Below are 44,020 nucleotides of genomic sequence, written 5' to 3'. Positions count from 1 at the left end.
CCCGCAACCACTCTTTCCGATCCGTTGAGTTTTGAGATATAGACTCGACGGATTCGCGAAACAAGAGAAAAAGTTCGGGGACACTCCTCAAAAAGAGGAGACGGCATTTCCGAGTTTTAGTTTTTCCTGACTTTTCAAGAATTTAGACAATAAAAAACCCGCTGTTGGCGCAGCGGGTCTTTGAAAAGGCTTAAACTGCCTCAGTCTCGAAATCTGAGCATCAGTTTAGGTAACGGGATCGCTTTGTCAAGTGCAAATGCGAGAGCAAAACTCCGCCGATACCAAACATGACATCCCTTCATGCATACGCCGAAATCCGCAAGGGTACAGCACAGTCCGCACCTGCGGGAACATCCGCCGTTGCCCGCTGGCAATGGGTGCAAAACGAGATATTCGATCACGATGATCTCAGCACTTCGGAGATCTGTGTTGCCGTGGTTCTGGCATCGCACGTCAATGACCGAACCCAGGACTGCTTCCCCAGAATTGAGACCATCGCCCGCGAAGCCGGGTTGTCAGAACGGAAGGTCCGACAGGCTCTTAAACGTCTTGAACAGCTTGGTTTGATCCGGCGTCTGGTACGGAGTGCCGGACGGCTGCGCAATCGCAACGCCTATCAGCTGGTCGGGCTGGGCGCCAAACCGGCATCTGGTTCCCTCAAACCGGCATATGATTCCGGTGTTAGACCGGCATGTGGTGCCGGTTCCAATATTAACACGGATAAAGATGATAACACGGATGAGAAGGAACAGGGGCACGTCAATGCCACAAGTGGCACGGGGGCCGTCATCCTGCCTTCCGTCGATGATCAATGTCTGATCCAAGCAAGAGAGTGGCAGCGCCTTTGTGCCGAGCCCTGGACGCTGGCCAATGCCTGTTTGCGTGTGAATGAGGCCATTGACCGTGTCGGGTTTGATGCTGTTCGGAACGCATTGGAAGATGTTAGACGACAGGGAAAAAGGCCTTCACGGCCTGGTGTGCTGGATATTCTTGATGGGCTGGTTTCGGAGGCGTCGGTCGTGGCAGATGCGAACGTTTTGAAGGCTGTCTGTGATCCAACTGATCCATCGGAATGGCGCGAGATATGCCAAGTTGTTGTTCAGGCCGATATTCCCGGTTGTCGCAATCCGCGTCTCTGGCTGTCTCAGATCCGTGCGGTTCTTCGTGGCAGCACAATCGATTTAAAAGCCCGGAGCCGGTGTGTTCAGGACATGACGTGTCATCATTTAATGCCGGTCATTGAAGCCGTTGCCGAACGCCGGGGATTGCTGATCGGAGATGTGTCATGCGTGAGCTGATGATGTCCTCTGATCATGTTCCTGTGTCGTTTGAAGTGCGGCTAGAGGTGTTTCGTCATCAGGTGGCAGGCTTGTCGCGCATTCGACGCTGGAACGGTGCCTGTGATGTCAGTGTTGCCCAGCATTGCGTTCAGGCCTGCGACTTAGCGTCCCCGGAGGCTGCCGGTTATGCTCTGATTCACGACATCGAAGAGTTTGATACCGGCGATATTACGACCCCGATCAAGAGTACCATGCGTGCGCTTGGGGTTTGGCAGCGGTTTGAAAGCGAGATTGTCCTGCCGATCCGGCGACGGTTCACGTTACTGGCTGGTTTGGAATGGCCCTGGCCGGAAAGTGTGATCGAGGAAGTGCACGAGATCGACCAGAGGCTCAAGGCAACCGAGTATCGCGATTGTGTCGACTGGTCATTAGTCCGATTACCCGCCAAAGAGCTTGCCGAACCTTATCTGGACTACGTGTTACCCTGGAGTGCGATCAAGGCAGAGAATGTTTTTATGAAACGGGCGCACGCCGTTCTGCCAAGTATGGCAATGTGTGATGCTGAGAGTTGGTCTTTGATTGACGTTTCCTGATGCGACCGATAGTGCATACTTTGAAACGATGATGCAATCAGGCAAGGAATTCTCATGCCGGAAATCACATTCGCGCAGGTGACGAATGCCAGAGGAGCCGCAAGCCGCAAGCTTTGGCAGGAGTTTGAAAAGCAGCTTGCCAATGATGACGGTCGGGCAGCAAAAGCCCATCTGGAGGCTGGACGACCGGTATTCTATTGTGATCCGGCCCATGAAGGCAGGATTGTCCGGAAATGGCCCGATGGCCGTTGCGAACTGGTGTCCGTCAATGATGATGGCACTGTTGAAGTTCTTCGGTATCTCTGATGAACCGGCAGGATTTTGCCGGATATCATCCCGGACAGTTCGCGGAGAATTATGAATGATTTGTTTGGTGTTCTAACCGTGGTGATTTCAGATCGCAGGCCTACTGCCTTACGAGCGGGAACTCATTTCTGGAGGAGTTTTAAGGGCCCAGGTCACAGGCAGAAAGTCACTTTTAGTGGCAACCTGCTAAATGGTATAGACCCCGGTTTGTTTAAACCGGGGTCTAGTTGATCGATATCGTATAGTACAGATTAATGTTGGGGTTGTTGCAACGGTCGGGAAAACTGACGCCATACCCAGACAAGTCCAAGCAGTAGGCCGATCAGTTCGATCCAGAGACCAAATGATCCTATATCCGCAGGGATCAACAACATGAAACCTGCGGCCCCGACCCAAAGTCGCTCGGGGGCCTGAAGTCTTGTACGACAAAAGCCGACCATGGCAACAGATACCAACCAAATACCCGCAGAGGCGGAGACAACAGCCAAAGCAATCGCATCCCAGTCTCCTTGCATCAACAGCGAAGGGGAGAACACAAAGAGGAAAGGAATAATAAAAGCAGGCCAGCCAATGCGTACTGAAGTCAAAGCTGTCTGCATTGCACTTGCACCGGAAATACTCGCCGCTGCAAATGCCGCCACGGCTACTGGCGGTGAGATCATGGACATCATTCCAAAATAGAAAATGAAGAAATGTGCTGCTATTGGCATGACATCCAGTTGCAACAAAGGCGGAGCAGCAAGGGTGGCCACTAGTAGGTAGATGCCGGTAGTCGGCATCCCCATGCCGAGTAGTATGCATACGAAAGCCGTGGCAATGAGCAACAAAATCAGGCTGTTCTGTCCAAGGCTGACAAGCAGATAGGTGAGGCCAAACCCTAGTCCTGAAGTCTGTAAGACACCTATGACAAGCCCGGCAATCGCGCCAATCAGAACGATCTCTACAGATCCTCGACCTGTATCAAGCAGTGCTTGCCCCAATTCATTTAACCGGACACGGTGGCCTTTGTAGCCAAATACCAGATTGAAGGCGATAACGACGAGGATCGCCCAAAATGCAGCTACGGTTGGCGATTTATTCTCGCTGAATAATAGCCAGATCAACACAGCAAAAGGTAGCGGGAAATACCAGCCTGCACGCAATACGTCGATAAGGCGTGGGATCATTTCATCGGGCACGGGCGGTATCCGTTTTACCCCGGCCTCCAGGTCAGCCTGAACGAGCACGGCCAAAAAGAACAGAAACGATGGGATGATTGCGGCAATAACGACTGTGGCATAGGAGGTTTGCAACAGTTCCGCCATGAGGAAAGCTGCGGCTCCCATCACTGGCGGCATCAATTGTCCTCCTGTAGAGGCGACTGCCTCAAGAGACGCAGCCATTCGGGGGCTATACCCGCCCCTTTTCATCAACGGGATCGTAATGACACCAGTGGAAGCAACATTGGCTACAGCGCTACCTGAGATGGAACCGAACAGTGCTGAGGAAACAATTGCCATTTTCGCTGCACCGCCACGTCGGCGTCCCACCAAAGCGGTAGCGAGGTCAGTGAACCAGTTGGCACCGCCCGTTGCCTGCAAAACAGCCCCGAATAGAATATAAATGACTACGATAGTCGCGACGATTTTAATTGGCGAGCTCATCATCGCTGTGGAATCAATGGTAAGATACCCCAGTAGCTCGTCCAAGGGACTGGCCCGGCCACCCAGCGCACCCGGTATCTTGTCCGCAACCAGGGCATAGACCAGAAAGACCAGAACCACAGCCACAAGGCTAAATCCCGCCTTGCGCCGCAACGCTTCGAGCAAAAGTGGAATTAGCCCCATTCCAATCCAAGAGATTTCTTGTTCGTAGCGAAAGAAATTTGCTGAGAGCAGCGGATAGCGCCAAGCGGTCCAGACACAAAGTCCGAGCCCGACAGCAGCCAGAACGAAATCAGCCCAACGAGGATAAAATTGTTTTGGGGTCGTGATATAGACCGCGGCTATCGCACAACCCAAGACGAGGAACAGAAGTTGTTCCTGAAAGATGGATATCCCGGCACGAGAAGCGATATTTCCACCCAATATAAGTGCAAAAATTGTAACACCAAGGCCCATACCGTGGCCCAGAGCCGTGACTGGCTTCGTAGTGAGGTTCATGTGTTTATCCTGTGAGCTTGCAGGAAAGGAAGTGTCAGCGATGGGTGAACTTCGTGTTGCAGGTATTGATCGGTGACGACGCGCCTGCTCCTGTACATCATGTTGCACCCGTCGGGCTGTTGCCGAACGGGTGCGACATCCTTTGATTTGACTTATTTGGCGCTAAGACCTGCTTCTTCATAATAGCGCAGTGCGCCAGGATGATATTCAAGCTCGAAGTCGGTATGAATCTGCTTGGTGCTGTAGTTGGACCACAACGGCCCTGATGCCTTCAAAGCAGCTTCATTCTCTGCAAGAGCCCGGGTCACAGCGTAGACCGCATCCTCAGAAACGTCCTTATGAGCGAATAGGACTGTCTCATAGACATGCAGACCGGTCGGAACTTCGATGCCGTCAAGCCCCTCAGCCGGTTCTACCACCTCAATTCGCGTCTTGGGCAGCGCAGCCATCATCTTCGCATCGGGCTCAAGCGGAATATAGCGGATGCCGCCATCAATTGTAGCATTCATCTCGCGAACCGCAGCAGATCCAGCAGCTGCGATAACTGCATCGACCTGCCCCTCACGAAACGCCTGCCAGCTGTTTGGCAATGAGGTGACCGGGACACCGGATACATCATCACGACTCATATTTGAGCCCGCAAGAAATGCGTCCCAGAAATACTCGAACAAAGGAGATGCATTATAACCAGCCGGAATGCGCATCCCAGCCAATTCCGCGACATTACTGACACCACTTTTATTGGTTACGATCACCCCCTGTACAAATGGTGCCAAGGTTGCGACGACCCGAAGGTTTTCATGAGGTTGTCCTTCAGAAAGCATAGTTCCTGAGACCCCCATGTAATATTGCATCGAGTTGGATATGCCGAAATCGATCCGGCCCATATCCACGCCCGTCATGTATTGCTGTGTCCCTGCCATAGCCTGCGGACGCATCTGATAGTCCGAATGTGAAGACACAACGTTCGAAACAGCAGCACCGAGTTGTGCGACAGCCCCCCCTTCGGTTGTTCCAACACTAAGAACCTGTGCCGAAGCAGCCGAGCTTAGCGACATGATCGTTCCGGCTATTAAACCCGTTATTTTGAACATATTGTTGAGCATGTTTTCCTCCCTGGGATGCTTTTGTAAAGCACGGCAGCCCTTTTTGGACTGCCGTGCCGACTTTTCTCAGTCCTTTTTCAGTCCGAAGAACTCCTGGGCATTGCGATACGAGATTTTTTCGCGTGTTTCGGTCGACATCTCGATAGATTCGAGAACCTTTATCGTATCGCGAATGTAACCGGGGCCTCGTTCAGGATCGAACGGGCTATCCGAGGCGAAAAGGACCTTGTCCTCTCCATAGAACTCAAGCCCGCAAAGTGTTGCAGCGCGTGAACCGAAGACCGCAGTGTCTGCATAAAAATCCTTGAAATAGTCCAGGGGACGCTTCTTGAGGCTCTTGAGCACCAAACTCAAATCTTCATCTGTCGTTCGCTTACCAAGTTGATCCATCCCGGGACCAACACGCCCTTCAAAGTAGGGAACCATAGCGCCGAGATGATGGGCCAAAACTTTCAAATTTGGCAGTCTGTCCATCATGCCTGAGAACACCAGCCGTGCCATAGCCGCACTGGTTTCATAAGGCCATCCGAAGGTCCACCAAATTTCGTATTTGGATTTATCTTCATCAATGTAATCAGGCATGTTTGCGCCACGCGACGGATGAAGCAGGACCGGCTTCCCGTGCTTTTCCGCCATTTCAAAAACAGCGAAGAATTCATCATTGTCGAGCGCCCGACCATTTACATTGGTATGAATCTGCAATCCGTTAGCGCCCAGATCTGTAAAGGCACGCTCTGCTTCTCTGGCGGCATTGGGCGAATTCATCGGCAATGAGGCAATAAAGCCTGCGAAGCGATCGGGATGATTTGCGACCAGCTCTGCCATCCCGTTATTACCAAGACGGGCAAGCTCCTCGGTTTCGGTCGGGTTTCCCAGGCTTTCGATTGGCGGCATGCCGAGGGAGAGAATTTGTGTATAGTCATTGAAACGATCCATTACACGGAAGCGTTCTTCCAAGTCGTAAATGGCCGGAATGCCCCGCATTCTTTGGCCGATATCGCGCACCGTGCCTTCGGAATTCTGCATTTTATCCCATAATGGTTTCGGGAAGAAATGGTTAAAAGCGTCAATGTATTTCAACGGTCGTTCTCCTTAGAATTAATCTTATGAAGGTTACGAACACCCCAAAAATGTTACAAATACCGTTTGCCTCCTAGTGATATAAGTTTTACCACTATCACAAGGTCGTCATTGAGAAAGGCTCGGCATGAGGCTTCGGCAACTAAGATATTTTCTGGCAGTAGCGAAAACTGGCAGTCAAACCCTGGCTGCTCAAAAGTTAAATGTCTCGCAACCAGCCCTAGGCCTTCAAGTTCGTGAACTGGAGGCCAAACTGGGGGTTAGCCTTTTCATTCGCCGATCACGAGGAATGGAACTTACCGAGGCGGGCCGAGAACTTCAGGGTCGTGCTGATAAGATATTGCAGGATCTTGAGAGTGCGCGTCATGCAATGCGTGCTTATGCTAACAATCCCGAACGCAGAATTACACTTGGAACACCACCTACTCCCGGGAAATTGCTGCTCCCACCGCTCCTTCGAGCGCTTGCAGACCAGAAATCGCTAACACTCGGGTTGCAGGAAGGACTGTCATCAGATCTAGGGATTATGATCAAGAACGGCGACCTAGACTTAGCGCTTACTTACGACCCTTCATCTGATCTGAAAAGATCAAGTGCCATACTTGCCTATGACGATCTCATCCTGATCGGGCCACCCCATAGTCTAGGTGGGGGACGAAAAGAAGTTTCCTTCGGTGCTCTGGGCAGGTTTCCGCTGGTGATGGACAGTCCGAAGCAGATCACGAGAAAACTTTTGGACAAACTGGCCGACCAAGAAGATGTCAGCCTCAAAGTTGCGCTGGAAGTCGAATCAGTTAATCTTAAAAGGGAAGTAATTCTATCTCACGGTTGTTTTGCGATTGTGCCACGCGGGCTTTTTTCCGACGCAATCACGGAAGGGCGTTTCGATTGGGCGCCAATAATTCAGCCGAGCATCACCAGAACCTTGTTTTTGATCGGGCGCAGTACATTGCCCGATCAGGACTTTCAGGTGATTTTGGATTTTCTGAGACCTATCGTCTCGACCTACATACGAGATAAAAATGTTAACTGGCGACTGCCGCAGGATACTGGAATCTCATGATTTCTGACGTATCTGTTCGCTGATGCTAACTGCTGCAACAACCAATTGCTTACCCACCTTTGCAATTTCATCCGCCAAAATTGTTGTGCCGGGAAAAGTGAGGCTTAAGCTCCCTGCGACGTCATTTTGGGAATCAAAAAGTGGTGCTGCAATACCGGTTACACCGGGGGTGACGTCCGCTATCGTGTGGTGCCATCCTTTATGCCTGATTTCTTTAAGGTGCGAACGAACTTCGGAGAGGGTCGTCCCAAGACCAGTCTCAGAGAAGGCAGCAGGATTTTCATCGTATAAGCGCGACAGCTGATAGTGCGACAGGTGTGCCAAAATGACTTGGGAAGCAGCTCCCTTCAATAGGGGGCGGTACCGACCACGTTCGAAGTTTGAGCGGATTTGGTCTGTGCTTTTCTCTTGATGCACACAAAGTACACCCTGACGATAGCGGCGGCAAAGTAGGCCGACGCTGACATGTTGGCGCGTGAGGCTCTGCATAATAGGCCTTGCTGCCCGTATCAGCGGATCACTAACGATAATCTGATGATCCATCTGGATGATACGTGGCCCCAGACTATATCCGCGTCCCGGAAACGAAGACAGCAGTCCAGCATCGGTCAGGACCTTTAAATAGCGATACAGGGTTGAACGGCTGAAACCTAGTCGCTCGAGCAAAGCATCGAAGTCCCATTCCGGATTGGCCTCGTCGAAGAGATCTAAAATACCCAAAAGTTTTTCGTGGCTTTGCACGTATGTGCCCCTGCTTTTCTCACTACAAATTTTTGCTCGAACATAAGAGAGCAGCGGGTACTTGCCAAGTGCGACCTCCTCTGGTTTTTCAAATTTCCCACATTATGAGATATTTTTATTGACGCTATGGTGGCCTCCTTTTAATTATCGAGCCAGCTACGAAAACTCAGGGAGTTAAACATGGACACTCAAGTTACCATTATTGGAGCTGGGCCAGTTGGCCTGACTCTGGCCGTTGACCTCGGCCTTCAGGGTATCAAATGTACGCTGGTGGAGAAAAAGCCGGAGCCTGAATTCCTGCCGAAAATGGAACGTTGCAATGCACGTACAATGGAAATATTCCGGCGGATGGGCTTGGCGGAGAAGATCAGGACCGCAGGCTTGGATAGCAGTGTTCCAATGGATGTATTTGTGGTCACCAAAATGACCGAAAAGCCATTGCTCCATCTGGAGTATCCCTCGGTCGATGAGGCTCGCAAAATATGTGAAGCCTCGGAAGGAACGTCCGAACCGGCAGAACCGTATCAGTTGATCTCACAGTACACCGTAGAGCCACTCCTGAAATCTGTGGCCGAGAAACTGCCATCAGTTACGCTCTCCTACGGGACCGAATTTGTAGATTTCAAGCAGGATGCCCGAAGTGTCGTAACCACTTTGCGCCGGGCGGATGGCAGCACATACGAACTGAGCTCGGACTATATGGTCGGCTGTGATGGCGGTGCCAGCATAGTTCGAAAAACACTTGATATTCGCTTACGTGGTGAAGGCAATTTGCTAAGGCTACGCCAGGCACTCTACCGCTGTGATGATCTGTTTTCCAGACTGCCACTGGGGGATGGACCTGGTCATGGCCGACACTACCATGTCGCAGACGATCAGGCGTCATTTCTTATCATGCAGGATTCCACCAAGCACTGGACTCTCCATGCTGTTGTAGAAAGTGACGAAGCGATGGCGTCACAGTTTGAAAAGGTTGTCGGCGCGGACATCGACTACGAGATGCTTTACGTAGGAGAGTGGAAACAGAACCTTCTTCTTGCTGATCGTTACGGCCATGGCCGGGTTTTGCTCGCCGGTGACGCTGTTCATCTGGTCATCCCTACCGGGGGGCTTGGCATGAACACTGGGGTCGGCGATGCAATCGACTTGTCTTGGAAGCTTGCTGCAACGCTTCATGGCTGGGCTGGGCCAAATCTGTTGCGTTCTTACGAGATCGAGAGGCGCCAGATAGGTGATCGCAACATTGGTGCGTCTCGCTATGCCTCTCAAGGTCGACGGAAATGGCGTGCTCAATGGCAACCAGGTTTTAACGACAACACACCAGAGGGAGCAGCCCTTCGGGAAAATCTGGCGCGGGTAGCCGATGTTGAGCAGCGCAAGACAAACGAGATGATTGGTGCAGAACTCGGATATCGATATGTGGACAGCCCGGTAATCTGGGATGAACCTGGCGGCCCTGAACACCTATTTCGTACATATGACCCTACTGCCTGGACCGGGGTCCGGATGCCTCATGTCTGGTTGGAGCCCGGGCGCTCTATCAATGACAGTCTAGAACGCTGCTATTCTCTGGTTCGTTTCTCTGGCAATACAGAGGGCGTCAGTGACCTTGCTACGGCGTTCAAGAAAATCGGTGCACCATTCCGGATGGTAGATCTTCCTAGCCCGAAATTGCGTGAACTATACGGTCGGGACATGTTCCTCGTGCGCCCTGATTTGCACATTGCCTGGCGGGGAAATGACCTGCCAAACGATCCGATGGCATTGGCACTATTGACCACAGGATACCCGGTAGAGCGGATGGGACGGCATCATCTTTAAACGTTGTTCGGACTAAACAACGAACAACAAAACAAGTCCCGGTTCGCATGAACCGGGACTTTTCACATGGCATATCGAACAGCTTCGGACAGGGGGCAATCAAACAGGGACGAAATTTGGTGGAGGGACTTCTACGCAGGTCATCGGACAGACAAGCTTGGGTGCAATAGATAGGTTCACGCCACAAGCGAAAGGCTCTCTGGACTGTTGTCGTCAATTTGCCAACTTGCAAGATGGCAATTATGCTCAACGTTTTCTCCTCGCCTGATTTTCGCCAATAGAGTTCTTGGCTGGTCGAGCTATGTCTTAACGACGCTTATCCGCTGCGGTGATTGCTGGAAAGTCGAACGTCACCTCGCAGCTTCGCTCCCAGCATTCTTCAGCCTCATTCCAGATGGCGTGAATGGTCAGCCTGTCGATAATCTGGCGCATAGGGGCTACGGCTTCCGGATCGCGTGACCAGGTTTCCAGCTTTGCGATCAACGTTTTGTGGTGAGCGACAATCCTGTCGATGCTTTTGGGAGGTGTTGTCTCGGCCAGTTCCCGTTCACATCGGGAAATGTCGAGTTTCAGACGGTGAATCTGTTCCGATTTGTCGTCAAAAAATGCACGGATTTCGTGAGACCTGGCGTCGGGGCCCAAAGCATCGATGACCTTGTTTAGGCCAGTGCGGACAGCCTCAAGTTCTCCCTTCAGTTGCTCAATTTCACGTTCCAGTTTTGAGCGTCTCTTTTCTATTTTTCCACTGTCGAATTGCGCCATGATCATATTGCGATCAAGTTTGCTGATGGCTTCAATGACGAGCGTGATAATCTGGTCATAGTTGAGGCTTCTGTTGGGGCACCCTTTTGTTTTGCAAGAGTAGTGTCGGGCATAGGTTGCAACAATCGGTTCTCCGTGCTTACCGCAGTAGAGCTTGCCACCAAACACCGCATTTGCGCGTTTGCCGGTGATGACCTGTTTTCGCCGCCATTCACGGGAACGATTAATGGAGGCTTCGCGCCTCTCTGCTTCTGTCGTGACTTTCGGAGTCAGCTTGCGTTCTCGTTGCTTTGCAGACCGTATATCCAAGGCCCGCTGCACTTTGGCAAACAGGTTGTCATTGACAATGGCCAGTTCCGGTATCGGCACGGATACCCATTCACTTTCCGGACGCAAGATCGAGACGCGCTTGCCGGTTTCCGGGTGTTTACGATACTGCATCTTGTTGAACGTAATGGTGCCATTATAAAGCGTCTGACGCAGCAGGCCTGTCTGGCGTACGAAAGAACCGACAAGCGTTGTCGGTGCCCATTTTCCTCCGTTTGGTGCTTCGATACCGCCTCGATTGAGGTCTTCACAGATATGTTTGAGTTTCTTACCAGATGCATAGGCTGCGAAGATATCGCGTATGATTTCGGCTTGCTGTTGATTGATTGTTCGCTTCCCGCGTATTGGCTCGCCTGCTTCATCAAGCGCGTGCTCCAGATCATAGCCATAGAGCTTCCCGCCAGGTACGCCGCCACGCAGCACTGCGGCAATAACACCCCTGTGGGTTTTTTCGGCCAGATCCTTGAGATATAGCGCATTCATAGTGCTTTTCAGGCCAATATGAAGCTCGTTTATCAGGCCTTCACTGACAGTTTCAACCGGCACGCCGAGGAAGATCATTTTCTTGAAGAAATTGGCGGTGTCAGCCTGATCACGACTGATTCGGCTCAAGTCTTCCGCGATAACAACATCAAACCGACCGTCAAGGGCACCGATCAACAAGGCATTGATACCGGGCCGGTTTTCTATGTGTGCTCCGGACAGGGCCTCGTCCCGATAGACCTTAACGACATCATATCCCTTGATACGGCAGAATTCCTGACAGCGGCGGATTTGATCTTCTGAGCTCGTTCCTTGTTTGTCGGTCGAGTGACGAGCATAAATTCCAGCTCTCAAGGAAGCCTCGCATTCTGGTTATGTTCTTATGATGGGTGAAGGGCTGGGAGCAGCAACAATGGTCCGCAGAGGCGGATTAATGCAGTGGCCTTTGCCAACTGACCCGTTCCGGCATGTAGGTGCCGATACCGGTAGCGAGGAGCTCGGCTAAGGTTTCGTCATTGAAATCAGTCTTTTTGAAGCGCTTTGCTTCTGGCTTCCGGCTTCTAAAGATCAGGGAGTAGAGACCGCTTTCATTGATGGTCAGAAAATTCTGATCACCGCCAGCGGTACTCATAATGTGTGTACCCTTTTCATCTTTATCGAGATTTCGCAAACCGTTCTCTGCATCCCGGTAACCAAGTGCTTTGCAGACGTCTGTACCCACAGTCCAGATCTGGTCATCCATTTCGATGGCACGCAAATCGACGTTATCGAAGTTAAAGGTAAAGATTTCGCTCATTTCGGCCCCTTGCCGGTCGATGATACGCATTCCGCTATGGTTGTAGAAAACGTATCGGGATTCTTTTGATTACTCGACTGGAAGACTAATGCGCAAGGGTAAAAAGGCATGTTCTCGTAAGAATAGTAATATCAAAAAAAATCAATGATAACAGTGTATTGCCAGTGAATGCCAGAAAGTGCCAAAGATTGACGAAGATTGCCAGTTTGTGCCAGTCTGTGTCAGAGATTGCACAACTTTCACCTGTCGTGACGGGGGCAGGATAGGTTTGGTGGGCCCACCAAACAGCCCAAACGGGCTTCCTGCTTATTCGCATGGCGGTGCCATGCTCAACAAAAGAAAGGGGGGATGAGAGTGAATCCAGGCTAGCCGAGATGTTTGGTTAAAATAGCCTCATAACGAAATAGAGAAGGTCTCGTGGGTATGTCGGCGCTGCATCAGACTGAATAAGCGTGTGGACTTGTGGTTTCTCTAACGACTTGACTGGTCTTCGGTGAATCGGCTTTACCGACCTTGTAGCAAGACAGCCGGGGGCTCAGCAGTTTATGCTCCTGAGCCGTGACGAGATTATCGGATGACCACAATGGCACAAAAAGCAGCGCCCGCAGCAAAACAGCCCTACAAGATGTCCTTCACTTCCGGCGGGTTGTTCCTGACGGAGAGTGTGTTCGTCGCAGATTTACATCGTATAGGTGAGGATTGGAAAGATACGCTGGAACGTGCGCTACAAGAAGGCGCAACATCTCTGCCGAAAGCAGTTTCAAACCGCCGCAGCCTGCGTGAAATTGTGAATCGACTGATGACACTCGGTGACGAAGAGGTCCGTTTTCTGACCGAGGATGCTGTACGTCAAGAGCAGCAATACCTGCTCTGGATTGCAACATGCAGAGCCTATCGGTTTGTGCGGGAGTTTGCTGTTGAAGTTATTTGTGACCGCTATTTGTCTTACCAGCTAGAGTTGCCGTTAGAGACTTTTGATATTTTCTTTGAAGCCAAAGCGGAGTGGGATGATGGCTTGGCAGCCATTAGTGACAGTACGCGAAGCAAGCTCAGGCAGATAATGTTTCGCATGATGCGTGAGGCAAGCATCATCTCTGCGGAGAACCGGATTCAGTCAACGTATCTTTCTGCACCTCTTCGCAATCTGATTGAGGCAACAAACCCGCGCGACTTATCAGTTTTTCCGGGAATTATGATTGAGGGAATGCAGTCTTGAGCTTGCAGTTATCACGCAAGGAACGTGCTGAGCATCTCTATCGGGTGATCACAAGCGAACGTTTCCTCACCAAGCAGGGGCTTGGGAACGAAGTGCCCTTTTTCATTTGTCCGTTTCCGGCCGACGAAGGTCTTACGATGATTGAAGACCGGCTGGATTTGCTTGAGCGGATTGGGCATGCGGGCGTTAAAGCGCTTGACCTGAGCCTCTACGACATATCGCTGGGGCTTCTAGAAGAGCGTGGCATTCTGGACCAAGTGCTCGAACTCGAACCTGACATGGACAAGTCAGAGCTGAGGGAATTGTTGCAAGGGGTCCTAGATGTGCAAGAGCATTTGATCCCCAGAATTGGTGAGGCGATTGAAGGCCAGGCACATGACGTGATTTTCCTTTCGGGCGTCGGTGAGGTCTATCCCTACATCCGCTCACACAATGTGCTTAACAACCTTCAAAGCACTGCCAAGGACAAGCCAACTGTCCTGTTCTTCCCTGGCAAATATACGCATTCAACGGCCACAGGTGGGTCACTTGACCTGTTTGGCCTGCTTCACGACGACAAATATTACCGAGCGTTTAACATTTTTAATTACGAGGTCTGATGCGATGACCATTGTCCTGAGAGATATTTTCGCCAAGGCCGTTGATCGTCCAATTGACGGCGTGATCAAGGCTGATGATGAGGCAAGTCTGCGCATCGAGCTCGACGAATATGTAATTACGGACGAAATCGGCAGACGTCTGGAAACCTTCCTGGATGCCTATAATAACTATGACACTGCGAATGGTGTCTGGATTTCAGGCTTCTTCGGGTCGGGTAAATCGCACCTCCTTAAGATGTTGGCGCTTCTCATGGAAAACAGGGAGGTGGACGGCGTTCCTGCCCTGGAAATCTTTGAAGAGAAGCTCAAGGATCAACCGATGCTATTGGGGGCGCTGCGCAAGGCCGTGTCAGTGCCATCGAATTCGATCCTCTTCAACATTGACCAAAAAGCAGATGTTATCTCTAAAACAGATATCGACGCACTTTTGTCTGTATTTCAGAAGGTCTTTGACGAGGCCTGCGGATATTACGGAAAGTTGCCTCATATTGCCCAGTTCGAGCGTGACCTGGATGACCGAGGGCAATTGGCGGCATTTAAGGAGGCCTACGCTGCGGCTGCTGGAAAGCCTTGGGAGCGCGGGCGAGAACAGGCAGCGCTTGAGCGTAAAAACATCGCAGCGGCCTTTGCCTCGGTTGCAGGTGGTGATCCGGCAGATGCCAGTGACATTCTCGGGCAATATCGGTCGGACACGCGGGTTTCGATCGAGGACTTTGCCAACAAGGTCAAGGCCTGGATCGATAGACAGGAGCCGAAGTTTCGTTTGAACTTCTTCGTCGACGAGGTCGGCCAATACATCGCCGAGAACGTCAAACTGATGACGAACCTGCAGACCATCGCCGAAAGCCTGAACACCAAGTGTAAAGGTCAAGCTTGGCTGATCGTAACATCCCAGCAGGATATGGAAGCGATTATCGGCGATGGCAAAGCGTTCCAGTCGCAGGACTTCTCGAAAATCATGGCGCGCTTTGGCGTCCGGATGCCTTTGAATTCCGCAGACGTCGCAGAGGTCATTCAGCGCCGCCTTCTTTCAAAGACTGATGAAGGACAAGCCAGGCTCGGCAACCTCCATGATCGGGAAGAGAACAACCTGAAAACTTTGTTCGACTTTACCGACGGCTCGATCAAGTTGAAGAACTTTGAAGGTCGCGAACAATTCATTTCGAGCTACCCGTTCCCGCCATATCAATACATGCTGTTCCAGATGGCAATCAGGTCGCTGTCTCAGCACAATGCTTTTGAGGGTAAGCACAGCTCGGTCGGCGAGCGTTCAATGTTGGGCGTATTTCAAGAAGTCGCCAAGAAAATGGTCGATCAACCTGTCGGCGGGTTAGCGACTTTCGATTTGATGTTCGAAGGTATTCGCTCCGTCCTGAAATCGGCAGTGCAGCAGTCGATCCACATTGCTGAAAAAGAAATCCAGGATATTGATCCGTTTGCTGTTCGTGTCCTGAAGGCGCTGTTTCTTGTCAAATATGTCAAGGAATTCAAACCAACGGTTCGAAACCTTGGCATTCTGTTGCTTTCGAAATTCGACACGGATCAGGGTAAGCAACGGCGCAAGATCGAAGAGGCGCTGTCATTCCTTGAACGCAATACGCTTATTCAACGCAACGGCGAGGTTTACGAATTCCTGACCAATGAGGAAAAAGACGTTGAGGCCGAGATCAAGGCGCTCGACGTTGACCCAGCAGAGCTTTCCAAGGAAATGGAAACACTGGCTTTCGATACCATCCTGCGTCACCGCAAGATCAAGCATTTGACCACCGGCAACGAATACAGCTTCAGCCGCAAGCTCGATGACCATCTTTTGGGCCGGGAGTATGAGCTCTCAATCAACGTCATAAGCCCCTTCAACGACGATGTTGCGACACCCGACGCCGTGCGTATGCGGAACATGAGCCGCGAAGAACTGGCCGTGGTGCTGCAGCCCGATGTGCGGTTTATCCGCGACCTTACGCTCTTCAAGCAGACGGACAAGTTCATCCGGCAAGCCCGCACGGGCTCACCCCAGCCAGGACGCGACCGCATCGTTGCCGAGAAGGGGGAGCAGAACAGCCGACGGCATAAGGATCTTGAGCTGCGTCTTCGCAAGCTGATGGCAGAAGCACGTCTGTTTGCGCGGGGCGATGAGCTCGAAATTGGCGGTGAAGATCCACAAGACCGCATCGTCAAGGGCTTCCAGGTCTTGGTGGACAAGGTCTATGTCAATCTGCCGATGCTGCGTGGGGTGTCCTATGCCGAAGTTGATATCCTGAAGGCGGCAACGCCGGAAAGCGGCCTTTTTGGCAATAATGGAGAAGGCCTGACCGAGGCAGAACAGGAAGTTCTGAACTATGTCCAGTCCCAGGCCCGAAACGGGATGAAGGTATCTGTCAAATACCTGACCGAGCGGTTTGGAACCAAGCCATACGGTTGGCCGACAACGGCAACTCTATGTCTTGCGGCCAGTTTGTCCGGCAAGGGCAAGATCGAGGCGCGATCTGACAGTACGGTGCTGGAACGCGCGGAACTGGCAAAAGCCCTTAACAACAGTCATGCGCTGGCGAACATTCTGCTGACGCCGCAGACCGAGTTTACAGCCGCCCAGATCCGCAAAGCCAAAGAGCTTTATAAGGAGCTGTTTGACCTGCCGTCAGACGGGTCCGACGCGCGAACGATTGGTGCCGAATGGGCGGAAAGCACGAGAACGTTGTCAGAAGAACTGGGCAAACTTCATGCACAGAAGGCTCAGTACCCGTTCGTTGTTGCATTGGAGCCCTTTGCCTCGAAAATCGCTGCCATGGTTGGCAAGCCTGCTGGCTGGTACATCACCGAGCCCGCAACGCAGGAAGATGCCCTTCTTGATACCAAGGAAGAGGTCCTTGATAAAATCCGCAGCTTCATGGGCGGGGCTCAGCGCGAAATCTATGACGATGCGCGGTTTTTCCTGCATGATCAGGAGGCCAATATTCCTTACGTCGACTCTGCAGCTGGTGACGCGCTAAAGCAGGTGTTGGCTGACCCGAACTGCTACAAGGGGGCCGCCATCCAGTCATTGAAATCCGGTCTTTATGCGCTCAAAGACCGGGTGGACTTGGCGGTGTTGAATGAACGCAAGGCGGTTATCGCCGAGATTGACGATTGTGCGGCTAAAATCACCCAGATGCCAGATTTCCAAAAGCTTTCTTCGGAAAATCAGGCTTACATCAAACGCATTGTCGAGGACCAGAAGGCAGGCCTTGATAGTATAAAGATGATCCCGTTCTTGCGCGATCGGGCGAATAGCACCAAGCGTGATCTTTTGCCACGTGTCCTGGCAGAGCTTGATCGTTTTAACCAACCGAAAGCTTCTGCCCCGACGGCCCCCAATCCCAACCCGGAAATGGCAGAGGATCCAGCACCCGCTTTCACGCCCGAGCCGGTTAAACAGCCAGCTTATGTAAATGCGTCCGAAATAAAGGTCAGCTTTGCCAAGGCTTTCTTGGCTGAAGAGGCCGACGTTGAAAAATATGTCGAAGAAATGAAAAAGACCCTGCTTGATCAGATCCGTGCAGGCAAAAAGGTAATTGTTTGATGGATACGAACGCGCTCAAGAAGTTTGCCCAGGCAGCCCGTAATCTGCTGATTGATCAGGTCGGCGCCAAGCTTGACATTGTGATCGATCCGGCATCCCCGGCACGGCGGGAACACCCAAAGGCGATGAAAGAGCTTGACGCCGCCATCGCGCGCGATGGTAGGGCGCAGGTCATCGAGCAAGTCGCCTATACCTGGTTTAACCGATTTACCGCGTTACGGTTCATGGATATCAACGGTTACACGACTGTTGGTGTGGTTTCACCAGCTGATGGGCAAACCCGCCCGGAAATCCTGGCTGAGGCCTTGGCGGGTAATATTCCAGACGGGGCTTCAAACACGATTGGTGCACTTCTTGATGGACGTACACCATCATCTGATCCACAGGCAGAAGCTTATCGTTTGCTGCTTGTCCATGCCTGCAATCAGTGGCATGGCCCGATGCCCTTCCTGTTCGAGAAGATCGACGATTACACCGAACTGCTGATGCCAGAGGATCTGCTGTCGCAATCCTCCATCCTCGCGGAACTGCGCAAGGTGATGACCGCAGACGCCTGTCAGGATGTCGAAATTATTGGGTGGCTGTATCAGTTCTACATCTCGGAGAAAAAGGACCAGGTCTTTGCAGGCCTAAAAAAGAACAAGAAAATCACGGCCGAGAATATCCCCGCGGCGACACAGCTTTTCACCCCGCACTGGATCGTCCGTTACCTGGTGGAGAACTCGTTGGGGCGGCTCTGGCTGCTGAACCGACCCGGATCGAAACTGGCCGAGCGGATGGACTATTACATTGCGCCGGAAGAACCCGAGAAAGATTTCCTGCGCATTTCCCGTCCTGAAGAAATCCGCATTTGCGATCCGGCCTGTGGGTCGGGGCACATGTTGACCTATGCCTTTGATCTGCTCTACGCGATCTATGAAGAAGAAGGCTATGATGCGGCTGATATCCCTGCACTGATACTGACGCATAACCTGACTGGGGTGGAAATTGACGACCGCGCGGGCGCGCTTGCGGCCTTTGCGCTGACGATGAAAGCGGCAGAGAAACTAGGACGGCGGCGTTTCCTGCGGATGGAAGTGAAGTCCGACATCTGCGTGTTGCAGAACGTGGCATTCACAGATGCCGAGATGCAGGACGTTATGGCGGTGGTGGGCAAGGATCTGTTCACCGATGAGCTGCGTGAGACGCTGGGTCAGTTCGGGCAGGCCAAGAACTTTGGATCGCTGATCGTGCCTAAACTGCGCGATCCGGCCGAGACGCTGAGGGTGGTCGAGGCGCGGGATTTCGGGAGCGACCTACTGCTGAAGGAATTGCAGGAGCGTGTCATCGCCGTGCTGCGCATGGCCAAGGCGCTGTCTCCGAAGTATCACGTTGTGGTCGCTAATCCGCCGTATATGGGCGGAAAAGGGATGAACACTAAGCTCGGAGACTTCGCAAAGACTGAATACCCCGACAGCAAGATTGACCTTTTCGCGATGTTCATGGAGCGCTCGGTCAATCTGCTTAAAAGGCAAGGCTTCCTAGCCATGATTAATATGCAGTCATGGATGTTTCTGCCCACATTCGAGGCACTGAGACGAGAACTTCTCACTACTGCTCCTCCGACCACCGTTCTGCACTTGGGAACGCGTGCGTTCGATACAATTGGAGGGGAGGTTGTTTCGACGGTCGCCTTTGTGCTCGGAAAAGGATACGCAACAAATAATAGTGCAGACTATTTTCGTCTGACCGATGGCCGTTCGGAGGCAGAAAAGGCCACTATGTTCTCCGCCGCGCTCGAGCCAACTGAGCCTCGGACTATTCGTTTCTCGAAGTATGCCAAGCAATTCCTTATCTTGCCAAGCGCTGCATTGGCCTATTGGGTTCCGGAAAGTGTGTTGAGCGCTTATCAGAACAACAGTATTTCCGAAATGTTCGAAGTTGAAGGCAAGAATATTACGTCAGACAACGAGCGTTTCCTCCGATACATCTGGGAAGTCGGGCTGGCGCAGCGAGGACGAAAAAAGCGCTGGCTGCTGTATTCCAAAGGGGGAGAGTTTAGAAAATGGGCTGGAAATCTTGAGCATGTTGTTGATTGGTCGGAGTCCGCAAGAGGCTATTACAAAAGCCACTTGTCAGGACGCATCATCCCAAAAGATTATTGGTATCGCGAGGGTGTAACATGGTCACCAATCTCTACTAAGAAATCTGGCTTTCGATTTCTTCCGGCTGACACCACTTTCGACACAAAGGGGCTTGCGGTCTTTCCTGTAACGTCCAAAGCAGCCAGCGTTTTACTTGGCGCATTGAACAGTCCGTTCGCAAAAGTTGCTCTCGAAATCGCAAATCCCACAATGTCGATCAACCTATTTGACGTCAAGACAGTTCCAGCCCCAGCGGTGGATGTAACCACTACTGCATGCAAGGTTATCGAGAGATTAGTGTCATTGGGGTCTGAAGACTGGGACACCTACGAAACCTCTTGGGATTTCAGCACGCTCTCGCTACTCTCAACCGATCATAGCGGCGAAACGCTGCAGGAAAGCTACGTCACGCTGCGCGCCCATTGGCAGTCCATGACGGACGAGATGCAGCGGCTGGAGCAAGAGAACAACCGCATCTTCATTGACGCCTATGGCCTACAGGATGAACTGACCCCCGAGGTGCCGATCGAGGAGATCACCCTCACCTGCAACCCCGCCTATCGCTATGGCGTAAAGGGCTCGGAGGACGACCGCGAGACCCGCCTGCGCGCTGACACCATGGCCGAGTTCCTCAGCTATGCCGTGGGCTGCATGTTTGGGCGCTACAGCCTCGACGCGCCGGGCCTGATCCTTGCCAATCAGGGCGAGCGGCTGGAGGATTATCTTGCCCGCATCCCCGAGCCCAGCTTCATGCCCGACGCCGACAATGTTATTCCTGTGCTGGATGGTGACTGGTTTGCCGACGACATCACAGAGCGTTTCCGTCTGTTCCTGCGCGTGACCTTTGGTGAGACGCATTTTCGTGAGAACCTGAAATTCATCGAAGACGCGCTGGGTAAGGATATCCGCAAGTATTTCACCAAGGATTTCTATGCCGATCACGTGAAGCGTTACAAGAAACGTCCGATCTACTGGATGTTCTCAAGCCCCAAGGGTACCTTCAACGCGCTAATCTATATGCATCGGTATCGGGCTGATACGGTATCTGTCGTGCTTAACGACTATCTGCGCGAGTTCATTAGCAAGCTGGAGGCCGAGCGTGAGCGTCTTGAAAAACTCTCGGACGATCCCGATGCCAGCCAGGGGCAACGGACCAAAGCGCTCAAAGAGCTGGCGGTGATCGCCAAGCAGCTTGACGAGTTGATTGAATGGGAACGCGAAGTTGTCTTCCCGCTCGCGCAGGCCAAGATCGAGATCGACCTTGATGATGGTGTAAAGGCCAATTATCCGAAGTTCGGTGCAGCGCTGAAGAAGATCGCCGGGTTGGAGGCGAAGGAAACGTGAAATCGCAATTCAGAAAAGCATGCTGTGTCGTTGTTGCTTGGGGTGGAAAGGCGCGGCCGTTTGCATGTTGCGGATGCTTTGGCTTAGCTGATTTCGCGAGTAAATCAGGAGATATTCAATGAATGCTGTGCAGCGGTTCTTCCCGAAAATTATTAACGGAGCTTCGCAGTTCATCATTCCGGTGTTCCAGCGCGACTACAGCTGGACTGAGGAAAACTGCCGACAGCTATGGCATGATTTACTCGCAATTGCCGATGAAAGTGCAGATCGCGGCCATTTCATTGGGTCGGTTGTGTATATCCAAACGGGGGATAGTTCTGCAGGCTTTACTCGTTGGCTGCTTATTGATGGGCAGCAGAGGGTAACAACTCTGACCCTTTTATTGACGGCATTGCGTGATCACATTCGGGAAACGGGATGGCAAGGCAGTGATGATGGCCCGACTGTGAAGCGGATTGATGCTTACTTCTTGCGTAATCTTCAGGAAGAGGGCGAGCGGGAGGTCAAGTTGAGACTTCGTCGCCACGATGACGCCACTCTACAAGCACTCATTAATGGGCAAACCGAGCCCGCGATGCCGTCGCCACGGATACGTGACAACTACGATTTCTTCCGGGAACTCCTTGAGGAAGAGGATCCAGAGCGGGTTTATAGGGGGATCAACCGCCTCTTACTTGTCGATGTCACGCTGGACCGTGGTGTTGACAACCCGCAACTGATTTTTGAGAGCCTCAACTCGACGGGAGTAGACCTGAGCCCTTCGGATTTGATCCGGAACTTTATTCTCATGCGACTTCCCGAGAAAGAGCAGACGCGCTTTTATGAGATCTATTGGAGTAAGATTGAGGAGTTGTTCCGGGGCAGCGAACGGGCCTTCGATAGTTTCATCCGGGACTATCTTGCACTGAGATCGCACTCCACGAAGCTCGAACGGTCTGACCGGGTGTATGATGCATTCCGGCGTGCTTTTGCCGATATCGGCGAGGACCTTGAAGCGCTTGAACAACTTCTTGAAGAATTGTTGCGTCGCGGGAGGCAATATGCAGCCTTTGCGGTTGGAGGAGGTAACGACGAGCGTGCCCGCGCCTTTGCGAGATTGCGGCGACTTGGGGATGTGCCCGCAATTCTGGTCATGCGACTGTTAGAGGCGCAGGAGATGTCCGGCACGCTAAGTGATAGAGAACTTTTGGAGGCGATTGGCTTGCTGGAAAGTTACCTTTTGCGCCGTGCAGTGATTGGGGCGCAGACCCGCGGATACGGACTTGAGTTCGCGAAGCTCGCTCAGAAAATCCAAGATAGTCAACCTCTTGCCTCGCTTAAAGCAGCGATGGCACGGATGTCTCCCTCTTATGCATTTCCTCAGGATGATGCATTCAGGGCTGCGTTGGAGGAGGGAGAGATCTACTACAAGCGCGTGTGCTTTCACTTGCTTGATGGACTGGAAAACCGAGGTAGCAAAGAATTCAGCGACACCAGCAAATACACCATCGAACATGTAATGCCGCAGAATGAGAAATTGGATGATTCCTGGCGCAAGATGCTTGGAAATGAGTGGCAACAAATTCAGATGGTGTGGCTGCATCGGCTGGGAAACTTAACTCTCACGGGATACAATTCTACTTACAGTGATAGACCTTTTGAGGAAAAGAAAACAATCAAGGGTGGGTTCCAAGAGAGTTCGGTCCGTCTTAACCATGATATTCGAGACGAGCCACAATGGACGCCAGCGGAAATGGAAGCTCGCGGTAGACGTTTGGCTGAGAGAGCTTTGAGTATTTGGCCGTGCCTGATCGCCGACGAGGCTGTGATCCGGGATATGGAAGTTGAAGAGCTCAAAGCCAAGGCACAGCGGCGCAGTGTTTCCCAAGTCAATATGAGCGAAGATGCAGCGAAGCTTTTCGAGGCATTGCGCTCACGATTGCGGTCGGAGTTTCCTGACGTGATTGAGATGGCAGAGCGGAAGTCGGTCAGTTACCATGACCCCGAGTTTATTCTCGAGGTTGTACCCCGCAAGTACGGACTTGTTCTTGTCATAGATATAGATTTCAACGAGGTCGAAACAGATAGTGGATCGATCGAGGATGCATCCAATCGCAGCTTTGTTATGCATGCAAGTCACCAAGGCGGCGTGCTTTTTAACCTGCAAGAGCCAACCGAAATCGAAGACGCTTTGTCGATTGTAGCGCAGGCGCGTGCTCTGACATAGGAGACTTTGCTCATCGAACGCTTCAAGAGATTTGAGTGAGCGAGAAGATAAGCATTAGCGGGATAGCAGCCGCATTGGGTAAACAGGTAAAACAGAGGCAGCTGAATGCCCGATAGAATCAGCGCAAGTCTGCAAAGGTTGTTTGAAGAACACCGGATCGTTTTCTGGTATGACGCTGCGCGCGATATGCGTAACGCGTTTGATAGCGTCGATCTGGCTGACGTGACCAAGGTCGAGATTGCCAACAATCAGTTTGGTCTCAAGTATCGAATGTTACGGCAGGAACCCGGTGCAAAGTTCCTTGTGTTCCATGACGGGCCGGAGCCCGAGAATGCTTCAAACTGGCTGCTGGATCTGCAGTTGGCGAGCGCTGTGTTCAAGGCAGATCAGGCTGGTATCTGGCTTGGCGAGCTTGGTCTGCCGCCCCAGTTTGAAAGTGTGGTGCGCGACCATATGGAGTTCTACCGCGCCAAGGCGCGAGTGGTGGCGCTGAAACGGCTGATTCAATCTGTTGATATCAGCGCCCATGTGAGTGACCAGATTAAGCAAATCAGATCACGTCTGCTTGCCGTCTGTGTCGGGGCTGAAGGTGGTCTCGATACTGTGATTGAGGCGCTTTTGGGTGACCTGGCAGAGGGGCGTGATGACGCCATGCGCCTGATTGAGCGTTCGGGTCTGACGGAGTTCTTTTGGAAACAGGTTGGCAATGCTTACGGGTATCAACCGGATCAGCCGGACTTTGAAGACTTTGCAATCACGTTGTTCCAGTCAGCCTACCTGCGGGAAATGGGTGAAGACGGTCAGCTCAACGCCGAGGCGTTGTTGGTCTTCCGTCGCTGGAAGAACAATCGACACTGGAAAGAAGCTTTCGAGACGCTGTCTGAGCGCTATCAGGGCCTTCTAAAGATCCCTGCTGACCTGTCAAAGCGTGATTTTCGCACGGTCATGGCGATCGATCACTTTGAGGAAATTGATCGCCATATTATCCGGCAGCTTGTGCATGCGATGTCGACCCAGACAGTCAGTGCATCTGACGTATTGAAATGGGTCCGTGAACGCAGGCAAAGTCATTGGTATGCCATCTATGAGGATATCTATCAGGCGATCGGTTTTGCCACTGAGTTCCAGCAGGCGTTGGCGGAGGCCAACGTGGGAATGACAAGCCCTGCAGAAGGGGTGAAGCGATATGTAAGCAGCTGGTACAAGCTTGATCAGCACTATCGCAAGTTCATCTACCATATGCAGCGCAGCGGCCATGCCTCTTTGTTGTCAGAACTCTATGAAGCAGTCGAAAACAGATACACCAACAGTTTCCTGCTTAAACTGAACGATGCCTGGCAGGATCAGGTTACGGCGCTGAATGACTGGTCTATTCCCGGCTACGCGCGTCAAAGCGCCTTCTATGCCGAACAGGCGGCAGAGTTCCGGCGCAAGGACCAGAAGGTCGTTGTCATCGTCTCGGATGCTTTGCGTTTTGAGGTGGCAGAAGAATGCTTGCGCCGCATTCGGGCTCTGAACCGGTTTGATGCAGAACTCAAACCGATGATTAGTGCACTCCCGAGTTATACGCAGCTGGGCATGGCGGCTCTTCTTCCGAACAAAGAACTGTCATTCGCTTCAGACGGCAAGGGGACAGTATTATCCGGCGGTGAAAGCACCCAGGGTCTTGCCGCACGAGAAAAGATATTGGCCACGGGCAGGGCGGGCGACCGCGCGAAGGCGCTTGCTGCCCGGGATGTGCTGGATATGCGGGTGGATGATGGCAAGGAGCTCTTCCGGGACAATGACGTCGTTTATATCTATCACAACCTGATCGATGCGATCGGTGACAAACTGCAAACCGAAGATCAACTGCCGAAAGCTGCAGAAGACGCGATCGACGAGCTTACCAAACTGGTTCGCAAGCTGACCTCGGCCAATTTCTCCAACATCCTGATTACAGCGGATCATGGTTTCCTGTATCAGCACCGCGCACTGGATGAGAGCGACTTCGCGGTGGCGGATCCAAAGGGTGAAGAAATCCTGATGCGCAATCGTCGTTTTGTCATCGGTCGAGGGCTTGAAGAAACCTCGGGCATGAAGAAGTTCAGCTCTGCCAACCTTGGTCTCTCTGGTGATCTTGACGTATTGATCCCCAACTCGATCAATCGTTTGCGGGTTAAGGGGGCTGGGAGCCGGTTTGTGCACGGCGGTGCTTCACTTCAGGAAATCGTTATTCCTGTTATCCGTGTTGGCAAGCAGCGTGACGCCGATATCAGCCAGGTTGAGGTGCAGATCATCGTTTCGGGTCGTAGCCAGATTACTTCAGGCCAGACGGCGGTGGTATTCTATCAGGCGCAACCGGTTTCCGAAAAGATGCAGGCTCGCGAGCTTCTGGCCGGGATTTACGCAGCCGATGACACCTTGATTTCTGATGAGCATGTGCTTCAGTTTGATTTTACGTCCGATAATGCCCGGGAACGCGAAATGCCCAGGAAATTCCTGTTGTCGCGCGAGGCTGACAAGTTCAACAATCAGGACGTATTCCTCAAGCTGCGAGAGCGGGTCGGCAAGACCAGCCATTATCATGATTACACAAGCCATCGCTTCCAGTTGAAACGTGGCATCACAACCGATTTTGACTTCTGAGGAGTGGGCTGATGAGTAATCTCGACGCCAGAATCAATGAACATTTCGCAGGCTTTGTGGTGCGCAAGGATCTGGTGAAGGCGGTCAAGGGTAACGCTATTGTTCCCACATATGTTCTTGAATATCTTCTCGGACAATATTGCGCGACCGATGACGAAGCATCGATTGCGACGGGTATTGAAACGGTCAAGGAAATCCTGCGAAAGCATTATGTTCATCGCAGCGAAGCAGGGCTTGTTCAGTCGACCATCAAGGAGAAAGGTCGCTACAAGGTTATCGATCAGATCAGTGTCTCTCTTAACGAAAAGACCGACAGCTACGAGGCGACATTTGATAACCTTGGTATCAAGAAGGTCGCGGTCGATAGCGGCACGATCAAAGCGCATCCAAAGCTTCTTGTTACCGGGGTCTGGTGTATTGCTGATGTTCAGTACGAGTTTTCTGACGATCCGCGTATCTCACCCTGGATACTCGAAACCATAAAGCCCATTCAGATCGCCAAGGTCGATTACGAAGGCTACCGCGAAGCGCGAGGGAATTTCACTACCGATGATTGGATTGATCTGCTTATGCAGAGCATCGGGTTCAACCCGGAGGCCTTTGGGCGCCGTGCCAAGCTCCTGCAGCTCATGCGTCTGATCCCGTTTGTTGAGCGCAACTATAACATCATTGAACTAGGCCCGAAGGGGACTGGTAAATCGCATATTTATTCTGAGTTCTCGCCTCATGGTCAGCTGATATCGGGTGGAGAGGTTACAGTACCAAAACTCTTCGTGAATAACTCGAATGGTCGCATTGGTTTGGTGGGGTATTGGGACGTCGTTGCCTTTGACGAGTTTGCCGGTCGGGAAAAAACGGCGAACAAGGCGCTTGTGGATATCATGAAGAACTACATGGCCAACAAGACCTTCTCGCGTGGGGTAAGCCCGATGGGGGCGGAAGCGAGTTTTGCCTTTGTTGGGAACACGGATCACAACGTGCCGTTCATGTTGAAGAACAGCGACCTGTTCGAGGCGTTGCCACCCCAGTTCCATGATTCGGCCTTCATTGATCGCCTGCATGCCTATCTGCCGGGTTGGGAGATAGATGTGATCCGTGGCGAGATGTTTACGAAGGGCTATGGCTTCATTGTCGACTATCTGGCCGAGATCCTTCGTCATCTTCGTCAGGAGGATTACTCGAACCGACTGGACTTACATTTCAGGATCAGCGAGAAGATTTCAACACGAGACCGGGACGCGATCTACAAGACAATGTCTGGCCTCCTGAAGCTCCTCTTTCCCAATGGTGGCGAGACTGCGGCAGATGTCGAGGAACTGCTCCGTATTGCGATGGAAAGTCGTAAGAGGGTTAAGGATCAACTTGTCAGAATTGACAGCACTTATCCCGCAGTCGACTTTCACTACTTGGGGACAGACGGCGTCAAACGTCGTGTCACAACGGTAGAGGAAGAAGAATACCCGCAATTCTACTACCTTAAGTCTTCGCAAGCTCCTGAACATGAGGATCAGCCGGATGCAGTAGATGCTGCATCGCTGATCGAAGGCAAAGCGGCGGGGGCCGATAAAACTTCGCAACCTGCAAAAGCATCTTCCGCAAAGGACTTGGAAGAGGGTCATCATGTCTTCACCGAGGACCGCAAAGGGGTGAGCTATGATCGTCTGTTTGGTCCTTATATAGCGGGCGCGTCTCAGATCATCGTTACCGATCCGTATGTGCGTTTCTTTTATCAGATACGTAACATGATGGAGTTTGTCGAAATGGTTATTCGGCGGAAATCGCCGGAAGATCAGGTCAATATCCACCTTGTTACGGGACCTGACGACGGAAATGTTGCGAAACAGAGAGAGTTGCTTGATTCAATCAGAGATGCGTGTGTGGGCTCAGGCGTGGAATTCACTTGGGCGTTTGATGAAAGCGGAAACGCACATGCTAGGGACATTGCGACCGATACGGGCTGGAAGATCGTACTTGATCGTGGGCTGGATATTTTTCAGGCACCGATCAAAAAGGACGGTTTTTCTTTGGGCGACCGGTTACAGGAGCACCGGATTATCAAAGGTTTTTACGTGACCTATGTTAGAAATAATAAAGATTGAGTTGTTATTCCTGAACTTGAAGTGGATTTTTTTAAAAGGCTCCCGCCTTGAACAGCAAAATATGTAGTGTGAGCACGGAGCTACTTGCCTCAGGAAGAATTAGCAAGAACTTCCTTCATGCAGTCTACGTCGCGATCATTGGGCGGCCGGTCTTGGAGAATTTTTGTGTTTAATTGAGTATTGAATTTCTTCTTTCCTGAAGACATGATCATCTTTGGGGGGGGACTATAATGAATGTCTTACGAGAGTTTTCTGATGGTAAAGGCATAGATCCTGACGGTCGACCTCTACATGCATATCGATTGAGCGAGCCCCAGTATCTCAATCTCGGCACAAAGGTCAAAGACTGCCTCAGATCGGGGCGCTATCGAAGTGTCGCTACGGCCTTCGTGCTGTGGGCGGCGGAGCGGTATCGGAAAGAATATGATGGTGGCGCACTTTCCTGGGATTTCCTTACGAAGGCACTTGGCGTTTCACTTTCGCAGCAACAGCTACGAGAGATCACAGCTCTGGGGCTCAAGCGGATGCGGCGTTCTGTTCAGAAACTTCAGAGTGGGACGCAGTATCTGAACACCATAGCTGCCGAGGGCGGCATTCCTGTCAGGCTGCTGAGCGATCAAAAGGGTGGCTATCGCGCGGCGCTAGTAGGTCTTGTAGCTGATCTGTCGCGGATAGGGCTGGGCTGCCCGCGAGACGTGGCTCTCGGCTTCGCGGCACAGCGCACACGGCGCCTTCCATTGGGCTACCGCACGCGCGAATACCATGCGCTTTTCGTGGATTTTGCTTTCGAGGTGCTCGAACTGCGGGAATTGTCCCCCGACGGCATGTCTGCGCAGGATGTCGAGCCGTTTCTTGATCGGGTTAAACCGGGATGGCGCGAGGGCCTTTCGTTACGGCTCGATGTGGCCGCAGCGCGCAGCTTGCTGTCCGATGCCGTCCTGGTTTCGGCCCGGCAGGGGTTGGTTACAGATCCACTGACGCGAGTGTTGCGTCGCGGCGATGACGACATTTGGAGGCCCTGGATAGAAATTGAAGAGGTCGCAGAAATCGGACCGCAATTGATCCGGGACATTGAGCCGGAGCGTCGCAGGCTACGGTTGGCGCCAGTTGGCGCACTGGCATCGGCGGCACCAGACCTCCTCTTTGCCCTCGACCGCGAGAGAGCGGATCGTCCGTGGCAGAGTCGGCGGATCAGCGGACGCCGAACCGCGCGCTTTCGTTTCTCGTTGGATACGGGGGCGGACCTCATGGCCATGGCTGATGGCAAGTTCCTCGGCAGGGTGAGGCTTGCCGGCGGAGAGGCCGTCGATATCGGCGCTGGCCCTACGTTTTGGCGTCTGGCGGAGATGGGCGAGAGTAGGGCCGCAGCTCTGGCTTATGCTGGAAATGCTGCCGTACGGACGCGGGATCCACACGTGTGGATTCTGCTGGAAGACGGCAAGATCCCCAACTGCACGGAAACTCTTGTAGCCGAACCCGATGGGACGGTGCCCGGTGGAGCGATCTGGCGGTTGTCGGGCAACGGACGCGTTCTGGTTGCAGGCGGCAATGCGCGGATCGAGACAGGGGCCGAAGAGGATGCGCGCGAGGAGATTTATGCAAGCGGACCGTTGGAGTATCGCCTGCTCGACAATCGCGGCACGCCGGTGCATCGCGGTGTGCCGATGATCTTGCACCGGCAGCCGGGGCGCGGATTTGGACAACTGACCGGATCTAAACTGCGTTATCAGGTTGCAGGCAGTCATATCTGGCAGACAGGTTCTCCATCGGAGACGACGATCGGTCGGGTTACTTTCGCGGCAACGGAAGAAAGCGGTATTGGTGCGCGCGTCACGGTGAACATGGTGCCGACCACATTCACCCTGCGCGAGGTGACGCGCGAGGGCGATCCCTATAGGCGTATTCGCGTCAATGGCGTGCCGCAAGGATGGGTCATGCGTGTGGCATCGGGCGATCCACAGCGGCCTGATGCTGACAGTGTGGTAGACGTGCTGTTGGAAACATCAACCGATGAGCAGGCACGGTTGCCCGTCACGCTGGCAGGCCCCGAGGGCGCCAGGTCCCTGAACTGGAAGCTTGATTTGCCGCTCCAACGGGGTGAGTTCCAGAATGTTGATGGCAAAAGGTTGACGTCAGACCGCGATATTTCCATGCAGTCCCTGAAGGATTGGCGGATCTTACCAGCTGAAGGTCTACAGACGGATCTACGAATTCGGTTGCATAGTCGCTCGGCTGGTGACGCGCCGGTCATTGGCGTGCAGGTCGCGACCGACCAGCCTCTTTCGGCTTTTCGTCCGCTTTTGGAGAAAATGCTTGTCGTGGGTGGAGCCGATGCCGAGTTACGCCTGCGTGTGGTGACGGCGGGCGATCAGTCATCTCGCCTTCGCGTCCGTCACGTGCTGGGAGAAACGCGGCTCGAGGGAGAGGATGTGCTGGTGCTTCAAAACCATATACCGGTCCACGATCCTTCTCTCGAAATTACCGCTGTCGACCTCGACGATCCCGCGCGCGTGGAAATCACCGGTGCGTGCGGGCTTTCGCATCTGGGCGAGGGGCGTTGGTTCCTTCTGCCACGCAAGGGAGGCATGCCTATGCGGCCACCTCGCCCATTCGTGCAGCCTGAGCCTTTCGAGGCCACGGGGCAGAGTGCGTCCAGACGTGATGATCGTGTCGCTCACTATGCCAGCTATTTTCAGGAGGGTGACGTTGTAAATGATCTTTCCCGTCTGGCAACGCTTTGCGAGGTGTTGCTTGCCAACGGCGTCTCTCCCTCGGCGTTGGACGAGGTTCACGCATTGGCCAAAGTGCCCTCTGCGGCTGTGCGTCTGTTGTTTCGGGTCGGGCCCTCCGATCTTGAGGATATCTTGTCCTTGGAGCTGCACGATGGGCCGCAATGGTCCTTCATCAGTCCCAAAGACTGGGCGGAAGGATTCGCCCGTGAGGCCGAGGAGCTGTACGCAAGGTTGGCCGCAATCCCTGAACTTGCTGACAAGGCCCGTGAACAAGCACATGACGCTGTAGCTGCACGAGCGGCTGACATTTTGCGCTTGCGTCCGGCTTTGGAGGGACATATCGCTCTCGCGTTGCAGGAGGTTGATCTTATGGCGATTGCGGGGCTAGCGAGCCGCCTTGGCGAATTGTCGCTCGGTTTGCAAAATCCCGAGAAAATGCTACTTGAAAACGCAAGAATGGTCATCAGTCGACAGACGTCCCATACACCATTTTTGCAAGGGGTGGCAGCACAGCAGCGTCCTCCCGGTTTCGACGGGTTCCACGAGGAATGGCGCGGCCTGGTCGACGCACCAATCGTCGTGGCCGAGATTGCCTTTGGTCTGCGTCCGCCGCCGACAACCAGAGAAAAAGTCGAGTTGCTACTTGCGACACAGGCAGATCAAGTTGGTTATGAAGCTGCATTGCCGGCTACTATTGCTTGGCTAGCATCACAACAAAGTTGAGTGGATCGAGTATGAAGGACGAGACCCGTTTGCCCACTTCTGGATATGACGAAATCCTTGCCCGCGTGAATGATCGTGCTGCTGACGCGGTATTGGGCAAGGGGCGAGTGCGCTCGCGCAGTCTGCGTGCGGATCTCGCGGCGCGACTGCATGGTCCGGCTGGCGGGACAGACGCTTTTGTTGCCGATCCGGTTTTCGAGGCCGCTCGTGTTTGGGAAAGGGCGGATAAGTGCCTCGATGATCTCGCAGGCAATATGTTAGAGGAAGATCTGGTAGCGGCGCTTGATCGGGAGTTCCTATTGGACGGCACCAGGAATCACCGCCGTTGGCCACGCCGAGGCAATGATGTCGCGCCTTACTTGCACCAGTTTCGTGCTTGGGAGGCGGCTGAAGCGGGGCGCAGCTTCATGGTGACCAGCGGCACGGGGTCAGGCAAAACCGAATGCTTTATGATCCCGATGCTTAATGACCTTCTTCGAAGCCACAAACCCGGCGATACGGGCGTGAAGGCCATCGTGCTCTATCCGTTGAACGCTTTGATCGACAGCCAGAAAGAGCGTCTGGGGGCGTGGATGAATCCGCTGGTGAACCGTCTGTCCTACGCGCTCTACAATCGTTATATGGATGACACCGTGCCGGGACCAAAGATGCGTGGCGCTCAGATTATGGAGCGTCGGGCCATGCGCCAGACGCCACCGTCGATTATGGTCACAAATGTCACCATGTTGGAATACATGTTGATGCGTGCACAGGACAGAACGATCCTTGAAAAATCCCAAGGAATGCTGCGTTGGATTGTGCTGGACGAGGCGCACAGTTATGTCGGGGCGCAGGCTGCCGAGATGGCACTTTTGCTGCGCCGTGTGCGCGATGCCTTCGGAGCCGGGCCGGAAGATGTCCGCCTCGCAGCAACCTCGGCGACCATCGGTGAAGGGGAGAAAAGCCGGAATGCCCTTAAACAGTTTCTGGCTGACCTGGCGGGGTTACGGCCTGACCAAGTAGAGGTGATCGAAGGGCAAGAGCGGACTCCCGTTCTCCCTCCCGAGGGCACAGACGAGCCTCTCGATCCCATAGGGCTGCCATCGACGCCGGATGCATTGTGGCGAACGCTCGCGCCGAACCCGCGCCTGCGCAAGGTGCGCACCGCGATGCGCGCCGGGAGTGTTAGCCTGAGGAGGGCTGCGCGCCTGTTGGGACGTGACGGTGATGGCGCAGGGACGTTGCGCCTCCTTGAAGCCGCTGGACAAGCGAAAGATCCGCAAACAGGCATCGCGCTCGCGCCGTGGCGGCTGCATGTCTTCCACCGCGCACAGGGCGGCCTTTGGGCCTGCGTCAATCCGGATTGTTGCAATCGGAGCGCGGCGCTTGCAGATGAAAATGGGGATTGGCCGTTTGGTCAGATCTACTTTACCGAGCGTGAGACCTGTGATGGCGATTGCGGTGCGCCGGTGCTGGAGATTGCGGCCTGCGACGAGTGCGGAACACCTTGGTTGCGTGCAGATGTGGCAAATGACGGACCGCATCGCTTCTTGCGTCCTGCGCGGGATGAAGGGGGGGATGACGACTATATTCTGGATGTCGAACCTGACGAAGACGGCGGGGAGCCAGCGACACCTCACCTGTCGGAAAGCGTGATTGTTGGGCTCGGTTCGGGCGAGGGATGCGAATATCTTCGGCTTACAGACGCGCAGTTGTTCGAGATCCCGAAAGATGGTGACCCGGTTGTGCCTCTCGCTATATGCGTGGAGGATGAGAGAGGCTGCTGCGAGCGCGCGAGCCAAAAGAGCGTTACTGTGCGCCCTCAACGCTTCGGTGCCCCCTTCCTGATGGGCAATGCGATGCCGCTATTGATCGAGGCGACCAAGCCCAGCAGACATGACCATCCGGTACCCTTCGAGGGGCGCCGTCTATTGTCCTTCACCGACTCGCGCCAAGGGACGGCACGGTTTTCGGCAAAACTTCAACAAGACGCCGAGCGTGCTCTTACTCGCGCAATCATCTATCACTCTGTCCAGAATCGGGAGAGCAACCCGGAGAAGGCGGCTCAGGCCCGGGCTACCATTGAAGCGCTAAGACCGATGGCCGAATCCAACCCATTGCTGGCTACCAGCTTGGCGGAACAGGAAGCGGTGCTTCGTGAGGCCGAAGGGGCTCTTAAACCCGTGCCATGGTCGGAGATGGTCCAGCGTATCGCACAGAACGAAGAGTTCCGCAATTTCGCTCGTCCTGTTTGGAAAGATCGGCCGTCGAAGGGCGACGACGCCTTGGCCACGCATCCCACTGCTTTGGCCGAACTCTTTCTTTACCGTGAACTCTTCCGCAGGCCGCGGTTGCAGAACAACGTGGAAACGATGGGGTTCGCCCGACTTTTGTTTCCCGAGATTAATGCGCAGGCGCGTCTGTCCGTTCCTGAATCCTTGCGGGAAGCAGGGCATGACGAAAGCGTATGGGCCGACTTGTTGCACGCGGCGGTGGATCTGAATTTCAGAACCAATCTGGCCATTTGCCTGCCCGAAGAACCCGCAGACGTTCGTCATTGGATATCGCCGCGCAGTGCCTTGGGGGTCGTCGTAGAACCTGGCCTGTCCAAAGACGACGTCTCAGGTGTCGACAACCCACGCTTCTTTCCGTCAGCGCATTCTGGTCGCTCGAACCTTGTCCGGTTGGTTTATCGGCTGATCGGTGGGAGCATGGATAGCGCAGTCGATGTGGAGCGAGCGGCGACCGTTCTGAGCGCGATATGGAACACACTGTGCAAAGCGAGTTCTATTGTACGGGTTGCGCCGGGGGGCTGGCGTCTCGACTTCAAGAAAGTCGCGATTTCGCCCCTCGAGACGGCTTTCGAATGTCCTGTCACGGGACGCCTTCTACCTTTCGCGCCAGCGGGCGTGTCGCTGAATGCGGTGACAGGTGACAAACCTGCCCGCGCTATAGCCATGCCTACATTGCCCGAGGCGGTGCCCGAGGGGATATTAGCTGAGCAGCGAGCTGAGTTGCGCGACTGGCTCCTAAGTGATCCGACGATTGCGTCGCTGCGCCTTGATGGACATTGGACAAACCTGCACGATCGCACGGTCGAGTTCACGCCCTTCCTTCGCGCGCAGGAGCATTCCGCGCAGATTGATCGAGAGAGCCTGAAAACCTACGAGCATGCCTTCCGCGAGGGCCGGATCAACGTATTGAACTGCTCTACCACGATGGAGATGGGCGTTGATATTCCTGACGTGGGTATAGTCGTGAATACGAATGTCCCTCCAGCACCGGCGAATTATCGTCAGCGCATCGGTCGCGCAGGGCGACGTGGGGAGCCATGGGCTATGGCCTTTACCTTCTGCAAGGATCTGCCGCTCGACAACATGATTTTTCGCGATCCCGCGCGTTTGCTTGGTGCTGAGGTCGCCGCTCCACAGGTGCGGTTGGATTCCGCGATTCTTGTGCAGCGCCACGTCAATGCGGCGCTGTTGGGGGTGTTCCTGCGTGAAGGCGGCGGAACGAGCGTGAAAACCAACATGGCCTCGTTCATGGGGGCGACAGAAGAAACGGACGCGCCGTTTTTTCCCGACAGCATGGCCGATGATTTCCTCGCTGCGCTCAAGGGGGATTGGGGCACGCAGGACAATGTAGCTCAGGCCCTTGACAGGTTGGTGACGGGAACATGCCTTGCTGATCATATCGGGTTGGTGTCACGCACCGAGGCCGATTTCTCCCGGATGAGAAACCGTTGGCGTGAGGAATATGAGCAGTTGATGGAGGCACAGGCGGCTTATCCTGATACGGACCCGGCGCATTGGCTTTATAAAAAGCGCGCCAAGCGTATGCGGGAGGAGTTCATGATGACCGAACTTGCCCGCCGTGGTTTTACACCTTCTTATGGATTCCCAGTGGACGTGGTATCTTTCGATCACACAGGGAAGGGCGTCGGCGAGCCTGGTCCGTCTCGTCCGTTGGATATGGCTATCCGGGAGTATTCGCCTGGATGTGAAGTGGTGATCGACGGATTGGTGTATCGTTCGGACGGTGTGCTGCCCACTTGGGGCAATCGCAATGACCCCGGCTCGGTCGAAGATCTGCGCTTTTTGTTTACCTGCCAGTCTTGCAACCTGTTTGTAACCTCGAGGTACAAGGAGACAGATTGCCGGCGCTGTGGAACTCCGCTAAAGCGGACGGAGTTGCTACGTCCTTCGGGCTTTCTTGGCAACCGGCGGCCGCATAGTGCCTATGAGCAACTTGCCTATGTGGCCCCCGACGCACCGCGAGTTTCGGCAGAGCCCGAGGCTTGGGTTTCTTTGCCGGATCCGGAAGTCGGCCGCTATCGCACGGCGAGGGAAGGGCGTGTGTTGATCACTGCGTCGGGGGAAAATGGTTGTGGCTATGCTGTCTGCATCGCTTGTGGGCGTGCCGAGGCGGAGATCGGTGACGATGAACCGCGATTGCCAGCCGGAATGGTTGGGCATCGGCCGCTGCAGAAGCTGCGTGACAACCCGCGCCACGACGGGCTTTGTCCGGCAAATGATGATGCGTCACGCAAGATACGGCGGCGTGTGAAGCTCGGGACAGAAATGGCCACCGACGTGTTCGAATTGCAGCTTGATGTCTTGCCCGCTACCGAGACGGGGAAAGCACAGGCCGCAGCCATTGGCGCTGCCCTACGAGAGGCACTTGGCGCACGGTTGGGCGTGGATGCGGAAACAATGGGATTGGCCGTCGCACCCAGCCTCCGTCCTGATGAAGCACGCCGTAGCTCCGTCTTCCTCTACGACAAGGCATCTGGAGGGGCCGGTTTTGCCTCAGCTGCGGAGCGTGATCTTCCGGACCTCTTGCGAGATGCCGCGATTCGACTTGATTGTCCTGCCAAATGCGCATCGGGATGTCCGGAATGCGTGTTGCGCCGCGACCTTCAATTCGGGACCGCGATGGACCGTTCCGGCGCACTTGAGGTTCTAAGATCCGAGATACTGCCACGCCTCGATTTGCCGGAGGATTTGAAGCTATTTGGTTCTGAGAGTACTGCGGTTACGCGTACGATTGCCGAATGGATCGGGCGCCAGGCGGCCCGTGGTGCAGTCGAGCGGCTGGCGCTTTTCCTGAGCGATCCCCCTTCTGGCTGGGACGTGGCCGAGTGGCCCGCTGCCCGCGTTGCCGAGGAGTTGGGGCGTGCAGGTGTTCCGGTTGCGATTGTGATGCGATCTGCCGATGTGAATCGTCTGGAGATGTCGCACAAGCTTGATCTGGTGCGCCTTGTCACCCGGTCGCAAGCGAGCCTGCATGTCGTCGACGTATTGCCCAAGGCACGGGGCGCGGCAATCCTCGCTGAGGCTCGCTTCGAAGGGCAGGAGATCGCGATTGCTTCGTCTGATGATCAGGCGTGTCATGTTAATCGTCACTGGGGTAGAGTGGAGCGCGCGCCAGCTGTGTGTGGTCCATCTGCGCCGAATGAACTCAGCGAGCCCCTGTCTTTGGCGAAAGTTACAGCCTATGGTGAGGGAAATTCTGCTCAAAAGGACGTGACGACAGAGCTCGATGGTCCCGTGACTAAATTCGGTAGCCGTTTGTGGGCAATTGCGAAGAGCCTGCGACCGCAGATATTCGCAGGATCTTCGAAGTTAGAAAAAGTCACCTACAACGACCGCTACATGCGCTCCCCCGTGACGGCGCGCCTGCTGTTTGAGGCATGGCGCACGCTTCCTTTGCGCAATGAGAATACGCGCCTAGAGATCGTTTCGGAAACTCTCGGCTCCTCGGAACGTCGCGGCTATCTTCTTTGGCATAACTGGGAGACGGATGAGCTTCGTAGGAGGGTGCTGTCCGAGCTGTTCCCTGGAGCCTCGATCATGCTTGGAACGAAGTCCGATTGCGCTCATGCACGTTTCTTCCGCTTCTCCTTTGAAGATGGATCTGAGGTAAGGCTTTCACTCGATCAGGGATTTGGCGCATGGAGAGAGGCATCCGGACGTTCTGCGCGCTTCAATCACGACGCGCGTCCGGAAGAGCAGGCTCGTGCACTGCAAAATCTGCCTTTCGACGTTGCCATACAGGACGGTGGTCGTTTCCCCTCCCCTATTTGGCTGCGATGGTGAGCTATGTTTGAAAATCGGAAATTCCGCGACGTCATAAAGTTTCTTGGATGCAGCAATTCCGAATTCTCCCTACCGCCTTCCGAAAGAACATTGGGAACCGGACAAAGAAGGGTCCCTGTTCCCCGCACGCGCGGGGATGTTGATTGCAAATATGTAAAGGATGATTAAGTCGGGAGCGACGATTTATGGATTCCGCGTTTTTCCAAGAGCCTGCTACTGATGGACGGGGTAGGGGGCAGAGTGCGTAGCATCTCCCGATGCGCCATGATCAACACCATCGCCAGCGGATCCTGATCGGCTTCCATGAGCAAAAACATCTTCCAGTTCCGCAAGGCCCGTGCCGCCAGGCTGGGCTGCCGGGGGAGGAGCTTCCGTTGGCCAAGGTAGCGCCGCCAGAGGGCAGGGGTATTGCGATGCCGGACAAGTGGGCGGGGCTTGTAATGATGTCTCGTTCTAGCCTTGTGTCCACTTTTGCTTGGCTGTTTGTTTTGTTGTGCTTCAAACGCCCCAAACCGTTCTTCGAGTTTCTTCTTGCTACAAGATCGGTTCAACTGGCTGGCTTTCATCGCTTGACCATCCGGGCTCATCAACACCATCCCGTTGCCACGCAGTTTGATCCTGATGTCATATCTGGCCAGAACCTCGTGTGCTTCCGGCCAGTTCCTGGCCTTGCCCAAACCTTCCAGTATCTCCTCACGATGTTTCAACACATGCCGCTGGAATGATTCCTGCCATGTGTGGGCTTCATAGTTCCGTGCTGCCGGTGAGAGCTTGTTGGGATCACGCTCCATGCCATCAGTCATACCGGGATCAATGGTGAGGCCGTATTTCTTTTCCATCTCACGCGAGACTTTTGCGAGAATCCTAAAGTCCCTATGCGGTGTAATGACCTTGAGCGTTTCCGGATGCACCTTGTTAAAGGCGATATGCATGTGGAAATTATCTGTATTGATATGCGTTCCTGCTACCCGCTGATGATCTGCGTATCCAAGTGCCTTGGCATATTCCGCCTCGATTGCCATCAGATCATCCTTGGTTAGTTTATCCTGGTCACCAGACCGGAATGAGACGACAAGATGATAGGTTTTATCGGCAATATCAGGTTTTAGCCGACGAACCGCTTCGATCTCCAGAAGGGCCAGATCAAGATCCCCGATATTTGTGCCTGCATCGCAGTTGCGTATCCAGAACTGATGAAGTTTCTCTCCTTTTTCTTCGGCTGCGGCGATGTATTCGCCAAGGCGCGTGTAGTTATCTGGCACCCCTGATTTTTTGCCAATCTTAGTCGCGATCATGACTTGCCCTGCTTGCGAATGCCTGGCTGAAGCTGATCACGGATCTCGCCAATCGCGGTTTTGAGCTCTGCCTGTGTTTCTTCAATCTCGCGGATTAGATCATCGAACTTTTTGAGAAGATCTGCTGAAAGCGGCTCATCAACTGCGAGTTTGAACAGGTTCCCGAGCCTTGCCTGGTCAGCGTTGACCTTAAGCAAATCCCGAATGCCTTGCCATGCTGCAAAGTCGCTGGCACTCGGCAGCTTGGTATTCATCAACAATCGTTTGAGGAGTTCCGAGCGGGACAGGCGCATTTGATGGGCCAGCTGATCGATGCGTTCTTTCTCTTCGTCGTTCAAATAGGTTTTGATGACGTGGCGGTCGGTGGCCATGGCATGGTTCCAGTATCGATAAAAAGGTGCCGGTGGCGTACATTGCGCCACCGGCGTTCGGGGATCAGATGGCCAAGCTGGCAGCCTGTTGCTCGCGCCCCCGTGTTCTGGCTTTGGCTTTCGGTTTGGTCATGCCGAGCTGTTCGGTGACAAAGCGTTTCAACGCCTCAATCCCGCGTTCCCGATGGATGTCGTTAAAGTCGGTCAGGCCCTTAGCCTTTTCCTCATCACTCAGATCCGGACGCAGGATCTTCGCGCCGGTAAGCTCAGATGCCCGTTCGGCTCCCTTGACCCCGGCATTGATCTGCTTGGCATGGTCATCATCAGCCGCAATCACCAGGGCGCGATCCAGATGCTTCTTGTGAAGGGCCTCGGCCACCGGTGTCAGATTGCCGGAATCAAGTGCGACCACCACCGTCAGACCACTGGCCATATGCAGGCTTTGACCGGTGGAATAGCCTTCAGTGACGATCATCGGGCCTTTTGGGTCGCCCTCGATCACATGCATCAGGCCGCGCTTCTTGCCGTCCTTGAGATACATCTTGGTGCCATCGGGGTGAATGGTCTGGATGTTCTCGATGAAGCCTTTCTCATTGGCCATCGGCATGAGCAGGTTGCCGGATTGATCAATGCGCAGATCACCAGCAGGCACCTGTTTGTTCTCAAGATAGGGGTGATTGGCCGGTGCTGCTTCTGCGTTCTGGAAAATCCCATAAGCCCGTTTTGCCACGGCGCGATATTGCGCACGGAGTTCCTGTTCCTGGGCCGCCTTACGAGCAGCTGCTTCGGCTTTGGCCTGTTCGAGTTCCTTGGGATCGATCTTGGTGCCGGTCGCCACCCATTTGAGCGGATCCTGTCCGGACTTGTAATTGGTGATGTTGCCTGCCGGAAGACCCTCAAGAAACCCACGATAGGAACCGCTTTTCTGGCCCTTGCGATCTCCTTCAACCGCAACCCGATGCCATTTGCCATCCATGGTCGGTGGCCCATCGAGAATCAGGCCGTTTTCCTTAAGCGCCTGGGCAAATTCCTGTTCCGGGCTGATCTTGGGCTCAGGGGTTCTGGCTATGGTTTCCTGCCAGCGCTTGAAGGGTGCAAGCTCCATATCATCGCGCGCATACCATGCCTTGACCCGCCGATCCCATTTTGCGCCGAGTGCCTTGGCCTCATCCTTCTCACTGAACGGTACATTGAGATAGATGCGCTTGCGTTCGGTACTGGTGTCCTGGTTCGGAGCCTGTGACATCTCATCACTCATGGCATTTTCCTTCTGCCGTTCAACAGCCGCGGTTTGTGCAATGGTCTTGACTTGTTCTTTGGCTTTCACCGGGATCAGGCTTTGACGCAGATCCGGTTCCATGATCCAGGTGCGGATGTTTTCTGCATCCCGCGCAGCGGTGAACAGCGCATTGCGATCTTCCTTGATAGCGTTCATCCAGGAGCCGACATAGGCCGCATGCCGTTCCGGGTAATGGCCAAGGCCAAGCTCGGTGGTCAGCATGTAGCTTGCGATCTCGGCGCGCAGTTCTTCCTTGGCGTAAACTTCCGAGCCAAACGGCCCGAACTCGCGGGCCATGCGTGATCCATGACCAGTGGCATGACCAAGCTCATGCAAGGCTGTGGCGTAATATTCGTATTGGCCTTTGAAAGCCGCCTGATGAGGCATGTGGATCTCATCTGTCGAGGACCGATAAAAGGCCCGGTCATTCTGATCATGGAAGATTGGAACATTGCCCTGATTGAGGATCTGTTCGGCCCGTTTAACCGGGCTGAAGGTTGGTTCGGGGGCAATGTAGGGTGCTAGGCCATCGATCTGTTCGGCATTGAAGACGACAGCATGAAACACTCGTGGCCGGTCCAACCGCACATCGCGGGTTTTGGCGACACCCTTGTCGTCAAGGACCGGTTTGCCATTGTCATCAAGCACCTTCTCGCGCTCAGACCATTTCCAATATTCGATCATGGTGCCTTTTTCGCCCTTGCGGACTTGCGCGTCCTGGGCAGTCGCTTGGCGATAGGTCATCCAGCGCGGGTCGGAGCGCCCGCGCATTTCAAGCCAGAGCGCATTGATGCCGCGATAGTCTTTGCCGGAGACCGGATTGAACGGTGCCATACGGACCTTTCCCGGTTCCCATGGCTTTTGCCAGGGGGCGGTGCCCGCTTCGATATGGCCAAGCAGTTCTTCGACCACCTGATCGCGATAGCTTTTCTTCTCAGCCATGGTGCGAGCCCTCCGCATCAGCAGTCGGATCGATGCCGTCAAAATGACTGTCGAGTGCGTCGTCAGCGGAAAGCGCGTCTTCGGAGAATGCGCCCATGGCTTCGGCAATATCCGGATCGACGGGGACCGGGCCAATCTGGCTTTCGGCATTGATCATGGAAGAGGCCAGCGCGAGATAGTCCTGGTCACGGAGGGTTGCAGAGGAGGCAGTGGTGCTAGGTGTGTTTGGTGACTTCATGGTTTGGTTCCTTTGAGAGAGGCGGGAGGCATGGAAGAGAGGGCCATTTGGGGCGGTGTCATTTGCGAACGGCGAGAAAGCTCGCGATCCAGGAAATAGAGCTTTTGGCGGCCAAGGAGGGGCGGCAGACCGGCGACAAAGATCAGGGCATCGCCGGGGACGGGTTTGCGGCCCTCGGTATCAATGATCTGGAGGCGCATGCATTCATCAGGGGTGAGAAGCGGGCGGGAGGTTTCGGCAAGATTGTCCGAGACAGATCCGAGGTCGCCCATCCGGCCAGAGCGCGATCTGCGTTTCTGAACGATGGTTGCCTTGCCGGTCATGTCCGAAAGCAGCTTGGCGGTTTCGAGCTTGTTTGGCGTGAAGGCGATGCGGATTTTGCAGTTGGCCATGATCGATTCATCACGTCCGTAATGCTTGAACAGTTGTTCGGTGTTCTGAACGATGATCATGGCCTTGAGGCCATAACCCGCCATGAAGGCCAGTGATTCCTCGAAAATCTCAAGCTTGCCGATGGAGGTGAACTCATCGAGCATCAGAAGCAGGCGGTGTTTGTATCCGGCGAGGGTTTGGCCAGACCCAAACTCCATGCGCTCGGTCAGACGACGCATGAACAGGTTGAGGATGATGCGCAGCAGGGGCCGCAAGCGATCCTTGTCTGCAGGTGAGACAACTAGGAACAGTGCCATTGGCGCATCACCATTCATCAAATCATGAAGGCGGAAGTCACTGGTTGCGGTATTCCGCGCAATGATCGGATCGGCAAAGACGGTGAGCTGCGTTTTGGCGGTTGAATGTACGCCAGAACGTTCCTGCGGGGCCTTGATCATCATGCTGTTGGCTCCGCGCCGAACTTCCTTGTTCACATGAGCTTTGCCATGATCAAAGGCGGCCATTTCTGCAAGGATATGCTCGAAATTGTCATCGGCTTGTTCAGACTGGCCGTCTTCGCTTGGTTGTCCGGTGATGCCGGAAAGGAAGATGTTCACGTCATCAAAGCAGGCTATCCGGTTTTCATCGCGCCTTACCCGATAGATGACGTGAAGCAGTACGACCGAGAGCCAGCCCCAGCCTTCCTCGCGCCAGTAATTCCCCGACATGCCCTTGCCGTCCGGATCAATGATCATTGCGGCAATGTTCTGACAGTCGGCAATATCTTGTTCGCTATCGATCCGAACTTCGGCCAGCGGATTAAACCGTGCTGAGCCCGAAGGTGCGGCAGGTTCAAACCGCAATACCCTGTGACCAATGCTGGCAAGCCAGCCACCGGTCTTGGCAAAGTTCTCACCTTTGATATCAAGACAGAGAATGCTTTCGCGCCAGCTGAGCAAGGTCGAGAGGATCAGGCTGACACCCTTGCCAGTACGGGTTGGTGCCCAGACCAGAACATGCTCCGGCCCGTCATGGCGTAGTTCACGGATCCGGCCAAACCAGGATGGCCAGCCACCGATGACAACACCGTCTTTGCGAAACAGCCGGGCTTTCTTGAGATCCTTCAGCTTTGCCCAGCGGGCCGAGCCATGCAGCTCATCTCCCTTGCGATTTCCTTTTAGGGTGCTGTTATTGGCACGAGCGGCCAGCGCCAGCACGCCGAACATCGAAAGTAACCCAGTGATGCCGATCCAAAGCGCTGGATAGAGCATTTCATCGGGAAGACCAGCCGGATGCGTGGCGGCATCGAGCGACCATTGCCACCAGCGCAGATCGAGCGCATCAAAGCCAACAGCCAGATGCCATTGCCAGAGAATGGCAGTGATCATCCCAAGCAGGATGATGGGTAGAGAGAGGCGGTAAAGAGCAGTCATCACACCACCTCCTTGCCGTCTTTAAGCACATAGCGATCATTGCGCGGCTCCCAGATATCGGTGATCCGCCGCCAGCCATCGGGGTTACGTTTGATCTGAACGACCACATCAACCAGTTCGGCCAGAAACTCTGGCACGCGGGGCATGGTCTCCCCAGCCCAAGCAATGTTCTGATCGAACTTGCGATGAATGGCCTGCCAGGGACTTTCGGCATGGATGGTGCACATAAAGCCGGTAACACCGGAATTAAGGGCTGCCAGTGCGGCAAAGGCGTTCTGGGTGCTGATC

The 44,020-nt window shown here is 54.0% G+C and carries 25 protein-coding genes and 1 pseudogene; 14 read left to right on the top strand and 12 right to left on the bottom strand.

The genetic code is table 11. The features are described 5' to 3' along the window. Window positions 1–287: 287 nt before the first annotated feature. The 3 genes from B3Z49_RS15105 to B3Z49_RS15095 are packed head-to-tail and all read left to right on the top strand — an operon-like array spanning window position 288 to window position 2,179. The gene (locus tag B3Z49_RS15105; protein WP_296992379.1) at window positions 288–1,298 is read left to right on the top strand and encodes a helix-turn-helix domain-containing protein; all 1,011 of its coding nucleotides are present in this window, start codon (window positions 288–290) and stop codon (window positions 1,296–1,298) included. Beyond that, window positions 1,286–1,873 carry a hypothetical protein gene (locus tag B3Z49_RS15100; protein WP_296992377.1) on the top strand — a complete coding sequence of 196 codons (588 nt, stop codon included), beginning with the start codon at window positions 1,286–1,288 and terminating at the stop codon, window positions 1,871–1,873. Before B3Z49_RS15105 ends, B3Z49_RS15100 begins: the two co-directional genes overlap by 13 nt. Before the next feature lie 54 nt (window positions 1,874–1,927). Next, entirely contained in the window at window positions 1,928–2,179 is a 252-nt protein-coding gene (locus tag B3Z49_RS15095) for a hypothetical protein (RefSeq protein ID WP_296992375.1), read from the top strand. Window positions 2,180–2,430: 251 nt separating this feature from the next. Here B3Z49_RS15095 and B3Z49_RS15090 read toward each other — a convergent pair whose 3' ends face one another. The 3 genes from B3Z49_RS15090 to B3Z49_RS15080 all read right to left on the bottom strand — a co-directional run bounded on the left by B3Z49_RS15090 (window position 2,431) and on the right by B3Z49_RS15080 (window position 6,506). Beyond that, window positions 2,431–4,320, bottom strand: a complete 1,890-nt coding sequence (locus B3Z49_RS15090; protein WP_296992373.1) for a TRAP transporter permease — start codon at window positions 4,318–4,320, stop codon at window positions 2,431–2,433. Between the two features lie 152 nt (window positions 4,321–4,472). Then, on the bottom strand, window positions 4,473–5,426 hold the full coding sequence (locus B3Z49_RS15085) for a TAXI family TRAP transporter solute-binding subunit (protein ID WP_296992371.1): 954 nt from the start codon (window positions 5,424–5,426) through the stop codon (window positions 4,473–4,475). A 66-nt stretch (window positions 5,427–5,492) separates the two neighbouring features. Next, the gene (locus tag B3Z49_RS15080; RefSeq protein WP_296992369.1) at window positions 5,493–6,506 is read right to left on the bottom strand and encodes an amidohydrolase family protein; all 1,014 of its coding nucleotides are present in this window, start codon (window positions 6,504–6,506) and stop codon (window positions 5,493–5,495) included. Window positions 6,507–6,633: 127 nt separating this feature from the next. Between B3Z49_RS15080 and B3Z49_RS15075 the strand changes: the two genes are divergently transcribed. Continuing rightward, entirely contained in the window at window positions 6,634–7,569 is a 936-nt protein-coding gene (locus B3Z49_RS15075; RefSeq protein ID WP_296992367.1) for a LysR family transcriptional regulator, read from the top strand. On the opposite strand, the gene B3Z49_RS15070 is transcribed toward B3Z49_RS15075, so the two are convergent. Next, entirely contained in the window at window positions 7,564–8,310 is a 747-nt protein-coding gene (locus B3Z49_RS15070) for an IclR family transcriptional regulator (RefSeq protein ID WP_296992365.1), read from the bottom strand. The genes B3Z49_RS15075 and B3Z49_RS15070 overlap by 6 nt on opposite strands. Window positions 8,311–8,490: 180 nt before the next feature. Here B3Z49_RS15070 and B3Z49_RS15065 point away from each other — a divergent pair, with 180 nt between their 5' ends. Further along, window positions 8,491–10,131 carry an FAD-dependent monooxygenase gene (locus B3Z49_RS15065; protein WP_296992362.1) on the top strand — a complete coding sequence of 547 codons (1,641 nt, stop codon included), beginning with the start codon at window positions 8,491–8,493 and terminating at the stop codon, window positions 10,129–10,131. A 306-nt stretch (window positions 10,132–10,437) separates the two neighbouring features. Here B3Z49_RS15065 and B3Z49_RS15060 read toward each other — a convergent pair whose 3' ends face one another. Both B3Z49_RS15060 and B3Z49_RS15055 read right to left on the bottom strand, forming a co-directional pair. Next, window positions 10,438–12,057: a recombinase family protein gene (locus B3Z49_RS15060; protein ID WP_296992361.1), complete on the bottom strand. Its 1,620-nt coding sequence runs from the start codon at window positions 12,055–12,057 to the stop codon at window positions 10,438–10,440. 76 nt (window positions 12,058–12,133) lie between these two features. Then, window positions 12,134–12,499, bottom strand: a complete 366-nt coding sequence (locus B3Z49_RS15055) for a BRO-N domain-containing protein (protein ID WP_296992359.1) — start codon at window positions 12,497–12,499, stop codon at window positions 12,134–12,136. A gap of 583 nt (window positions 12,500–13,082) precedes the next feature. Here B3Z49_RS15055 and B3Z49_RS15050 point away from each other — a divergent pair. The 9 genes from B3Z49_RS15050 (at window position 13,083) to B3Z49_RS15010 (ending at window position 37,802) form a co-directional block, all read left to right on the top strand. Further along, window positions 13,083–13,715 carry a DUF1819 family protein gene (locus B3Z49_RS15050; RefSeq protein ID WP_296992357.1) on the top strand — a complete coding sequence of 211 codons (633 nt, stop codon included), beginning with the start codon at window positions 13,083–13,085 and terminating at the stop codon, window positions 13,713–13,715. After that, entirely contained in the window at window positions 13,712–14,314 is a 603-nt protein-coding gene (locus tag B3Z49_RS15045) for a DUF1788 domain-containing protein (RefSeq protein ID WP_296992355.1), read from the top strand. Before B3Z49_RS15050 ends, B3Z49_RS15045 begins: the two co-directional genes overlap by 4 nt. Before the next feature lie 4 nt (window positions 14,315–14,318). After that, the gene (gene brxC, locus B3Z49_RS15040; RefSeq protein WP_296992353.1) at window positions 14,319–17,870 is read left to right on the top strand and encodes a BREX system P-loop protein BrxC; all 3,552 of its coding nucleotides are present in this window, start codon (window positions 14,319–14,321) and stop codon (window positions 17,868–17,870) included. Further along, window positions 17,870–21,337 carry a BREX-1 system adenine-specific DNA-methyltransferase PglX gene (pglX, locus tag B3Z49_RS15035; protein ID WP_296992350.1) on the top strand — a complete coding sequence of 1,156 codons (3,468 nt, stop codon included), beginning with the start codon at window positions 17,870–17,872 and terminating at the stop codon, window positions 21,335–21,337. Before brxC ends, pglX begins: the two co-directional genes overlap by 1 nt. Before the next feature lie 118 nt (window positions 21,338–21,455). Beyond that, the gene (locus B3Z49_RS15030; RefSeq protein ID WP_296992348.1) at window positions 21,456–23,543 is read left to right on the top strand and encodes a DUF262 domain-containing protein; all 2,088 of its coding nucleotides are present in this window, start codon (window positions 21,456–21,458) and stop codon (window positions 23,541–23,543) included. A gap of 105 nt (window positions 23,544–23,648) precedes the next feature. Beyond that, entirely contained in the window at window positions 23,649–26,171 is a 2,523-nt protein-coding gene (gene pglZ / locus B3Z49_RS15025) for a BREX-1 system phosphatase PglZ type A (RefSeq protein ID WP_296992346.1), read from the top strand. Window positions 26,172–26,182: 11 nt separating this feature from the next. Further along, on the top strand, window positions 26,183–28,270 hold the full coding sequence (brxL, locus tag B3Z49_RS15020) for a BREX system Lon protease-like protein BrxL (RefSeq protein WP_296992344.1): 2,088 nt from the start codon (window positions 26,183–26,185) through the stop codon (window positions 28,268–28,270). A gap of 230 nt (window positions 28,271–28,500) precedes the next feature. Continuing rightward, window positions 28,501–31,725: an STY4851/ECs_5259 family protein gene (locus tag B3Z49_RS15015; protein ID WP_296992342.1), complete on the top strand. Its 3,225-nt coding sequence runs from the start codon at window positions 28,501–28,503 to the stop codon at window positions 31,723–31,725. A gap of 11 nt (window positions 31,726–31,736) precedes the next feature. Next, the gene (locus B3Z49_RS15010) at window positions 31,737–37,802 is read left to right on the top strand and encodes a DEAD/DEAH box helicase (RefSeq protein WP_296992340.1); all 6,066 of its coding nucleotides are present in this window, start codon (window positions 31,737–31,739) and stop codon (window positions 37,800–37,802) included. 164 nt (window positions 37,803–37,966) lie between these two features. Here B3Z49_RS15010 and traI read toward each other — a convergent pair whose 3' ends face one another. The 6 genes and pseudogenes from traI to B3Z49_RS14980 form a co-directional block, all read right to left on the bottom strand. After that, a complete protein-coding gene (gene traI / locus B3Z49_RS15005; RefSeq protein WP_296992338.1) occupies window positions 37,967–39,097 on the bottom strand; it encodes a TraI/MobA(P) family conjugative relaxase in 1,131 nt (376 codons plus the stop codon). Next, complete coding sequence (locus B3Z49_RS15000; RefSeq protein WP_296992336.1) at window positions 39,094–39,468, bottom strand: plasmid mobilization protein; 375 nt, start codon at window positions 39,466–39,468, stop codon at window positions 39,094–39,096. Before B3Z49_RS15000 ends, traI begins: the two co-directional genes overlap by 4 nt. A 64-nt stretch (window positions 39,469–39,532) precedes the next feature. Continuing rightward, window positions 39,533–41,689 carry a zincin-like metallopeptidase domain-containing protein gene (locus B3Z49_RS14995; RefSeq protein ID WP_296992334.1) on the bottom strand — a complete coding sequence of 719 codons (2,157 nt, stop codon included), beginning with the start codon at window positions 41,687–41,689 and terminating at the stop codon, window positions 39,533–39,535. Beyond that, window positions 41,682–41,927: a hypothetical protein gene (locus B3Z49_RS14990; RefSeq protein ID WP_296992332.1), complete on the bottom strand. Its 246-nt coding sequence runs from the start codon at window positions 41,925–41,927 to the stop codon at window positions 41,682–41,684. Before B3Z49_RS14990 ends, B3Z49_RS14995 begins: the two co-directional genes overlap by 8 nt. Next, entirely contained in the window at window positions 41,924–43,732 is a 1,809-nt protein-coding gene (locus B3Z49_RS14985; RefSeq protein WP_296992330.1) for a type IV secretory system conjugative DNA transfer family protein, read from the bottom strand. The genes B3Z49_RS14990 and B3Z49_RS14985 overlap by 4 nt, the downstream gene beginning before the upstream one ends. After that, a pseudogene (locus tag B3Z49_RS14980) lies at window positions 43,732–44,020 on the bottom strand (CpaF family protein); the annotation flags it as partial. The pseudogene B3Z49_RS14980 and the gene B3Z49_RS14985, both read right to left, overlap by 1 nt.

Source organism: Thalassospira sp. UBA1131 (genome assembly GCF_002311515.1).
GTDB lineage: Bacteria > Pseudomonadota > Alphaproteobacteria > Rhodospirillales > Thalassospiraceae > Thalassospira.
This window is presented reverse-complemented; position numbering and strand designations above follow the sequence as displayed.

Bases quoted from the DNA above. Each gene is read 5' to 3' on its own strand.
- pglX (WP_296992350.1), top strand. From the start codon at position 17,870: ATGGATACGAACGCGCTCAAGAAGTTTGCCCAGGCAGCCCGTAATCTG.
- B3Z49_RS14990 (WP_296992332.1), bottom strand. From the start codon at position 41,927: ATGAAGTCACCAAACACACCTAGCACCACTGCCTCCTCTGCAACCCTC.
- B3Z49_RS15075 (WP_296992367.1), top strand. From the start codon at position 6,634: ATGAGGCTTCGGCAACTAAGATATTTTCTGGCAGTAGCGAAAACTGGC.
- B3Z49_RS15085 (WP_296992371.1), bottom strand. From the start codon at position 5,426: ATGCTCAACAATATGTTCAAAATAACGGGTTTAATAGCCGGAACGATC.
- B3Z49_RS15090 (WP_296992373.1), bottom strand. From the start codon at position 4,320: ATGAACCTCACTACGAAGCCAGTCACGGCTCTGGGCCACGGTATGGGC.
- B3Z49_RS15065 (WP_296992362.1), top strand. From the start codon at position 8,491: ATGGACACTCAAGTTACCATTATTGGAGCTGGGCCAGTTGGCCTGACT.
- brxL (WP_296992344.1), top strand. From the start codon at position 26,183: ATGAGTAATCTCGACGCCAGAATCAATGAACATTTCGCAGGCTTTGTG.
- traI (WP_296992338.1), bottom strand. From the start codon at position 39,097: ATGATCGCGACTAAGATTGGCAAAAAATCAGGGGTGCCAGATAACTAC.
- B3Z49_RS15095 (WP_296992375.1), top strand. From the start codon at position 1,928: ATGCCGGAAATCACATTCGCGCAGGTGACGAATGCCAGAGGAGCCGCA.
- B3Z49_RS15105 (WP_296992379.1), top strand. From the start codon at position 288: ATGACATCCCTTCATGCATACGCCGAAATCCGCAAGGGTACAGCACAG.
- B3Z49_RS15055 (WP_296992359.1), bottom strand. From the start codon at position 12,499: ATGAGCGAAATCTTTACCTTTAACTTCGATAACGTCGATTTGCGTGCC.
- B3Z49_RS15030 (WP_296992348.1), top strand. From the start codon at position 21,456: ATGAATGCTGTGCAGCGGTTCTTCCCGAAAATTATTAACGGAGCTTCG.
- B3Z49_RS15010 (WP_296992340.1), top strand. From the start codon at position 31,737: ATGAAGGACGAGACCCGTTTGCCCACTTCTGGATATGACGAAATCCTT.
- B3Z49_RS15100 (WP_296992377.1), top strand. From the start codon at position 1,286: ATGCGTGAGCTGATGATGTCCTCTGATCATGTTCCTGTGTCGTTTGAA.
- brxC (WP_296992353.1), top strand. From the start codon at position 14,319: ATGACCATTGTCCTGAGAGATATTTTCGCCAAGGCCGTTGATCGTCCA.
- pglZ (WP_296992346.1), top strand. From the start codon at position 23,649: ATGCCCGATAGAATCAGCGCAAGTCTGCAAAGGTTGTTTGAAGAACAC.
- B3Z49_RS15000 (WP_296992336.1), bottom strand. From the start codon at position 39,468: ATGGCCACCGACCGCCACGTCATCAAAACCTATTTGAACGACGAAGAG.
- B3Z49_RS15050 (WP_296992357.1), top strand. From the start codon at position 13,083: ATGGCACAAAAAGCAGCGCCCGCAGCAAAACAGCCCTACAAGATGTCC.
- B3Z49_RS15015 (WP_296992342.1), top strand. From the start codon at position 28,501: ATGAATGTCTTACGAGAGTTTTCTGATGGTAAAGGCATAGATCCTGAC.
- B3Z49_RS14995 (WP_296992334.1), bottom strand. From the start codon at position 41,689: ATGGCTGAGAAGAAAAGCTATCGCGATCAGGTGGTCGAAGAACTGCTT.
- B3Z49_RS14985 (WP_296992330.1), bottom strand. From the start codon at position 43,732: ATGACTGCTCTTTACCGCCTCTCTCTACCCATCATCCTGCTTGGGATG.